General features: G+C 61.2%; 55 protein-coding genes, 1 other RNA gene and 2 pseudogenes (1 of these 58 running past the window's edge). 34 read left to right on the top strand and 24 right to left on the bottom strand.

All coding sequences use genetic code 11. From position 1 onward, the window contains the following. A protein-coding gene (locus AAEZ10_RS05590) for a TIGR02647 family protein (protein WP_130928437.1) crosses the window boundary here: on the bottom strand, nucleotides 1–55 show its 5' portion. The gene continues 191 nt to the left of window position 1, outside the view; 55 of the gene's 246 nt are visible here — the first part of the coding sequence; it begins with the start codon at nucleotides 53–55; the stop codon falls past the left edge of the window. Between the two features lie 196 nt (nucleotides 56–251). Then, complete coding sequence (locus AAEZ10_RS05585) at nucleotides 252–542, bottom strand: hypothetical protein (RefSeq protein WP_122698690.1); 291 nt, start codon at nucleotides 540–542, stop codon at nucleotides 252–254. A 123-nt stretch (nucleotides 543–665) separates the two neighbouring features. On the opposite strand from AAEZ10_RS05585, the gene AAEZ10_RS05580 reads away from it, so the two are divergent. Beyond that, nucleotides 666–1325 (top strand): glutathione S-transferase family protein, encoded by a 660-nt coding sequence (locus AAEZ10_RS05580; protein WP_350568317.1) that lies wholly within the window; start codon nucleotides 666–668, stop codon nucleotides 1323–1325. 126 nt (nucleotides 1326–1451) lie between these two features. Here the strand turns inward: AAEZ10_RS05580 and argH are convergent, their stop codons facing one another. After that, nucleotides 1452–2846, bottom strand: coding sequence for an argininosuccinate lyase (argH, locus tag AAEZ10_RS05575; RefSeq protein WP_073470961.1), 1395 nt, complete (start codon nucleotides 2844–2846; stop codon nucleotides 1452–1454). A 320-nt stretch (nucleotides 2847–3166) separates the two neighbouring features. On the opposite strand from argH, the pseudogene AAEZ10_RS05570 reads away from it, so the two are divergent. From AAEZ10_RS05570 to AAEZ10_RS05535, 8 genes and pseudogenes are all read left to right on the top strand, one after another. Then, nucleotides 3167–3319, top strand: a pseudogene (locus AAEZ10_RS05570) (sensor histidine kinase); the annotation flags it as partial. Next, nucleotides 3316–4062: a LytR/AlgR family response regulator transcription factor gene (locus AAEZ10_RS05565; RefSeq protein ID WP_016772598.1), complete on the top strand. Its 747-nt coding sequence runs from the start codon at nucleotides 3316–3318 to the stop codon at nucleotides 4060–4062. The pseudogene AAEZ10_RS05570 and the gene AAEZ10_RS05565, both read left to right, overlap by 4 nt. 137 nt (nucleotides 4063–4199) lie before the next feature. Continuing rightward, the gene (gene hemC / locus AAEZ10_RS05560; RefSeq protein ID WP_095181260.1) at nucleotides 4200–5141 is read left to right on the top strand and encodes a hydroxymethylbilane synthase; all 942 of its coding nucleotides are present in this window, start codon (nucleotides 4200–4202) and stop codon (nucleotides 5139–5141) included. Next, a pseudogene (locus tag AAEZ10_RS05555) lies at nucleotides 5138–5884 on the top strand (uroporphyrinogen-III synthase); the annotation flags it as partial. The gene hemC and the pseudogene AAEZ10_RS05555, both read left to right, overlap by 4 nt. 36 nt (nucleotides 5885–5920) lie before the next feature. Next, the gene (locus AAEZ10_RS05550) at nucleotides 5921–7063 is read left to right on the top strand and encodes a uroporphyrinogen-III C-methyltransferase (RefSeq protein ID WP_350568615.1); all 1143 of its coding nucleotides are present in this window, start codon (nucleotides 5921–5923) and stop codon (nucleotides 7061–7063) included. Beyond that, the gene (locus AAEZ10_RS05545; RefSeq protein WP_110599878.1) at nucleotides 7060–8298 is read left to right on the top strand and encodes a heme biosynthesis protein HemY; all 1239 of its coding nucleotides are present in this window, start codon (nucleotides 7060–7062) and stop codon (nucleotides 8296–8298) included. Before AAEZ10_RS05550 ends, AAEZ10_RS05545 begins: the two co-directional genes overlap by 4 nt. A 216-nt stretch (nucleotides 8299–8514) precedes the next feature. Continuing rightward, nucleotides 8515–9066: a disulfide bond formation protein B gene (locus AAEZ10_RS05540; protein WP_243241322.1), complete on the top strand. Its 552-nt coding sequence runs from the start codon at nucleotides 8515–8517 to the stop codon at nucleotides 9064–9066. A 181-nt stretch (nucleotides 9067–9247) separates the two neighbouring features. Next, entirely contained in the window at nucleotides 9248–9706 is a 459-nt protein-coding gene (locus tag AAEZ10_RS05535; RefSeq protein WP_016772602.1) for an Rsd/AlgQ family anti-sigma factor, read from the top strand. Between the two features lie 57 nt (nucleotides 9707–9763). On the opposite strand, the gene AAEZ10_RS05530 is transcribed toward AAEZ10_RS05535, so the two are convergent. Then, nucleotides 9764–10429, bottom strand: a complete 666-nt coding sequence (locus AAEZ10_RS05530) for an FKBP-type peptidyl-prolyl cis-trans isomerase (protein WP_350568310.1) — start codon at nucleotides 10427–10429, stop codon at nucleotides 9764–9766. A 192-nt stretch (nucleotides 10430–10621) separates the two neighbouring features. On the opposite strand from AAEZ10_RS05530, the gene AAEZ10_RS05525 reads away from it, so the two are divergent. Continuing rightward, a complete protein-coding gene (locus AAEZ10_RS05525; RefSeq protein WP_350568307.1) occupies nucleotides 10622–11788 on the top strand; it encodes an AlgP family protein in 1167 nt (388 codons plus the stop codon). On the opposite strand, the gene AAEZ10_RS05520 is transcribed toward AAEZ10_RS05525, so the two are convergent. Next, a complete protein-coding gene (locus tag AAEZ10_RS05520) occupies nucleotides 11785–12246 on the bottom strand; it encodes a TIGR02444 family protein (protein ID WP_095181264.1) in 462 nt (153 codons plus the stop codon). The two genes, AAEZ10_RS05525 and AAEZ10_RS05520, sit on opposite strands and share 4 nt — an antisense overlap. A gap of 50 nt (nucleotides 12247–12296) precedes the next feature. Between AAEZ10_RS05520 and AAEZ10_RS05515 the strand changes: the two genes are divergently transcribed. The 3 genes from AAEZ10_RS05515 to rhtB all read left to right on the top strand — a co-directional run bounded on the left by AAEZ10_RS05515 (nucleotide 12297) and on the right by rhtB (nucleotide 15604). Beyond that, a complete protein-coding gene (locus AAEZ10_RS05515; protein ID WP_016772606.1) occupies nucleotides 12297–14207 on the top strand; it encodes an ATP-binding cassette domain-containing protein in 1911 nt (636 codons plus the stop codon). After that, a complete protein-coding gene (locus tag AAEZ10_RS05510; RefSeq protein WP_101161538.1) occupies nucleotides 14207–14788 on the top strand; it encodes a mechanosensitive ion channel family protein in 582 nt (193 codons plus the stop codon). The genes AAEZ10_RS05515 and AAEZ10_RS05510 overlap by 1 nt, the downstream gene beginning before the upstream one ends. Before the next feature lie 183 nt (nucleotides 14789–14971). Then, complete coding sequence (rhtB, locus tag AAEZ10_RS05505) at nucleotides 14972–15604, top strand: homoserine/homoserine lactone efflux protein (protein ID WP_016772608.1); 633 nt, start codon at nucleotides 14972–14974, stop codon at nucleotides 15602–15604. A 169-nt stretch (nucleotides 15605–15773) separates the two neighbouring features. On the opposite strand, the gene AAEZ10_RS05500 is transcribed toward rhtB, so the two are convergent. The 5 genes from AAEZ10_RS05500 to AAEZ10_RS05480 all read right to left on the bottom strand — a co-directional run bounded on the left by AAEZ10_RS05500 (nucleotide 15774) and on the right by AAEZ10_RS05480 (nucleotide 20543). Next, nucleotides 15774–16520 carry a penicillin-binding protein activator LpoB gene (locus tag AAEZ10_RS05500; protein ID WP_130889082.1) on the bottom strand — a complete coding sequence of 249 codons (747 nt, stop codon included), beginning with the start codon at nucleotides 16518–16520 and terminating at the stop codon, nucleotides 15774–15776. Nucleotides 16521–16523: 3 nt separating this feature from the next. Next, the gene (gene lpoB, locus AAEZ10_RS05495; RefSeq protein WP_016772610.1) at nucleotides 16524–17111 is read right to left on the bottom strand and encodes a penicillin-binding protein activator LpoB; all 588 of its coding nucleotides are present in this window, start codon (nucleotides 17109–17111) and stop codon (nucleotides 16524–16526) included. A 36-nt stretch (nucleotides 17112–17147) separates the two neighbouring features. Further along, nucleotides 17148–17519 (bottom strand): YcfL family putative periplasmic lipoprotein, encoded by a 372-nt coding sequence (locus AAEZ10_RS05490; RefSeq protein ID WP_016772611.1) that lies wholly within the window; start codon nucleotides 17517–17519, stop codon nucleotides 17148–17150. A gap of 16 nt (nucleotides 17520–17535) precedes the next feature. Then, nucleotides 17536–18930, bottom strand: a complete 1395-nt coding sequence (locus AAEZ10_RS05485; RefSeq protein WP_016772612.1) for a COG3014 family protein — start codon at nucleotides 18928–18930, stop codon at nucleotides 17536–17538. Nucleotides 18931–19136: 206 nt separating this feature from the next. Continuing rightward, nucleotides 19137–20543 carry a COG3014 family protein gene (locus tag AAEZ10_RS05480; protein WP_273526267.1) on the bottom strand — a complete coding sequence of 469 codons (1407 nt, stop codon included), beginning with the start codon at nucleotides 20541–20543 and terminating at the stop codon, nucleotides 19137–19139. A gap of 251 nt (nucleotides 20544–20794) precedes the next feature. Between AAEZ10_RS05480 and AAEZ10_RS05475 the strand changes: the two genes are divergently transcribed. Both AAEZ10_RS05475 and AAEZ10_RS05470 read left to right on the top strand, forming a co-directional pair. Then, a complete protein-coding gene (locus AAEZ10_RS05475) occupies nucleotides 20795–22693 on the top strand; it encodes an FTR1 family protein (RefSeq protein ID WP_273526266.1) in 1899 nt (632 codons plus the stop codon). A gap of 102 nt (nucleotides 22694–22795) precedes the next feature. Next, nucleotides 22796–23251: a YaiI/YqxD family protein gene (locus tag AAEZ10_RS05470; RefSeq protein WP_243241332.1), complete on the top strand. Its 456-nt coding sequence runs from the start codon at nucleotides 22796–22798 to the stop codon at nucleotides 23249–23251. A gap of 104 nt (nucleotides 23252–23355) precedes the next feature. Here AAEZ10_RS05470 and elbB read toward each other — a convergent pair whose 3' ends face one another. Both elbB and AAEZ10_RS05460 read right to left on the bottom strand, forming a co-directional pair. Next, the gene (elbB, locus tag AAEZ10_RS05465; protein WP_016772616.1) at nucleotides 23356–24024 is read right to left on the bottom strand and encodes an isoprenoid biosynthesis glyoxalase ElbB; all 669 of its coding nucleotides are present in this window, start codon (nucleotides 24022–24024) and stop codon (nucleotides 23356–23358) included. A 167-nt stretch (nucleotides 24025–24191) separates the two neighbouring features. Beyond that, nucleotides 24192–24851: a DedA family protein gene (locus AAEZ10_RS05460; RefSeq protein ID WP_016772617.1), complete on the bottom strand. Its 660-nt coding sequence runs from the start codon at nucleotides 24849–24851 to the stop codon at nucleotides 24192–24194. A gap of 207 nt (nucleotides 24852–25058) precedes the next feature. On the opposite strand from AAEZ10_RS05460, the gene hemB reads away from it, so the two are divergent. After that, nucleotides 25059–26072, top strand: a complete 1014-nt coding sequence (gene hemB / locus AAEZ10_RS05455; protein WP_016772618.1) for a porphobilinogen synthase — start codon at nucleotides 25059–25061, stop codon at nucleotides 26070–26072. 18 nt (nucleotides 26073–26090) lie between these two features. Continuing rightward, on the top strand, nucleotides 26091–28316 hold the full coding sequence (gene ppk1 / locus AAEZ10_RS05450) for a polyphosphate kinase 1 (RefSeq protein ID WP_016772619.1): 2226 nt from the start codon (nucleotides 26091–26093) through the stop codon (nucleotides 28314–28316). Between the two features lie 171 nt (nucleotides 28317–28487). Here the strand turns inward: ppk1 and ppx are convergent, their stop codons facing one another. The 5 genes from ppx to AAEZ10_RS05425 all read right to left on the bottom strand — a co-directional run bounded on the left by ppx (nucleotide 28488) and on the right by AAEZ10_RS05425 (nucleotide 33061). Then, on the bottom strand, nucleotides 28488–29990 hold the full coding sequence (gene ppx, locus AAEZ10_RS05445; RefSeq protein ID WP_101161519.1) for an exopolyphosphatase: 1503 nt from the start codon (nucleotides 29988–29990) through the stop codon (nucleotides 28488–28490). Between the two features lie 224 nt (nucleotides 29991–30214). Then, complete coding sequence (locus AAEZ10_RS05440; protein ID WP_007911148.1) at nucleotides 30215–30952, bottom strand: amino acid ABC transporter ATP-binding protein; 738 nt, start codon at nucleotides 30950–30952, stop codon at nucleotides 30215–30217. Continuing rightward, nucleotides 30939–31589, bottom strand: a complete 651-nt coding sequence (locus tag AAEZ10_RS05435) for an amino acid ABC transporter permease (RefSeq protein WP_016772621.1) — start codon at nucleotides 31587–31589, stop codon at nucleotides 30939–30941. The genes AAEZ10_RS05440 and AAEZ10_RS05435 overlap by 14 nt, the downstream gene beginning before the upstream one ends. Then, a complete protein-coding gene (locus AAEZ10_RS05430) occupies nucleotides 31586–32254 on the bottom strand; it encodes an amino acid ABC transporter permease (protein WP_122612308.1) in 669 nt (222 codons plus the stop codon). The genes AAEZ10_RS05435 and AAEZ10_RS05430 overlap by 4 nt, the downstream gene beginning before the upstream one ends. A 21-nt stretch (nucleotides 32255–32275) precedes the next feature. Beyond that, nucleotides 32276–33061, bottom strand: coding sequence for a transporter substrate-binding domain-containing protein (locus AAEZ10_RS05425; protein ID WP_016772623.1), 786 nt, complete (start codon nucleotides 33059–33061; stop codon nucleotides 32276–32278). Nucleotides 33062–33317: 256 nt separating this feature from the next. Between AAEZ10_RS05425 and AAEZ10_RS05420 the strand changes: the two genes are divergently transcribed. The 6 genes from AAEZ10_RS05420 to AAEZ10_RS05395 all read left to right on the top strand — a co-directional run bounded on the left by AAEZ10_RS05420 (nucleotide 33318) and on the right by AAEZ10_RS05395 (nucleotide 39509). Beyond that, nucleotides 33318–34025 (top strand): FadR/GntR family transcriptional regulator, encoded by a 708-nt coding sequence (locus AAEZ10_RS05420; protein WP_073471078.1) that lies wholly within the window; start codon nucleotides 33318–33320, stop codon nucleotides 34023–34025. A gap of 120 nt (nucleotides 34026–34145) precedes the next feature. Beyond that, nucleotides 34146–34475, top strand: coding sequence for a thioredoxin TrxA (gene trxA / locus AAEZ10_RS05415; protein ID WP_003206727.1), 330 nt, complete (start codon nucleotides 34146–34148; stop codon nucleotides 34473–34475). 248 nt (nucleotides 34476–34723) lie between these two features. Beyond that, a complete protein-coding gene (rho, locus tag AAEZ10_RS05410; RefSeq protein ID WP_350568290.1) occupies nucleotides 34724–35983 on the top strand; it encodes a transcription termination factor Rho in 1260 nt (419 codons plus the stop codon). A 238-nt stretch (nucleotides 35984–36221) separates the two neighbouring features. Next, nucleotides 36222–37688, top strand: coding sequence for a 4-hydroxy-3-polyprenylbenzoate decarboxylase (gene ubiD, locus AAEZ10_RS05405; RefSeq protein ID WP_350568287.1), 1467 nt, complete (start codon nucleotides 36222–36224; stop codon nucleotides 37686–37688). Then, the gene (locus AAEZ10_RS05400; RefSeq protein ID WP_350568284.1) at nucleotides 37688–38656 is read left to right on the top strand and encodes a CDP-6-deoxy-delta-3,4-glucoseen reductase; all 969 of its coding nucleotides are present in this window, start codon (nucleotides 37688–37690) and stop codon (nucleotides 38654–38656) included. Before ubiD ends, AAEZ10_RS05400 begins: the two co-directional genes overlap by 1 nt. Before the next feature lie 184 nt (nucleotides 38657–38840). Beyond that, complete coding sequence (locus tag AAEZ10_RS05395) at nucleotides 38841–39509, top strand: gamma-glutamylcyclotransferase (protein WP_024014748.1); 669 nt, start codon at nucleotides 38841–38843, stop codon at nucleotides 39507–39509. Here the strand turns inward: AAEZ10_RS05395 and glpT are convergent. Together glpT and AAEZ10_RS05385 are read right to left on the bottom strand one after the other, a co-directional pair. Next, on the bottom strand, nucleotides 39485–40834 hold the full coding sequence (glpT, locus tag AAEZ10_RS05390; RefSeq protein ID WP_024014747.1) for a glycerol-3-phosphate transporter: 1350 nt from the start codon (nucleotides 40832–40834) through the stop codon (nucleotides 39485–39487). The two genes, AAEZ10_RS05395 and glpT, sit on opposite strands and share 25 nt — an antisense overlap. 257 nt (nucleotides 40835–41091) lie before the next feature. Continuing rightward, nucleotides 41092–42069 carry an NADPH:quinone oxidoreductase family protein gene (locus AAEZ10_RS05385; protein WP_056791691.1) on the bottom strand — a complete coding sequence of 326 codons (978 nt, stop codon included), beginning with the start codon at nucleotides 42067–42069 and terminating at the stop codon, nucleotides 41092–41094. 150 nt (nucleotides 42070–42219) lie between these two features. Here AAEZ10_RS05385 and AAEZ10_RS05380 point away from each other — a divergent pair, with 150 nt between their 5' ends. Next, on the top strand, nucleotides 42220–42627 hold the full coding sequence (locus AAEZ10_RS05380; protein WP_027610485.1) for a flagellar basal body-associated protein FliL: 408 nt from the start codon (nucleotides 42220–42222) through the stop codon (nucleotides 42625–42627). 113 nt (nucleotides 42628–42740) lie between these two features. Here AAEZ10_RS05380 and AAEZ10_RS05375 read toward each other — a convergent pair whose 3' ends face one another. Continuing rightward, on the bottom strand, nucleotides 42741–43193 hold the full coding sequence (locus AAEZ10_RS05375; protein WP_110644474.1) for an EVE domain-containing protein: 453 nt from the start codon (nucleotides 43191–43193) through the stop codon (nucleotides 42741–42743). Nucleotides 43194–43390: 197 nt separating this feature from the next. Here AAEZ10_RS05375 and AAEZ10_RS05370 point away from each other — a divergent pair, with 197 nt between their 5' ends. Beyond that, nucleotides 43391–43546 (top strand): hypothetical protein, encoded by a 156-nt coding sequence (locus tag AAEZ10_RS05370; protein ID WP_350568278.1) that lies wholly within the window; start codon nucleotides 43391–43393, stop codon nucleotides 43544–43546. Nucleotides 43547–43581: 35 nt separating this feature from the next. Here the strand turns inward: AAEZ10_RS05370 and AAEZ10_RS05365 are convergent, their stop codons facing one another. The 4 genes from AAEZ10_RS05365 to AAEZ10_RS05350 all read right to left on the bottom strand — a co-directional run bounded on the left by AAEZ10_RS05365 (nucleotide 43582) and on the right by AAEZ10_RS05350 (nucleotide 45000). Continuing rightward, nucleotides 43582–44187 carry a 5-formyltetrahydrofolate cyclo-ligase gene (locus AAEZ10_RS05365; protein ID WP_016772631.1) on the bottom strand — a complete coding sequence of 202 codons (606 nt, stop codon included), beginning with the start codon at nucleotides 44185–44187 and terminating at the stop codon, nucleotides 43582–43584. An 80-nt stretch (nucleotides 44188–44267) separates the two neighbouring features. Then, a non-coding RNA gene (gene ssrS, locus AAEZ10_RS05360) (6S RNA) lies at nucleotides 44268–44446 on the bottom strand. Between the two features lie 30 nt (nucleotides 44447–44476). Further along, the gene (locus AAEZ10_RS05355) at nucleotides 44477–44794 is read right to left on the bottom strand and encodes a cell division protein ZapA (protein ID WP_016772632.1); all 318 of its coding nucleotides are present in this window, start codon (nucleotides 44792–44794) and stop codon (nucleotides 44477–44479) included. Next, nucleotides 44791–45000, bottom strand: coding sequence for a TIGR02449 family protein (locus AAEZ10_RS05350; RefSeq protein WP_007911197.1), 210 nt, complete (start codon nucleotides 44998–45000; stop codon nucleotides 44791–44793). The genes AAEZ10_RS05355 and AAEZ10_RS05350 overlap by 4 nt, the downstream gene beginning before the upstream one ends. Nucleotides 45001–45125: 125 nt before the next feature. On the opposite strand from AAEZ10_RS05350, the gene AAEZ10_RS05345 reads away from it, so the two are divergent. The 9 genes from AAEZ10_RS05345 to gcvH all read left to right on the top strand — a co-directional run bounded on the left by AAEZ10_RS05345 (nucleotide 45126) and on the right by gcvH (nucleotide 54600). After that, nucleotides 45126–45686, top strand: a complete 561-nt coding sequence (locus AAEZ10_RS05345; protein ID WP_016772633.1) for a YecA/YgfB family protein — start codon at nucleotides 45126–45128, stop codon at nucleotides 45684–45686. Nucleotides 45687–45713: 27 nt separating this feature from the next. Beyond that, on the top strand, nucleotides 45714–47048 hold the full coding sequence (pepP, locus tag AAEZ10_RS05340) for a Xaa-Pro aminopeptidase (RefSeq protein ID WP_350568273.1): 1335 nt from the start codon (nucleotides 45714–45716) through the stop codon (nucleotides 47046–47048). Next, complete coding sequence (ubiH, locus tag AAEZ10_RS05335) at nucleotides 47045–48232, top strand: 2-octaprenyl-6-methoxyphenyl hydroxylase (RefSeq protein ID WP_136493157.1); 1188 nt, start codon at nucleotides 47045–47047, stop codon at nucleotides 48230–48232. The genes pepP and ubiH overlap by 4 nt, the downstream gene beginning before the upstream one ends. After that, nucleotides 48225–48710 (top strand): DUF4442 domain-containing protein, encoded by a 486-nt coding sequence (locus AAEZ10_RS05330; RefSeq protein WP_122880324.1) that lies wholly within the window; start codon nucleotides 48225–48227, stop codon nucleotides 48708–48710. Before ubiH ends, AAEZ10_RS05330 begins: the two co-directional genes overlap by 8 nt. A gap of 9 nt (nucleotides 48711–48719) precedes the next feature. Then, nucleotides 48720–49937: a 2-octaprenyl-3-methyl-6-methoxy-1,4-benzoquinol hydroxylase gene (locus AAEZ10_RS05325; protein ID WP_350568613.1), complete on the top strand. Its 1218-nt coding sequence runs from the start codon at nucleotides 48720–48722 to the stop codon at nucleotides 49935–49937. Between the two features lie 219 nt (nucleotides 49938–50156). Beyond that, nucleotides 50157–51161, top strand: coding sequence for an extracellular solute-binding protein (locus AAEZ10_RS05320; RefSeq protein ID WP_016772637.1), 1005 nt, complete (start codon nucleotides 50157–50159; stop codon nucleotides 51159–51161). 153 nt (nucleotides 51162–51314) lie between these two features. Next, nucleotides 51315–52931, top strand: coding sequence for an ABC transporter permease (locus AAEZ10_RS05315; RefSeq protein ID WP_350568268.1), 1617 nt, complete (start codon nucleotides 51315–51317; stop codon nucleotides 52929–52931). Nucleotides 52932–53086: 155 nt separating this feature from the next. Further along, nucleotides 53087–54169 (top strand): glycine cleavage system aminomethyltransferase GcvT, encoded by a 1083-nt coding sequence (gene gcvT / locus AAEZ10_RS05310; RefSeq protein ID WP_071172161.1) that lies wholly within the window; start codon nucleotides 53087–53089, stop codon nucleotides 54167–54169. A 47-nt stretch (nucleotides 54170–54216) separates the two neighbouring features. Further along, a complete protein-coding gene (gene gcvH / locus AAEZ10_RS05305; protein WP_073470982.1) occupies nucleotides 54217–54600 on the top strand; it encodes a glycine cleavage system protein GcvH in 384 nt (127 codons plus the stop codon). Nucleotides 54601–54740: the final 140 nt, after the last annotated feature.

Raw genomic sequence — 54740 nt, 5'->3', positions numbered from 1 at the left:
GGTTGAAGAGTGCAAGGACTTCCAGTTCGGCAACCAACTCAGGGGTAAGCGACATAAGGACTCCAGACTTTCTAGGAATTGGACGACAGCGCCTCTAAGGTGAACCCGCTGGTGCAGCATGTCCAGTGCTCGGATCAGGGGATTTTGTCTTGAGGCGAATTCCAGTGTAGTCGGGCGGCAGCAGATGGCTGAATGGATGCGTAACAAACCTTGTGGGAGCGAGCCTGCTCGCTCCCACGGGAATGATGTGGTTACTGCTTTTCCGGTGGCAGCTCTGGCAAAGCGCGCAGTGCTGCTTCGTACCACTGGGTGTCGAACGGGCGATCTTCATCGAGCATCGCGTCAATTTCGAAAGCCAGCACGTGGGCCATCAGATTGAGGATCTCCTCACGGTCCATGCCGACCAAAGTCAGCTTGTTCAACGTCGCCTTCGCCGCCGGCGGGTTGTCGCTTTCGATCTGGTTCTCGATGGCTTCGATCAGGGTCGCTTCGGTGAATGCTTCTTCGTCGTCATCGTTGACGATATCTGTCGGCTCGCTCATGGCAGGCTCCTCAGGGAAAGGCGCCAGTTTACCCGCATTCAGCGGCGTGATGCTGCTGGCGGGAAACGCCGCGGCGATCTATAAACAGGCACTGCCCACCCCGCACGGCCTGGAGGCTCTGTGATGTTCAAGCTCTACGGATTCGCTGTCAGCAACTACTACAACATGGTCAAACTGGCACTGCTGGAAAAAGGCCTGCCCTTCGAAGAGGTGACCTTCTACCCGACGCAGACCCCGGAGTCATTGGCAATCAGTCCGCGTGGCAAGGTCCCGGTGCTGGGTGTCGACGCCGGTTATATCAACGAAACCGCGATCATCCTCGAATACCTCGAACAAGCACAAAAGGGCACGCCACTCCTGCCCAGCGACTCGTTCGAGCGCGCGCAGGTATTGGCAATTGCCAAGGAGATCGAGTTGTACATCGAGTTGCCGGGGCGTGCCTGCTATGGCGAGGCGTTTTTCGGTGTGACATTGCCGGAGGCGATCAAGGACAAGACCCGGACCGAGCTGCTGCTGGGCTTCGCGGCGCTGGGCCGTCATGGCAAGTTCGCCCCGTACGTGGCGGGTGACAGCCTGAGCATTGCCGATTTGTATTTCCTCTACAGCGTGCCGCTGGCCTGTGCGGTCGGGCAGAAGCTGTTCGGGATTGATCTGCTGGCCGAGATGCCGCAGGCGAAAGCGCTGCTGGAGCGGCTTGAGCAAAATCCGCATGTGCAGAAGATCGCGGCGGACAAGGACGCGGCGATGCCGGCGTTTTTGGCGATGATTGCTGCCAAGAAGTGAATTATATAGCGCTTTGAAGGACGCCTTCGCGAGCAGGCTCGCTCCCACATTGAGTCGTGGTGAACACAATTTTGTGAACATCCAGAATCCCTGTGGGAGCGAGCCTGCTCGCGAAGCTCTTGGCTTTTAGCGGCTGGTCAGCAGGGCCTGGCCGCGCGCCACTGCAGCCTTGACCTGCGCCGGCGCAGTCCCGCCGATATGGTCGCGGGCATTCACCGAGCCTTCGAGGGTCAGCACGGCAAACACGTCCTGCTCGATCTGATCGCTGAACTGACGCAGTTCTTCCAGGCTCATCTCGGCCAGATCCTTACCGCTGTCGACGCCGTATTTCACTGCGTGGCCCACGATTTCGTGGCAATCACGGAACGGCAGGCCACGGCGCACCAGATAATCCGCCAGGTCAGTCGCAGTGGAGAAACCGCGCAATGCCGCTTCACGCATGATCGCGTGTTTCGGCTTGATCGCCGGGATCATGTCGGCGAACGCGCGCAGCGAATCGCGCAGGGTGTCGGCGGCGTCGAACAGCGGTTCCTTGTCTTCCTGATTGTCCTTGTTGTAGGCCAGCGGCTGGCCTTTCATCAGGGTCAACAGGCCCATCAGCGCGCCGAAGACGCGGCCGGTCTTGCCGCGCACCAGCTCAGGCACGTCGGGGTTTTTCTTTTGCGGCATGATCGAGCTGCCGGTGCAGAAACGATCCGGCAGATCGATGAACTGGAACTGCGCGCTGGTCCACAGCACCAGCTCTTCGGAGAAGCGCGACAGGTGCATCATCGCAATGCTTGCGGCCGAGCAGAATTCGATGGCGAAGTCGCGATCGGAAACGTTGTCCAGCGAGTTGCCGCCGACGGCGTCGAAGCCGAGCAGTTGCGCGGTGTATTCGCGATCGATCGGGTAAGTGGTCCCAGCCAGCGCGGCGCTGCCCAGCGGCATGCGGTTGGTGCGCTTGCGGCAGTCGACCAGACGCTCGTAGTCGCGGCTGAGCATTTCGAACCAGGCCAGCATGTGGTGCCCGAAGGTCACAGGCTGCGCGGTCTGCAAGTGGGTGAAGCCCGGCATGATGCTTGCGGCCTCACGTTCGGCTTGCTCCAGCAGGCCCTTTTGCAAGCGGGTGATCTCGGCGAGGATCAGGTCGATTTCATCGCGCAGCCACAGACGGATGTCGGTGGCGACCTGGTCGTTGCGGCTGCGCCCGGTGTGGAGCTTTTTACCGGTGACGCCGATGCGGTCGGTCAGGCGTGCTTCGATGTTCATGTGCACGTCTTCGAGGTCGACGCGCCAGTCGAACTGGCCGGCCTCGATTTCGCCCTGAATGGTCTTCAGGCCATCGATGATGCTGTCGCGCTCGGCATCGGTCAGCACGCCGACCTTGGCCAGCATGGTGGCGTGGGCGATCGAGCCCATGATGTCGTGGCGATACAGGCGCTGGTCGAAAGTGACGGAGGCGGTGAAGCGGGCGACGAAGGCGTCGACGGGTTCACTGAAGCGGCCGCCCCAGGACTGATTGGTCTTGTCAGTGCTCATGAATTCGCTCGTATCGGCTTGAAGAAATGGCGTGAAACGCTGGCGCGGATAATAACAGGGTTGCCAATCCTGTCGCTGACACCGGTCGATACGTTTTTTCGCGGATGTGTCAGGCATGTCCGGCGCGGTCTGCAAGGAATTTACAAAAGGATATTTTTTGATTGAGCAATATCGTTCCGACGAACGTCTACAGTGGACATAAGGGTCGGTGCGAATGCGGATCATGCAAAGGTCCGGCCACCGACTATAAGAAGAGGGGGCGGGTGAGTTGTACAACGGTCACCCACCGTGAGAAACGCAGGAAACAGTGGGCTCTGAGCGGTACGACCCGGACGCTGGCAAATATTGCTGGCCGACGTACGGCACTTTTTGGCGCTCGGGCTAGTCTTAGCGTGGATCGCGGTGACGGAGGTCACTACACCTGTCTACGCTATCCTTGTGCGAGACTCACGCAGGAATCCAGCGCAATATGAATGTCCTGATCGTTGATGACGAACCCCTGGCTCGCGAGCGCCTAAGCCGTATGGTGAGCGAACTCGAGGGTTACACAGTCCTGGAGCCCAGTGCCACGAATGGCGAGGAGGCGTTAGCGCTGATCGACAGCCACAAGCCGGATATCGTGCTGCTCGATATCCGCATGCCGGGCCTCGATGGCCTGCAGGTTGCTGCCCGACTGTGCGAACGAGAGACGCCGCCGGCCGTGGTGTTTTGCACCAGTCCCGATGAATTTGCCGTGGAAGCCCTGCAGGCCAGCGCCGTGGGCTATGTGGTGAAACCTGTGCGAACCGAACACTTGAATGAAGCCCTGAAGCGGGCTGAACGTCCCAACCGGGCGCAACTCTCGGCCCTGACCCGTCCCGCTGCCGAAAGTGGCAACGGCCCACGCAGCCACATCAGCGCACGGACCCGTAAAGGCATCGAGCTGATTCCGCTGGATCAGGTGGTCTACTTCATCGCCGACCACAAATACGTGACCCTGCGTCATGAAGCCGGCGAGGTGCTGCTCGATGAACCCCTCAAAGCCCTCGAAGACGAATTCGGCGAACGCTTTGTGCGTATCCACCGCAACGCGCTGGTCGCTCGCGATCGCATCGAGCGATTGCAACGCACACCACTGGGACATTTCCAGTTGTTCCTCAAAGGCCTCAATGGCGATGCACTGATTGTCAGCCGGCGGCATGTTGCCGGTGTGCGCAAGATGATGCAGGGGCTGTGACCCGGTCTTCGCCGGGCCTTTCGAGTTCTTTTACCCGGCATGGCAGGCCAGGGAGGCCGCGCCGGTTCTGATTCAGGTCAAAGCGAAATTGACTGAGCTGTTATTATCCGCCGTATCTATTCAGTACGGATTGTTCCATGTCCCCTCGCGAAATCCGCATCGCCACCCGTAAAAGTGCGCTGGCCCTCTGGCAGGCCGAATACGTCAAAGCCCGTCTCGAGGCGGCCCACCCGGGCCTGCTGGTGACGCTGGTGCCCATGGTCAGTCGCGGCGACAAGCTGCTCGACTCGCCACTGTCGAAGATCGGCGGCAAGGGTCTGTTCGTCAAGGAACTGGAAACCGCGCTGCTGGAAAACGAAGCCGATATCGCCGTGCATTCGATGAAAGACGTGCCGATGGACTTCCCGCAAGGCTTGGGCCTGTTTTGCATCTGCGAGCGTGAAGACCCGCGCGATGCTTTCGTCTCCAACACCTACGCCAGTCTTGAAGCGCTGCCTGCCGGTGCCATCGTCGGCACCTCGAGCCTGCGTCGGCAGACGCAATTGCTGGCGCGGCGTCCCGATCTGCAGATCCGTTTCCTGCGCGGCAACGTCAACACCCGTCTGGCCAAGCTCGACGCCGGCGAGTACGACGCGATCATCCTCGCCGCTGCCGGCCTGATCCGCCTGGGTTTCGAAGATCGCATCACTTCGGCGATCAGTGTCGATGACAGCCTGCCGGCCGGTGGCCAGGGCGCGGTCGGCATCGAATGCCGCAGCGCCGACCACGAAATCCACGCCTTGCTCGCGCCTTTGCATCACGCCGATACTGCTTCGCGGGTGAATGCGGAACGCGCCCTCAACAAACATTTGAACGGCGGCTGCCAAGTGCCGATCGCCTGCTACGCCGTGCTTGAAGGCGAGCAGTTGTGGTTGCGCGGTCTGGTCGGTGAGCCGAGCGGTGGCAAGCTTCTCAGTGCCGAAGCCCGGGCGCCGCGTGCCGACGCGGAAACCTTGGGTGTGCAGGTCGCTGAAGACTTGCTCAAGCAAGGCGCTGACGACATTCTCAAAGCTGTCTACGGCGAGGCGGGTCACGAGTGACGGCCTGGCGCCTGCTGCTGACGCGCCCGGCAGACGACTGCGCGGCGCTGGCCGAACAGTTGGCCGGGCACGGGATTTTCAGCAGTTGCCTGCCGCTTTTGGACATTGTTCCGCTGCCGCTCTCTGACACTATTCGTCAGGCGATTTCGCGATTGCCCGCTTGCAGCGCGGTGATCGTGGTCAGCAAACCGGCGGCACGGATTGCGGTGGATCTGCTCAAGACCGAAGGCCCAGCGCCATTGAGCATGCCGTGGTTCAGCGTCGGCGCGGCGACCGCAGGCATTCTTCGCGAGCATGGTCTCGATGTCAGCTTCCCGGCTGACGGCGATGACAGTGAAGCCCTGCTGCAATTGCCGCGTCTGCGCGAGGCGCTCGACCAGTCCGGCGCGCAGGTGATGATCCTGCGCGGAGAGGGCGGTCGTGAACTGCTCGCCGAGCGCCTGCGCGCGCTTGGTGCTAGTGTCGAGTATCTGGAGTTGTATCGCCGCGACCTGCCAGCCTACCCGCCAAACGAGCTGCCACGGCGGATCGAAGCGGAACGCTTGAACGGGCTGGTGGTCAGCAGTGGACAGGGTTTCGAGCACCTGCGGCAGATGACCGGCGATGCCTGGCCGAAGATTGCGCAGTTGCCGTTGTTTGTTCCAAGCCCGAGGGTCGCCGAGCTGGCACGTGCCGCCGGGGCTCAAACAGTTGTGGATTGCCGCGGCGCGAGTGCCGCGGCTTTGCTGACGGCGTTACGGGAATGTCCCGTGCCGTTTTCTAATGCAAAGGATGGATACGTGAGCGAAACAGCCTTGCCAAAAGATGACGTCCAGCCTGCGCTTGATGCCCAGGTTGACACTCCACCACCGGCCAAAGAGCCGCGCCGAGGCAATGGACTGGCAATTGTCGCCCTGCTGCTCGGTGCCGCCGGTGTCGCCATCGGCGGCTGGGGTGTCTGGCAGGTGCGCCACCTGCAGAACAACACGCAGCAACAGTCGAGTCAGGTGCAGGCGTTGAACGATCAGGCGCAGAGTCTGAAGCTCAACGAACAGCGTCTGACCGAGCGTCTTGCACAGTTGCCCGGTGCTGACGAACTCGCCGAGCGCCAGCGTCTGGTCACGCAACTGCAGGGCGATCAGCAGCGCCTCAATCAACGTCTGGAAACCGTCCTCGGCGCCAGCCGCAAGGACTGGCGTCTGGCCGAGGCGGAACACTTGCTGCGTCTGGCCAGCCTGCGCCTTTCAGCGTTGCAGGACATCAGCAGCGCCCAGGCACTGGTGCAGGGCGCCGATGAAATTCTCCGTGAACAGAACGATCCGGGTTCCTTCGCCGCGCGCGAGCAAGTGGCGAAAACCCTGGTCGCCTTGCGCAGCACCGAACAGCCGGATCGCACCGGGCTGTTCCTGCGTCTCGGCGCGCTGCGCGATCAGGTCATCGACCTCACTGAGCTGGCGCCGGAGTACAAGGATCGCGGCGAGTCGCTGCTGGGCCTGACCAACGATGGCGATGGCGCCAGTCGCTGGGCGCAATGGTGGGACAAGGTGTCGCGCTATATCCGCATCGATTTCAACGCTGACAAGAACGTCAAGCCGCTGCTGGCCGGACAGAGCCTGAGCCAGGTGCGCCTGGCCCTGAGCCTGGCGCTGGAGCAGGCGCAGTGGGCCGCGCTCAACGGTCAGGCGGCGGTGTACACCCAGGCGCTGGCCGAGGCACGCGATGTGCTCAAGGGCAATTTCAACCCGGACAATCCGCAAAGCAAAGTCATGCTGGAGCAGGTCGCCGAGCTGAGCAAGGAGCCGGTCACCGTCAAGACGCCGGATCTGGCCGGCACCTTGAGTGCGGTGCAGGGATATCTGGAGCGACGTAACGTCAATGCCGAGGAATCGGTGAAACCGTTCGCCAAGCCTGCCGCCAACGCTGCGCAGGAGGCGACTCCATGAAGCGCCTCTATGTAATCGTGTTTCTGGTCATCGCCGCGACGGCAGCGCTGGGCCTGGCGATTGCCGAGCATTCCGGTTACGTGCTGGTGGCGTACAAGAGCTTCCGTTACGAGTCGAGCCTGTGGGCGACGCTGGCGGTGATCGCGGTGCTGTGGTTGCTGTTCTGGGGCATCAAGGTGCTGGTCGAGCTGGTGATGACCTCCACCGGCGTGGTCAATCCGTGGTCGCGACGCAATCGCAGCCGCCGCGTGCAAGTGGCGATCGAGCACGGCCAACTGGATCTGGCTGAAGGTCGCTGGGCCAGCGCGCAGCGGCATTTGACCCGCGCAGCGGAAGCCGAGCGTCAGCCACTGCTGTATTACCTCGGCGCCGCCCGTGCGGCGAACGAGCAAGGTCAGTACGAAGAAAGTGATCGTTTGCTCGAACGTGCGCTGGAGCGTCAGCCGCAAGCCGAATTGGCGATCGCCCTGAGTCACGCACAGTTGCAGACCGATCGTGGCGACACCGACGGTGCGCTGGTGACCTTGCAGGCGATGCATGAACGGCATCCGCGCAGCGCGCAGACATTGCGTCAATTGCAACGTCTGCATCAGCAGCGTGGCGAATGGCCGGCGGTGATTCGTCTGCTGCCGGAGCTGCGCAAGGACAAGGTCCTGCCGCCGGCGGAACTGGCCGAACTCGAGCGCCGCGCCTGGGGTGAGAACCTGTCCTTGGCAGCGCATCGCGAAGAAGACGGTACGGTGGGTCTGCAATCGCTCAAGCGGGCGTGGGAACAGCTGACTTCGGCGCAGCGTCAGGAAGCACCTTTGGTACTGGCCTATGCCGAGCAACTGCGTCAGCTTGGCGCTCAGGTCGAGGCCGAAGAAGTGCTGCGCACAGCGCTCAAGCGCAAGTACGACAGCCATCTGGCGCGGCTCTATGGTCTGGTTCGTGGCAGTGATCCTGCGCGTCAGTTGCAGGTTGCCGAAGGCTGGCTCAAGGAGCATCCGGCCGATCCGAGTCTGCTGCTGACCCTCGGGCGGTTGTGTCTGCAAACCAGTCTGTGGGGCAAGGCTCGCGACTATCTGGAAAGCAGTTTGCGCGTGCAGCGTAATCCGGAGACCTGTGCGGAACTGGCCCGTCTGCTTGCACAGCTTGGCGATACCGAGCGCAGCAATCAGTTGTTCCAGGAAGGTCTGGGGCTGCTGGATGAACGCCTGCTCGCGGCGCCTTTGCCGATTGCGGCGAAGGTCTGAATGGCGAGGGAGGTTGCTCCCTCGTGAACTTTGATGACCGAAAATTCCCCTTCCTTGCGCTCTAGAGACAAAGTCCTACAGAGCGCTTCACTGTTTCCTATCGAGCCTGTCGGGTTTTCCCTACACCTGCGGTGAACTGTCGGCAGGCCCTTGCCTTGAAAGGCTGACACGCTTTCCTCTACCGTAACCGTCTGTCTCTACTGTTACGGAAAAGCCATGTCGTTGGCCTGCTCACGCTCCTTGTTCTTCATGGCTTTCATTGCGGGGGCCTTTGCTCTGGGAGCTTCCTATTACCTCGAATACGCGGTCGGACTGACGCCTTGCAGTCTGTGCCTGGTGCAGCGATTGTTCCTCACATTGCTGTGCATCGGCTGCGGCGTGGCGGCGGTGCATGGCCCCCGGCGCGTTGGCTTATGGTGGTACTGGCTGTTTGCACTCGGCGCCAGTCTGGGTGGAACCACCGCTGCGTGGCGGCAGGTGTTGATCCAGAGTGACTCGATGCTGCAACTGGTCAAATGCTCGCCAACCGTGGAGTCACTGTTCAGCGACCTGCCGTGGATCTGCGCCTTGCAACGGATGTTCAACGGCGGCGCCGATTGTGCGGACATCTCCTGGACACTGTTCGATTTGAGCATCCCGGAATGGAGCCTGCTGTTTTTTGTCGGCGTGTCCATCCTTGCGGTTTATCAGTTGTTGCGTCTGACCTGGAGCGCTCTGCAACGATCTGTCAGCGACGAAGCGTCGCACCACCTGCTGGTCAGGGATTAAACACTTGTATGAACTTTATCTCCTGCGTACCTTGAAGCCATAGGCGTGCGGGCATAATCTGGCCGGCACGTGTCATTGGATTTATGTTGCTCGATGACGCTCTGCCCGATCGTCCACCTGTCAAATCAGAACAGGGGCGCGGGTGTAGAGCAGCATGACCCACAAGGGAAGAGAGATCGCCATGCTCGAAAGTTGTCAGAATGCTCAGGAACGTTGGGGTGGGGTTCATCTGCTGATCGACCGCTGGTTGCAGGAGCGTGAAGAGCTGATCGGCGCCTACGACAAGCTCGGTGCGCAGCCTGAGTCGCTGTCCGAGAGCCGCAAGCCTTTGCAGGAATTCTGCGGCGTGCTGGTCGATTACGTATCGGCGGGGCACTTCGAAATCTATGAACAGCTGACTGGCGAAGCCAAGGCGTTCAACGACAAGCGCGGTCTGGAACTCGCCGAGACCATCTACCCGCGCATCGACGTCATTACCGAGAAGCTGCTCGCGTTCAACGACTTGTGCGATGAAGGCAAATGCGTTGCGGAGAAATTCAAGGAGTTGGGCGGCTTGTTGCACGAGCGCTTCGAACTTGAGGATTGCCTGATCGAAGTGCTGCACACGGCACACAAGGCAGAAGATCCGGTTCAGGCCTGATCCACGTCCTTCATGAAAAACGGTGCGCCCGAAAGCGCACCGTTTTTTTATGCCTGATCAGTTCGTCGCGCCACGCAATTCCACTTCGAAAACCAGAGGCGTGAACGGCGCGATCAGGTCGCCGGCACCGTCGGCGCCATAGGCTTGATCCGATGGAATCACCAGCCGCCATTTCGCCCCCACCGGCATGTTCTGCAAGGCGGTGCGCCAACCGGCGATCACGCTGTCGAGGTTGAACCATTGCGGCTGGGTGTTCTGATCGAACACGGTGCCATCCGGCAGCTTGCCGACATACAGCACCTGCACTTTGCCGTCCGGGCCGGCCTTGGCGCCAGTGCCCGGAACCAGTTCAGTCAGAAGGATGCCATCCGCCAGTTCCTTCACCCCCGGTTTGGCTTTTTCCGCACTGAGAAAGCGTTGCTCGTTCTCCATCGCCGCGTCGCTCGATTGCCGTGATGCCTGCTCGGCATTGCGCGATTCGTGGTCGGCCAGAATCTGTTCGATACGCGCTTCACTCAGCGCCAGCGGCTTGCCCTGATACGCTTGTTGCAGACCTTCGATCAGCGCCTGGATCTGCAACTGCGGTACCTCTTGGCGCAGCCGCTCGCCGAGGCTGGCACCGAGGCTGTAAGCCAGGTCATGAGCATCGTTTGCCGTAGTTTTTTCATCGGCATACGCCGTCGAAAAACACACGCAGAGGGACAAAATAAAGTAGCGCGACATGGGCACTCTCCGACCTGAGATGCGGGGGATTATGCCAGTGCAAACGTCTGCATCGGTGAACTGCTTTTTCCCGCGCGCAGAACATTTCGGCTTCGGTGCAACGCAACGGTGCAGATACTGTCAACATGCCCTAGCGGCGGTATCAGCAGAGGTCTAGTATGAGCCGCACTCACGTCAGCCAGGAGGTAAACCATGTCGGCCACCAAGAAGCCTGTAAATACTCCGTTGCACTTACTCCAACAGTTGTCGGGCAGCCTGCTCGAGCATTTGGAAAACGCTTGCTCGCAAGCCTTGGCTGATGCTGAAAAACTGCTCGCCAAGCTGGAAAAACAGCGCGGCAAGGCGCAGGAAAAACTGCACAAATCGCGCTCTAAATTGCAGGACGCCGCCACCGCCGGCAAAGCCAAGGCACAGAACAAAGCCAAGGCTGCCGTGAAAGAACTCGAAGACCTGCTGGACGCTTTGAAAGATCGTCAGTCCGAAACCCGCAGCTACATTCTGCAACTCAAGCGCGATGCCCAGGAAAGCCTGAAACTGGCCCAGGGTGTTGGCCGCGTTCAGGAAGCAGTGGGCAAAGTTCTGTCGTCGCGCTCGGCCAAACCGGCAGCAGCACCAGCGAAGAAAGTCGCTGCCAAACCTGCTGCAAGCAAAGCCCCGGCGAAGACCGCTGCGGCGAAACCTGCTGTTGCGAAAACCGCCGCCAAACCAGCGGCGAAGGCGCCAGTGAAAGCGGCTGCCAAACCAGCGGCGAAAACTGCAGCGAAGAAGCCGGCGGCGAGCGCGGCAAAACCGGCGGCTAAAACCACCGCAGCCAAACCTGCTGCAGCCAGGCCAGCAGTGAAAGCCACCCCTGCCAAAGCCGCTGCAAAACCGGCCGCGAGCAAAGCTGCACCGGCGAAAACCGCAGCCGCCAAACCTGCTGCCAAAGCAGCAGCGAAACCAGCAGCGAAACCTGCTGCCAAGACTGCGGCCAAGCCGGCCGCCGCCAAACCTGCTGCGAAAGTGGCGGTAAAACCGGCTGCCAAACCAGCCGCAACATCGGCAGCAAAACCTGCGGCAAAAACCGCTGCGAAACCGGCCGCCAAGCCTGCTGCGAAACCCGCTGCTGCCAAGCCTGCGACCGCTGCTGCAAAACCGGCCGCCAAGCCAGCCGCAAAACCAGCGGTGAAAAAGCCTGCAGCTGCCAAGCCAGCCGCGACCAAACCGGCTGCCGCTCCAGCAGCCAAGCCTGCCACTGCCGCTACCCCGGCTGCTCCAGCTGCGTCGGCACCGTCGTCCGCCACTCACTCGACCCCTTCGACTGCGCCAGCGCCAGCCGCTTCGTCGAACGTCAGCAGCACCCCGACCAGCGCTTCCTAAGTGCCGGTTGCCGCGACGCGCAGCACTTGCAGCGCGTCGCGGTTCAGGCTGGCGGCATTGCCGGCCAGGTCTTCCAGCCAGGTCACCGAACCTGCATCGTTGCGCGTCCACTCCTGCGCCACACCTTCGAGCCGTGACAGCAAGGTGCGTTCAGCTTCAAGCTCCAGTGATTTGATCTGCTCGCGCATGCCGGCCACCACCGCATCGTCGACGGCCCGCGCTTTCCATTGCAGGCGCAGGGTTCGCAGCGGCTGCACCACTTCGATATCCCACGGCGCCGTCAAAGCCTTGAGCAAGCGTACGCGCGGCTGATCGCAGGCCACCGCGCGCTGCTCCAGCCACAAACCGCAGAGCAGCAGGCAGACATTGGCGCCCGCCGTTTGCAATTGCAGGCAGGCATCTTCCACGCCCGGCCGGGCGTAGACATCAAGGGCAAAGCTCCACAGGTCAGAGGACATCGTGCTACTCGCGCCAGTTGTGAGCGAAGCTGGTAGACTCCGCCGCCATTATGATCCGACTTCAGAACCTGACTTTACAGCGTGGCCCGCAACGTCTGCTAGAAGACGCCGAGCTGACCCTGCACGCCGGCCACAAAGCCGGCCTAATCGGCGCCAACGGTGCCGGCAAATCCAGCCTGTTCGCCTTGCTGCGCGGCGAGTTGCACCCGGATTCGGGCGACTGCCTGCTGCCGGCCGACTGGCGCATCGCGCATATGCGCCAGGAGGTCGACACGCTCGAACGCCTGGCGGTCGATTATGTGCTCGATGGCGACCTGCGTCTGCGCGAGGTGCAACGCGAGCTTGCCGCCGCCGAGGAGGCCCATGACGGCACCGCACTGGCGCGCCTGCACGCCGAACTCGACAGCGCCGACGGCTACACCGCCGATGCGCGGGCGCGCAAGCTGCTCGCCGGTCTTGGTTTCACCAATGAGCAGATGGATCGTCAGGTAGGCGATTTCTCCGGTGGCTGGCGGATGCGTCTGAATCTGGCGCAGGCACTGATGTGCCCGTCGGATCTGCTGCTGCTCGACGAACCGACCAACCACTTGGACCTCGATGCGATCATCTGGCTCGAAGAGTGGCTGAAGAGTTATCCGGGCACCTTGCTGCTGATTTCCCACGATCGGGATTTCCTCGACGAAGTGGTCGATCACGTCGCCCATGTCGATCAACGCAAACTGACTCTCTACCGGGGCGGCTACACCGCGTTCGAGCGCGCCCGAGCCGAGCGTCTGGCCCAGCAGCAACAGGCCTACGAGAAGCAGCAGGCGCAGCGTGCGCACATGGAAAGCTACATCGCTCGCTTCAAGGCGCAAGCGACCAAGGCCCGTCAGGCGCAGAGCCGGATCAAGGCGCTGGAGCGCATGGAAGAATTGTCGGCGGCCCACGTCGATTCGCCGTTCGACTTTGTCTTCCGCGAGTCGACCAAGATCTCCAGTCCGCTGATCGACCTGTCCGATGCGCGTCTTGGTTATGGCGACAAGACCATCCTCGAGAAGGTCAAGCTGCAACTGACCCCCGGGGCGCGGATCGGTCTGCTTGGGCCGAACGGCGCGGGTAAGTCGACGCTGATCAAGAACCTCGCCGGCGAGCTTGAACCGCTGGCCGGGCGCCTGACCCGTGGCGAAAACACCGTGGTCGGCTACTTCGCTCAGCATCAGCTCGACTCGCTGGACTCCAAGGCCAGCCCGTTGCTGCATTTGCAGCGCCTCGCGCCGGGTGAGCGCGAGCAGACCCTGCGTGACTTCCTCGGCGGCTTCGACTTCCGGGGCGCACGCATCGATGAGCCGGTGCTGAATTTCTCCGGTGGCGAGAAGGCCCGTCTGGCTCTCGCGCTGATCGCCTGGGAGCGGCCGAACCTGTTGCTGCTCGACGAACCGACCAACCACCTCGACCTGGAAATGCGTCTGGCGCTGACCATGGCCCTGCAGGAATTCAGCGGTGCGGTGCTGGTGGTTTCTCACGATCGGCACTTGCTCAAGAGCACCACCGACAACTTCTATCTGGTTGCCGACGGCAAGGTCGAAGAGTTCGATGGCGATCTCGAAGACTACGCACGCTGGCTGGTGGAATACCGTCAGCGCAATGCGCCGGTCAGCAACACGCCGGTCAACCCGGACAAGACCGACAAGAAAGCGCAACGCCAAGCGGCGGCAGCGTTGCGTCAGCAACTGGCGCCGCACAAGCGCGAGGCTGACAAGCTTGAAGCCGAGCTGGGCAAGCTTCACGAGAAACTGGCCAAGGTCGATGCCAGCCTGGGTGACAGCGATATCTACGAGCCGGCACGCAAAAATGAATTGCGTGATCTGCTCGCCGAACAGGCGAAATTGAAGGTTCGTGAAGCCGAGCTGGAAGAAGCCTGGATGGAAGCGCTGGAAACCCTGGAAAGCATGCAGGCGGAGCTGGAGGCGTTGTCCTGATGGAAGCCTTCAAGCTGCCCTTTGCGGCGGTGTGGGTCGAACCGCTCTGGTTCACCGCGCAGATTCTGCTGATTCTGCTGGCCGGTTACCTGACCCAGCGTTTCGTTGCCAAAGGCCTCACTCGCCTCGGTGAGCGCTATCCGTTTCCGCCGCAGTTGCTGATGCCGCTGCGTGGCGTGTTGCGCTGGCTGATCATGGGCAGCGCGCTGCTCTTCGTGCTCGAGCGCCTCGGCGTTTCGGCCACGGTGCTGTGGACTGCGCTGTCGGGATTTGTCGCAGTGGCGGCGGTGGCGTTCTTCGCCATGTGGAGCGTGCTGTCGAACCTGCTCTGCGCCATTCTCATCTTTACCGTCGGGCCGTTCCGCCTCGGCGACGTGGTCGAACTGGTCGACACCACCGACAAGCCTGGCGTCAAAGGCCGGGTGATCGCAATCAATCTGCTCTACACCACGCTGGTCGAGGCCGAAGAACTCGGCACCGGCAGCGCCATGGTGCAGGTGCCGAACAGTCTGTTCTTCCAGCGATCGGTGCGGCGTTGGCGCGGGACCGATGTGTTGCCGTCGAGCGGGTTCGAGAAGTAGATCTCTGCGTTGTCTGTTCGGACGCTTTCGCTCCCACATTTGCAATGCGCGTCCCTGTGGGAGCGAGCCTGCTCGCGAAGGGGCCGTCAGCCGCACCTGCAACATTCAGCAAGAAATCGGTAGTCATCTACGCGAAGCCGCATTAGCTTAGGCATTTGTCACAAGCATCAGCCGAGGTGTGCGATGGAGCTTCAAACATGGCTGGCATTCTTTGCCGCCTGCTGGGTGATCAGCCTGTCCCCGGGCGCGGGCGCCATCGCGTCGATGTCCAGCGGTCTGCAGTACGGATTCTGGCGCGGCTACTGGAACGCACTGGGCCTGCAGATCGGTCTGGCGGTGCAGATCGCGATTGTCGGCGCGGGTGTTGGCGCTGTGCTCACCGCTTCGGCCACAGCGTTCCATGCGATCAAATGGTTCGGTGTCGCCTATCTGGTTTATCTGGCGATCAAGCAATGGCGCGCGCTGCCCATGGACATGAGCGATGACGCCGCGGTTCGGCCGATCGGCAAGCCACTGGCCCTGGTGTTTCGCGGCTTTCTGGTGAACATCAGCAACCCCAAGGCGTTGGTGTTCATGCTCGCGGTGTTGCCGCAGTTCATCAATCCCCATGCGCCGCTGCTGATTCAGTATCTGGTGATCGGCGTGACCATGGTGTTCGTCGACCTGATTGTCATGGCCGGCTACACCGGACTGGCGTCGAAGGTGCTGCGCCTGTTGCGCACGCCCAAGCAGCAGAAACGCATGAACCGCACCTTTGCCGGGCTGTTCATCGGCGCAGCGGCGTTTATGGCGACGTTGCGCAAAGCGGCGGCGTAAAACGCTCGGGCACAAAAAGGCGACCTCAAGAGGTCGCCTTTTTCATTTCTACCGAGACATCGGGGCAAGCGAGCTTTTCTTGAATCAATAGCGAGGGCCGCTTCGCGACCCAACGGGGATAAATCCCCTCGCCACGGAGCCCTTCGCCACAAAAGTCCTCAGATCCGGCTCAGCGTAAAATCACCGGCGCCGTATCACGCGGCAGATTGTTGCGCTGCGGCGCTTCACGCGGCTGCTCATAACCGTCACCACCACCGAGCTGCATGCTCAGTTGCCCGGCCACGTCCTCGCCCAAGGCCTTCGACACCTCACGCACCACCCGCGGACGGTTCAGCGAGATCTTGATGTCGCGATGGTTCACCAGTTTGGTGTCCTGCGCTTCACCCATCGCCGTGAAGGCCGAGGTGATCTCGTAGGTCTTGGTGTTGATCAGACTGAAATCCGCCACCAGCGTCAGGCCCAGTACCGCCGAATAGCTGTCGGTGTGCGCCAGCTCATTGATGTCCTGGGTGAAGTCGATATCGGACACGGTGCCGAACAGCACGTAGTCGGCGCCTTTGAAGTTGCCGGCCTTGATGCGCCTGATCACGTCATACACATCGCCTTTGGACGAGGCAGTGTACGGCGTGCCCTGCACCAGCTGGAACATGCCGGTACGCAGGATTTCACCCTTGATGTCGCCGGTGAATTTGCGCAACTCGCCCTGTTCGATGTAGCTGGTGGTCGCTTCGATCTCGTTGTAGCTCGAAGAACCGCTGGCGCTGTAGTAACTCTCGCGGTGATTGCTCTGCGCCGAAACGATGTGGATGTATTGCTCCACGCGCTCCTGATACGCCAGATCCGTCACCGCCACTTTCGGGGCCGCCTGCGCGCTGAAGGCGCAAGCCAGGGCCATCATGCCAATCCATGTGCGCATCGATTAACGCTCCGTGGTTTTGCGGATCTCTTTTTCGTCCATCCACTCGGCCAGACCGCTTTCGACGTCGATCAACTGCAGGCTGAATTTGTAGAAGACGTCCTTGTAGTCGCTGCTGCGCTTGACGATCGAGCTGATCGAGCCTTCGATGCGGTACTTGGCGGCAACCATGTTGCCGGTCTTGGCCACGGTGCTTTTCTTGTACAGGCCGCTCTGGTTTTGCAGCTTGAGCTGGTCAACCTGGCTCTGCATCGCATTGTTGTCGCTGGCGAAGCGCGCAACACCGGTCTTCATCAACTGAGTCTTGATGCTGGTGGTGATTTCGCGGGTGTCGATGTACTCGCTGGTCTTGTTCTTCACATCGTAGACCTGAACTACGGGACGACCCTGCAGGATGCCGGACTGGGCCAGCGAGCGGGTCATCGACTCGGCGATCATTTGCAGGTCGGTCGAACCGAATTCGTTGGTCACGGTTTCAACCGCTTTGGTGTCGCCGTAGCTGATGTTCTTGCTGCCCAGGGTCGGCGAGGTGTTGGCGCAACCGGAGGCGAGCAGGGCGATGACGGCGATGCAGGAAAAGCGTGCAAACATGAGAAAGCTCTCTCAATCAGAAATAGGGTGGCGGGTTTACGGCGTCTTGATTTCCAGACGGAAATCCACGGCTTTCGGGGTCGGCGCGATGGCCTGAATGAAGCTGGTCTGGGCGCCGTACATCATCTGGCTTTTCCACACTTCTTCTTCGGCAACCGGGAAACCTTCGGCGCCAAGCCAGGCGAAGCGGTAGTAGAAAATCTTGTTGCTGTTGAGGGTGTTGCTCAACTGCACGTTGACGGTCATGAAGCCGTTTTCACGAGCCACGCGCATGGCGCCGACGACGATGTGTTTCTGCGGGCCCATGGCCACGACTTTGCTCGCGGCGCTGCCCGGCTCCGGCGGTGGCGGGGTGGCGCAGCCTGCCAGCAAGGCGAGGGCGGCGACGGCGATGATCTTCAAGCGCATTGCAAAGACTCCGTTCTTAAGGTTGTTTGAGGCTGGCGACGTTGGTCGCGGCAGCGCTCGGCATTACGTGAGCAGCGATGCCACCGGCGAATACCTGGTTGCCCACGGCACGCAGGCTGATCACTTGGTAGCGCTGGTCGACAGTGACCTTGACCACCGAGCCGCCCACGGCGCTCGGCAGGGTAACCTGATGCTCACCTTTTTTCAGGCGCAGACGCACCACTTGGGTGTTGTCCGGCAGGGTGCGCCATGTACGGGTATCGGCACCTTCAAGCACCGCTGAAGAAATACCCACAGCGAGACCGGCCAGCGGATTGGTTTCGTTGATCTGCTTCTGCGCCACGCCTTTGGTGATCGCGCGCACGGTGGTGCGCACGATGATCCCCGGCATGTCATCACGCAGAGCGCGGCGGGACATGGCCGTGGTGCTGTTCAGCGCGGTCAGGTCGACTTGCTTGCCGTCGACGCCGATCTGCGCAAACGGCGCGGTGGAGGTGTCCGGTTTGATGATCGGGAACGACAGCGGAGTGATCACCACGTTGTTGGAAATCGGCAGCGGCAGCGGCACACGAATCGAGTCGCGGGCCGGGGCCAGACCGCTCTGCACGACGATGAGAATGTCGCTGTCATCGGATTTGGAAGGCTTGTCGAGATTGACCAGCGCCTGCTCGAGCAACGGCGTGTTCGGGCGCAGTTCGGCAGCCTTGCGATAACCCGGCGCGGCCAGATCCTTCTCGCCCAAAGCTTCGTAAACGAAACCGGCCAGGTAATGGCTGAACGCACTCTGGTAGCTGTTCTTCAGGCCGACCACTTCCGGCGCGTCGAGGCTGGCCACCGGATAACCCTGCAAATCCTTGTACTGGGTCTTGATGCCTTCTTTCTCGGCCTCTTCTTCGCTCTTGAGGTATTCCTTGTCGCGCAGGTCGGCGATCACCGCTTCGCGTTCGTGGGTCTTTTTGATCGCCGTGCGGGCGCCATCGAAATCGTTGACCGCCAACAGGTTCAGGGCCATCTGCGTGGTCAGCATGACTTTTTCGTAGTCATAGCCTTCGTAGCGACGCACCTTGTCGTTGACGATGAAGCTGCCGAACTGTGCCAGGTACTTGGCCGAGTCGAGCTTGACCGCGTCTTCCCACTGACCGACCACCTGATCGGCACTGCCCCAGGCGTTCTGGCTGCCCGACAGGTCGCCCTTGGCGCGCAGCAGTTCACCTTTCTCGAAGTAATAGAGCAGGTCTTTGTCGGTGCCGGTGTTGTTCTTTTCCAGCAGGGTCAGCGCGGCGTCGACGTTGCCGGATGCCAGTTGCTGATTGGTCTGGGCCAGTTCGGAATCGTAGTTGCGAAACGCTGCGCAGCCGGACAACAGCGTGACAGCGCTGAGCGCGAGCAGCATGGGAGCGCGGAATGCCATGGGTACTTCTTCCCTGAGTAACAAAACTTGCAGCCGCATGTGCTGGTCGGGCTGGTGTGACCTATCGACGGCGGCGCTGGCCTCCTGCCAATTCCTCATGCGTGAGGAGCTTTTGATGCCGGCTCGTTGGGCGAGGGCGCGGCATTATAAACGTGAGGTGATGGCTATGTAATAGCTTTTTGGGTGCATTTTCAGATGCGGTGCCATCACTTCTCCGCAGAAGCGGGTTTATCCGACGCGGGTTTTTGATTCGGTACAAAGGCTGATCCGACGGTATAGACCTGATCCCGGAATACCCGCAGGTGCAGAATCTGGCGGTCCTCGTCGACGCGCATTTCAAAAGGGTGGTCGATGGACGCAGGCGCAAAACGGAAGGTATGCAGGCCTTTCTTCAAGCGCAGGCGGGCGACCAGCGTCTTGTCTGGCAACGCTCGCCATGTGCGGGTGTCGGCTTCTTCGAACGGATCATGCTGAGTGACGATCAACGAGGCTTTCGCCGGGTTGCGCTCGTTTTCCTGCGCTTGACCGATGGCGGCCATGTTGGCGCGGAACATCGCCCGCGAGATGATTTGCGGCATGTCGTCGCGCAGTGTGCGCATGGACATATCGGTCACGCTATTAATCACCACCAGCGGCTGTTTGCGACCGTCTACGGTGATATGGCTGAAGTTGGGCGTAACTGCGTCCGGCACCATCACCGGGAATGAAATGGGCGCGATGATGACCAGCGTTTCGTTCAGACGAACCGGGATCGGCACTTGCACTGAGCTGCGAGCCGGAGCCAGGCCACTCTGGATAATCAGCAACACATCGCTTTCATCGGCTTTCGCTGGCGGTTTGTCGAGATTGCTTAGGGCCTTTTGCAGCAAGGGCATGTCCGGCCGCAGTTCGATCGCCTGACGATAACCGGCCGCCGCGAGGGCGCGCTCGCCGAGGGCTTCATAGGTGAATCCGGCCAGATAGTGGCTGAACGCACTTTGGTAGCCGTTTTTCAGCTCAACGACCTGCGGCGCATCAAGCAAGGCGACCGGGTAGCCTTCCAGTTCTTTGTAATGGAGAATTTTGCCCTGAGCTTTTGCCTGTTCCTCGGCCGCTTCGTATTGCTTTTCACGCTGGCGGGCGATCAATGCTTCGCGTTCGTGGGTTTTCCTGATGTCTGCGCGGGCGCCGGCAAAGTCATTGACGGATAGCTGGTTCAAGGCCATTTGCGTAGTCAACATGACCTTTTCGTAATCGTAGCCTTCATAGCGCCGCAGCTTGTCGTTGACCAGCATCGTGCCCATTTCATCGCCGAAACGCGCCAGTAATTTCATCGCGCCGGACGGGTTGGCTTCCTCGCGCTGGAAGATCATCCGGTCGGCATTGCGCCAAGCGTCCTGGCTGTCGGGCAGGGCACTGCCAGCGCTGAGGATCGCGCCTTTTTCCAGGTAATACAGCAGATCCTTGTCTTCCCACGGGTTGTTCATTTCCACCAGTGCCAGAGCCCCCGTCAGATTGCCCCGGGTCATTTGCTCGGTGGTCTGCTGCATTTCAAGATCGTAGTTGCGATAGGCGGCACAGCCGCTCAACTGAACAGCGACGCAAAGCAGCAAAACGAACGGAAGACTCCGCATTGAGGTTGATTCCTTGCGCGCAAATGCTCTGGGGCGGGCAGTATAGAGTGGATGGTGGCAAATGGCTGCGATCTTGATCGAACGTGTCGAGGCTCGATCGGCAGCGGGTAGTGCGGCAATACTCGGCGACAAACGCTGCTGCCGTCTGCCGGGTATTTCCTGCCAATCAAAGCGAAACGCCGACAAAGCTTGAGAGAAATGTCTTCGAAGTGAACAATATGTAACTTCGCATTTCCATTTGAGATTCGTTCATGACTGCCTCGTCCCGATTGCTGGCCTGGCTGCTGTTCCCGTTATTGTCCCTGAGCAGCCTGCCGCTGCTGGCCGATACCGTGGAAGGCGCGCCGCAAGCGTTGCACCTGCTCGATTACATCAGTGCCGATTACCCGCCAACGGTCGCGGCAGGCAAAGTCATCGACGATGGCGAATACCGCGAGCAGCTGGAATTCACCCAGGTCCTGCAAGGCTTGATCACTGCATTGCCAGCCAAACCGGAAAAAGTCGCGCTGGAACAGGGCGTGGAGTCTTTGCACGCCGCCATCACTGCGAAGCAGGACGGTGCCGATGTCGCCCGTCAGGCCCGACAGCTGGGGGCGAAACTGGCGGTGGCTTATGAAGTCAGCCAGGCACCGATCATCACCCCGGACCCGACACGCGGTGCGCCGCTGTATGCGCAAAATTGCTCGGTGTGCCACGGCGACACTGGCGCGGGCGACGGCCCGGCCGGCGTCGGTCTGACCCCTGCGCCAGCCAACCTGCGCGACGCTGCGCGCATGGATCACCTGAGCCTGTACGCGATCTACAGCACCCTCGGCCAAGGCGTCGAAGGCACCGACATGCCGGCGTTTGCCGATCAGCTCGATGATCGCCAGCGCTGGGATCTGGCCACCTACATCGCCGGCTTCAGTGCCGATGCGGCGGCCGCCAAGTCCGACAAGGTCTACAACATCGCCGACCTGGCCCGCCAGACCCCGGCAGAGGTGCAGGCTGCCGAGGGCGCAGAGGTCGCGGCAACGTTCCGGGCTCAGCGCGCGCAACCACCGCAGGTCAAACGCGGGCCGGCACAGTTGCTTGATTACACCGCCGCCACGCTGGACAAGAGCCTCGCGGCCTACCGCGCCGGGGAACATGATCAGGCCTATGACCTGTCGGTAGCGGCGTATCTGGAAGGCTTCGAGCTGGTCGAAAGCTCGCTGGACAACGTCGATGCCAACGTGCGCAAGGACACCGAAAAATCGCTGATGGCTTACCGGCAGTCGCTGCAGGACGGTCTGCCGGTCGAGCAGGCCGAGCAGCGTCTGGACTCGGCCAAAGCCAAACTCAAGGAGTCCGCCGGTCTGCTGGGCAGCGATGGTCTGAGCTGGTCGCTGAGTTACATCTCCGGTCTGCTGATTCTGCTGCGCGAAGGCCTGGAAGCGATTCTGGTGCTGGCGGCGATCCTCGCCTTCTTGCGCAACACCGGTCAGCAGTCAGCGGTGCGCAGTGTCAACGTTGGCTGGGGCCTGGCGTTGCTGGCGGGCTTGGGCACCTGGGCGCTGGCGGCGTATGTGATCGATGTCAGCGGTTCGCAGCGTGAGTTGCTGGAAGGCGCCACCGCGCTGTTTGCCAGCGTCATGGTGTTGTGGCTCGGCGTGTGGATGCATGACCGCCGTCACGCGGCGGCCTGGCAGGATTACATCAAGAGCAGCCTGGTCGGCGGCGGTGGTCGTTTCGGTTTTGCGATCCTGGCGTTCTTCTCGGTGTACCGCGAATTGTTCGAGGTGATTCTGTTCTACGAAACCCTGTGGCTGCAGGCCGGGCCTGCCGGGCACAACGCGGTGCTGGCTGGCGGTGCCACGGCGCTGGTGCTGCTGGTCGGCCTGGCGTGGGTGATTCTGCGCGGCTCGGCGAAACTGCCGCTGACCTTGTTTTTCAGCATCAACGCCGCGCTGTTGTGCGCGTTGTCGGTGGTATTTGCCGGGCATGGCGTGAAGGCCTTGCAGGAAGCCGGGATCTTCGGCACACGGCCGGTGGCGTTCTTTGAATTCGACTGGCTCGGGATCCATGCCGATGCCTATTCGCTGACCGCGCAGGTGGTGGCGATTGTGGCGATTGCTGTGCTGTATGGGCGCAGTTGGGTGGCGGAGAAGCGTCGGGTTTCGGCTGCATAAAGGCATTCGCTGCGCTCATATTCGCGAGCAGGCTCGCTCCCACAGGTTCGGTATGTATCCTGTGGGAGCGAGCCTGCTCGCGAATTTTTTGGAGGCAAGAACATGCGTGTATGGATCGATGCCGACGCCTGTCCGCGGGCGGCGAAGGATCTGGTGGTGAAGTTCGCGTTAAAGCGCCAGTTCGAAGTGGTGCTGGTAGCCGGGCAGCCGCAGATCAAACCGGGGCTGGCGATCGTCAAATTGATTGTGGTGCCGAGCGGGCCGGATGCGGCGGATGATTATCTGGTCGAGCATGCGGTGCCGGGCGAACTGGTGATCTGCAGCGATATTCCGCTGGCCGATCGGCTGGTGAAGAAGGGCGTGGCGGCACTGGATCCGCGCGGCAAGGAGTTCGATGCGCAGAACATGGGCGAGCGGCTGGCGGTGCGGAATCTGTTCACCGATCTCAGGGAGCAGGGCCAGATGAGCGGCGGCCCGGCACCCTTTGGCGAGCGTGAGAAGCAGGCGTTTGCCAATGCGCTGGACCGGATTCTGACCCGGATCACCCGCAAGCCCTGAAAAGATCGCAGCCTGCGGCAGCTCCTACCGGGGCGGTGTATGCCGCAATATCACGGCGCGACACGGAACCTGTAGGAGCTGCCGAAGGCTGCGATCTTCTGATTTCAAGCGTCGTTTTCGTGAGTCAGTTCGAGCACGCGGTCGACCAATTTGTTGATCCCCGAAGCCGCTTCACTGATGGTCTGCGCCAGCATGTACGCCGGGGTGGTGACCAGTTTGCGCGCCTTGTCTTCGACGATTTCGGTCACAGCGCACTCTTCGTGGGTGGCGCCCATTTTGTTCATGGCCGCAGCGGTGTCGGCGTCGTTGCCGATGGTGCAGGTCACGCCCGGGCCATAGATTTTCGCCGCCAGCGCTGGGGAGATGCAGATCAGCCCGACCGGTTTGCCCGCTTCGGCAAATGCTTCGGCCAGGGCCAGCACTTCGGGTTGCACGGTGCAGCCGGCGCCTTCGATGGCGAAGTTCGACAGGTTCTTCGCCGCGCCGAAACCGCCGGGCACGATCAGCGCATCGAAGTCTTCGACGTCGGCGTCGCGGATATCCTTGACGTTGCCCCGGGCAATGCGCGCCGATTCCACCAGCACGTTGCGCGATTCCGGCATTTCTTCGCCGGTCAGGTGGTTGATCACATGCAATTGCGCGATGTTCGGCGCGAAGCACTGCACCTGTGCGCCGCGCTGGTCGAGGCGCAGCAGGGTGATGACACTTTCCTGGATTTCGGCGCCGTCGTACACGCCACTGCCGGACAGGATCACTGCAACTTTTTTGCTCATGGGCTTCTCTCCAGATTCATGGCGCTCAATGTCCCTCAAATCGTCGCGCGTGGCCATAGGGGCATGGCTGACGCGCGCGGGAACAGAGCGCTCTCTCAATGGATCGCAACGGCGACGGGGTGTTCATTATTTGCCTTGAATGCGCATGGCAGTCGCCAGCGAATGGCTTATTCGGCTGGCGTTTTCGGCCCGGCAGGAGGGGTCGTTTCGGCCTGGCGCAACTGCTCTGCCTCGGCGGCCTTGGCGAGTTGTTCGTCCTGATAGATTTTCTTCGCCAGTTGCGCATTCTTGAAGCGGCGCCGCAGCCACAGGCCCAGGCCGAGGATCAGCAATGCGCCGAGCACCCACAGCTCGTACTTCTTGATGCTGCCGAGCATGCCTTCCAGCACTGCGCCGAAGTGGTAAGCCGCCGCAGCCAGGGCGGTGGCCCAGATCGCCGCGCCGATGCCGTTGAGCAGCAAGTAACGTCCCGGTGGATAACCGGACAGGCCGATCGCCACCGGCATCACCGTGCGCAGGCCATAAACGAAGCGGAAGCTCAGGACCCAGATGTCCGGATGTTTGCGGATGTGCTCCAGCGCGCGGTCGCCCATCATCTGCCAGCGCGGTTTGCGCGCGAGCAATTTGCGCCCGTGCTTGCGCCCCAGGAAGTACCACAGCTGATCACCGGCATAACTGCCGAAAAACGCCACGACCACCACCAGGTTGATGTCCATGTATCCACGGAACGCAAGGAAGCCTGCGAGCACCAGAATGGTTTCGCCTTCGAAGAACGTGCCGAGAAACAAGGCAAAGTAGCCAAAGTCGTGCAGAAATTGTTGGAGCATTGTCTGGGTGCTGGCGAAATGAACGCGCAGCCTAACCCTTCGGGCACATTCATGAAAGTGTCCAAATGTGTCTCGACGTGAACATTTCCTACATCGACAATGGATTGCGGCTACCTGTCACAGAGCACACATAACTGTCATCTGTTAGTCATAATGCCCGTCTATAACTGTCACGCTCGCCCGTTTGCCCGGGCTCAGGAGTCTGCCGTGAGCTTTACCCCCGCCAATCGTCTGTTCCCTGCCACTCGTCTGCGTCGCAATCGTCGTGATGATTTTTCGCGGCGCCTGGTGCGTGAAAACGTATTGACGGTCGATGATCTGATTCTGCCGGTGTTCGTGCTCGACGGTGAAAACCGCCGCGAAGCCGTGGCCTCGATGCCGGGCGTCGAGCGACTGAGCATTGATCTGCTGCTTGAAGAAGCGGCGAAGTGGGTCGAGCTGGGCATTCCGGCGCTGGCGCTGTTCCCGGTTACCCCGCCTGAACTGAAATCCCTCGATGCCGCCGAAGCCTGGAATCCCGAAGGCATCGCCCAGCGCGCCACTCGCGCCCTGCGTGAGCGGTTCCCGGAGCTGGGCGTGATCACTGACGTGGCGCTGGACCCGTTCACCACCCACGGTCAGGACGGCATTCTCGACGAAGACGGCTACGTGCAGAACGACATCACCGTCGATGCGCTGGTGCGCCAGGCGTTGTCCCACGCCGAGGCCGGCGCGCAGGTGGTGGCGCCTTCGGACATGATGGACGGTCGCATCCAGGCGATTCGTGAGGCGCTGGAAATTGCCGGTCACGTCAACGTGCGCATCATGGCCTACTCGGCCAAATACGCCAGCGCCTACTACGGCCCTTTCCGCGATGCCGTGGGTTCGGCGTCGAACCTGGGCAAAGCCAACAAGGCTTCTTATCAGATGGACCCGGCCAACAGCGACGAAGCGCTGCACGAAGTCGGTGCCGACTTGTCCGAAGGTGCGGACATGGTCATGGTCAAACCGGGCATGCCCTACCTGGACATTCTTTTTCGCGTCAAAGATGCCTTCAAGGTGCCGACCTTCGTCTATCAGGTCAGTGGCGAATACGCCATGCACATGGCCGCTATCCAGAATGGCTGGTTGAGCGAAGCGGTGATCCTCGAGTCACTGACCGCCTTTAAACGTGCCGGTGCAGATGGCATCCTGACTTACTTTGCCGTTCGTGCCGCTCAATTGTTACGAGAGCAGAAATAGCCCTCCCAGGAACATTCCATGAATACCGAAGGACTCACTGAAGTTGCCGTAAAAGAAGCTCAGCCGGTGGTCGAGCAAATCACCGAAACCCCGCCGGAACTGGAGCCTGCGCCACCCGCGCCGGTTGCCGAAACCGCTGTGGCGGTACCGGCGATCGCCATTCCCGGCCTGGATGACAGCAGCCTGTACATCCACCGCGAGCTTTCGCAATTGCAGTTCAACATCCGCGTGCTGGAACAGGCGCTGGACGAGTCCTACCCGTTGCTGGAGCGGCTGAAGTTCCTGCTGATCTTCTCCAGCAACCTCGACGAATTCTTCGAAATCCGCGTCGCCGGGCTGAAAAAGCAGATCACTTTTGCCCGCGAGCAGGCAGGCGCTGACGGCTTGCAGCCGCATCAGGCGCTGGCGCGGATCAGCGAACTGGTTCACGGTCACGTTGACCGCCAGTACGCGATCCTCAACGACATCCTCCTGCCGGAGCTGGAAAAGCATCAGGTGCGCTTCATCCGTCGGCGCAACTGGACGACCAAGCTCAAGACCTGGGTCCGGCGCTATTTCCGCGACGAGATCGCGCCGATCATCACCCCGATCGGCCTCGATCCGACGCACCCGTTCCCGTTGCTGGTGAACAAGAGTCTGAACTTCATCGTCGAGCTCGAAGGTATCGACGCCTTCGGTCGCGACTCCGGTCTGGCGATCATTCCGGCACCGCGTCTGCTGCCTCGGATCATCAAGGTGCCGGAAGAAGTCGGCGGCGCCGGCGACAACTATGTGTTCCTGTCGTCGATGATCCACGCCCACGCCGATGACCTGTTCCAGGGCATGAAGGTCAAAGGCTGCTACCAGTTCCGTCTGACCCGAAACGCCGACCTGGCGCTCGATTCCGAAGACGTCGAAGACCTGGCCCGCGCTCTGCGTGGCGAGTTGTTCTCGCGGCGCTACGGTGACGCGGTGCGTCTGGAAGTCGCCGACACTTGCCCGAAACACCTCTCGGACTATCTGCTCAAGCAGTTCAACCTGAGCGAGACCGAGCTGTATCAGGTCAACGGCCCGGTCAACCTGACGCGCCTGTTCAGCATCACCGGTCTGGACAGCCATCCGGAGCTGCAATACACGCCGTTCACCCCGCAGATCCCGAAACTGCTGCAAAACAGCGAAAACATCTTCAGTGTGGTCAGCAAGCAGGACATCCTCCTGCTGCACCCGTTCGAGTCGTTCACCCCGGTGGTCGACCTGCTGCGTCAGGCCGCGAAAGACCCGCATGTGTTGGCCGTACGGCAAACCCTGTACCGCTCCGGCGCCAACTCCGAGATCGTCGATGCGCTGGTGGATGCCGCGCGTAACGGCAAGGAAGTCACTGCGGTGATCGAGCTGCGCGCGCGCTTCGACGAAGAATCCAACCTGCAACTGGCCAGCCGTCTGCAAGCGGCGGGCGCAGTGGTGATCTACGGCGTGGTCGGCTTCAAGACCCACGCCAAGATGATGCTGATCCTGCGCCGTGAGGCTGGCGAAATCGTCCGTTATGCGCATCTCGGTACCGGCAACTACCACGCCGGTAACGCCAAGCTTTACACCGACTACAGCCTGCTGACCTCCGACGACGCCTTGTGCGAGGACGTCGGCAAACTGTTCAGCCAGTTGATTGGCATGGGCAAGACACTGCGCATGAAAAAGCTGCTGCATGCGCCGTTCACCCTGAAGAAGGGCATGCTCGACATGATTGCCCGCGAAACCCAGTTCGCCCTCGAAGGCAAACCGGCGCACATCATCGCCAAGTTCAACTCGCTGACCGATCCGAAGATCATCCGCGCGCTGTACAAGGCCAGCCAGTCCGGCGTGCGCATCGATCTGGTGGTGCGCGGCATGTGCTGCCTGCGTCCGGGCATCGCCGGGGTCTCGCACAACATTCATGTACGCTCGATCATTGGCCGCTTCCTCGAGCACACGCGGGTGTTCTACTTCCTCAACGGCGGCGACGAGCAGATGTTCCTTTCCAGCGCCGACTGGATGGAGCGCAACCTCGACAAGCGCGTCGAGACTTGCTTCCCGGTGGAAGGCAAGAAGCTGCTGACCCGCGTCAAGAAGGAGCTGGAGCTGTACCTGACCGACAACACCCACAGCTGGAGTTTGCAGTCGGACGGCCGCTACATCCGCAACACGCCCACCGGCAACCAGAACCCGCGCAGTGCGCAGGCGACGTTGCTGGAGCGGTTGGGCAGCCCGATCTTGCCGGTGAGCAGCTGACCGTCAGCCCAATAAAAAAGGCGATCCCTCGGGATCGCCTTTTTTGTACCTACACTGATTCCGACCTGTGGCGAGGGGATTTATCCCCGTTGGGCGCGAAGCGACCCCTTGAGTCAAAATCGGGCCTGCTGCGCAGGCCAGCGGGGATAAATCCCCTCGCCACAATCAGTGTCAGTGCACCGTGAGAACAATCCCCACCCGCGTCAACCAATCGGCCTCGAGGCCGAAATCCGCCTGGGTCAGCTGATTTTCATCCAGCCAGTTCTCCGGGAATTCCACATCGAGATGGTCGCCATTGGCATGCAGCACCACCTGCGGCATCGCCTGGGTTCCGCGAATGTGATGGAACAGAATGGCGAACCGCAGCAGCACGCACAGGCGAATCAGTTTGATGCCGTCATCGCCGAATTCGGCAAACTTGTCCTTGGGAATATTGCGCCGGTGCCCGCGCACCAATAGCGCGAGCATCTGCTGATCCTCGCGGGAGAAGCCGGCCAGATCGGAGTGTTCGATCAGGTAGGCGCCATGCTTGTGGTAGTGATAGTGCGCGATGTCGAGGCCGACTTCGTGGACTTTCGCCGCCCAGCCGAGCAGTTCGCGCCAGATACCGTCATCCAGTTCCCAGTCGACGGCGACCTGATCGAACGCGTGCAGGGCCTTGCGTTCGACCCGCGCCGCTTGTTCCAGATCGACGTGATAGCGCTCCATCAGCGAGGTCAGGGTGCGTTCGCGCACGTCTTCGTGATGATGGCGGCCGAGCAGGTCGTAGAGCACGCCTTCACGCAGCGCGCCTTCACAATGATCCATGCGTTGCAGTTCGAGGGCGTCGAAGATCGCTTCGAGAATCGCCAGGCCCGCCGGGAAGATCGCGCGGCGGTCAGGCTTGATGCCTTCGAAATCGATCTTGTCGGCGTCGCCGAGCTTGAACAGTTTGCGCTTGAGCCACGCCAGGCCTTCGGCGTTGACCTCGCCGCTGCCGTGGCCGCCAGCCTTCAGGGCCAGGCCGATGGCGCGAATCGTACCGGAGGAGCCGATGGCTTCATCCCAGGTCAGGCGATGCAGGGCGTGCTCGATGCTCATGATTTCCAGGCGCGCCGCCGTGTAGGCCTGGGCGTAGCGGGCCGGAGTGATCTTGCCGTCCTTGAAGTAGCGCTGGGTGAAACTCACGCAGCCCATTTGCAGGCTTTCGCGCAGCAGCGGCTCGAAGCGCTGGCCGATGATGAATTCGGTACTGCCGCCGCCGATGTCGGCGACCAAACGTTTGCCTGGGGTGTCGGCGAGTGTGTGCGAAACGCCGAGATAGATCAGGCGCGCTTCTTCACGGCCGGAGATGACTTCAACCGTGTGGCCGAGGATTTCCTCGGCGCGGCGGATGAACTCGCCACGGTTGCGCGCTTCACGCAGGGCGTTGGTGCCGACGATGCGCACGGCGCCGAGCGGCATACCGTTGATCAGTTGCGCAAAGCGCTTGAGGCAATCGAGGCCGCGCTGCATCGATTCTTCGTTGAGCTGGCGCGCATCGTCGATGCCAGCGGCCAGTTGCACCTTCTCGCCGAGGCGCTCGAGGATGCGGATTTCGCCGTTCTGGGCCTTGGCCACGACCATGTGAAAGCTGTTGGAGCCCAGGTCGATTGCGGCGATCAGGGACAGATTCTTGGCTTGGGATTGCGGCATGGTCAGGGGGTCTCGGTCGATAACCCCGACATCGTGCCACGATCAAACGCTGGCGCCAACGCACATGGTTCAAACCGCCGGAGCGCGCACCCCGAACCTGATCGTTCCCACGCTCCGCGTGGGAATGCCTCACCGGACGCTCTGCGTCCGCTTTTGGGACGCGGAGCGTCCCTGGCTGCATTCCCACGCGGAGCGTGGGAACGATCAACAGGACAGAGGGCCTTTCAGGCTGTCGCTTCCACCGTGCCAATAAAGTTCGCCAGCTCCGCCGTCTGCGGATTGGCAAACAATACCTTCGGATCGCCCACCTCGTGCACCTTGCCATGGTGCATGAAGACCAATTTATCGCCGACTTCCCGGGCAAAGCGCATCTCGTGGGTGACCATGATCAGCGTCATGCCTTCCTTGGCCAACTGCCGCACCACGCTGAGCACTTCATTGACCAGTTCCGGGTCCAGTGCCGAAGTGATTTCATCGCACAGCAACACCTTCGGCGACATCGCCAAAGCCCGGGCGATCGCCACCCGCTGCTGCTGACCGCCGGACAAGCGGTCCGGAAAGGCATCGAATTTCTCCCCGAGCCCGACTCGCTCGAGCATTTCCCGCGCCAGTTCGGCTGCCTTGGCCTTGGGTACTTTCTGCACCACTTGCGGCGCGAGCATGACGTTTTCGCCGACGGTCAGGTGCGGGAACAGGTTGAACTGCTGGAAGACCATGCCGACCTTCTGTCGCAGGCTGCGCAGATCAGCGCGGGCGGCGTCGAGGTATTCGCCGTCGACTTCGATCACGCCGTCGTTGATCGACTCCAGGCCGTTGAGTGTGCGCAACAGAGTCGATTTGCCCGAGCCGCTGCGGCCGATGATCGCCACGACCTGGCCTTCCTCGACGCTGAGATCGATGCCTTTGAGTACGTGGTGATCGCCGTAGTATTTATGCAGGGCGGAAATTCTAAGCAGAGGCATGCAGTCTCCTTTCCAGGTAGCGCGCACTGAGGGACAAGGGGTAGCAGAGCAGGAAGTAGCCGAGGGCGACGAGGCCGTAGACCATGAACGGTTCGAACGTGGCGTTGGCGAGCATGCCGCCGGTCTTGGTCAGTTCGGTGAAGCCGATGATCGAGGTCACCGCTGTGCCTTTAACCACTTGCACCGAGAAGCCTACGGTCGGCGCCACGGCGATGCGCAGCGCTTGCGGCAGAATCACGTAGCGCAATTGCTCGAGCGGATTGAGCGCCAGGCTCGACGAAGCTTCCCACTGACCGTGGGGAATGGCCTCGACGCAGCCGCGCCAGATCTCTGCCAGATAGGCGCTGGTGAACAAGGTCAAAGCGATCGCGGCGGCCATCCACGGCGAAATCTCGATCCCGGCCAGCGCCACGCCGAAGAACACCAGAAACAGCTGCATCAGCAGCGGCGTGCCCTGAAACAGCTCGATCCAGGTGCGGGCGATGCTGCTGGGCAGTGTGTTCTTGGAGATGCGCATCACCAGAATCAGCAGGCCGACGAGGCCGCCGCCAATGAACGCCACCAGTGACAGCGCCAGGGTCCATTGCAGGCCGGTGAGCAGGTTGCGCAGGATGTCCCAGAAAGTGAAATCGCTCATTGGCTGCTCCTCGCAATGAACCGACGCCCGAACCAGTTGAGCAACTGGCGGATCAGCAGCGCCATGCACAGATAGATCAGGGTGGTCAGCGCATAGGTTTCAAAGGCGCGGAAGTTGCGTGACTGAATGAAGTTGGCGGCGAAGCTCAATTCTTCCGTGGCGATCTGCGAACACACCGCCGAACCGAGCATGACGATGATGATCTGGCTGCTCAGCGCCGGCCAGACCTTGCCCAGCGCCGGCAGCAGGACGACGTGGCGGAACGCTTCGAAGCGCGTCATCGCCAGTGCCGCAGCCGCTTCCAGCTGCCCGCGCGGAATCGCCTGGATGCCGGCGCGGATGATTTCGGTCGAATAGGCGCCAAGGTTGATCACCATCGCCAGCACTGCCGCCTGCCACTCGGAAATCTGCACGCCAAGCGACGGCAGGCCGAAGAAGATGAAGAACAGTTGCACCAGAAACGGCGTGTTGCGGATCAACTCGACGTAGACGCCGAAGATCGCCGAGAACGGGCGGATTTGCCACGCCCGCACCAGCGCCCCGACAATGCCCACGCCGACCCCGAGCAGCGCGCCGATGGCGGTCAGCTCAAGGGTGAACAGTGCGCCGCGCAGCAGCAGGTCGGTGTTTTCCACCACCGGCAAAAAATCGAACTGATAAGCCATGAACGTCTCCCGCGCAGTCGATCAGAGATCGGCCGGCAGCGGCTCTTTCAGCCAGGTCTGCGAGTTCTTTTCCAGCGCGCCGTCAGCCTTGGCGGTGTTGAGGATGTCGTTGACCTTGGCCAGCAACGCCGCTTCGTTCTTGTTCACACCGACGTAGACCGGCGAATCCTTGAGCTTCACTTTCAGCGCCGGTACGCGCTTGGGGTTCTTCTCGCTGATGGCCACCATCACCACGTTGCCGCTGGCGATCAGATCGACCTGGCCTGCCAGATAAGCAGCGATGGTCGAGTTGTTGTCTTCGAAACGTTTGATGGTCACGCCTTCGGGGGCGACTTTGCTCAGCTCGATGTCTTCGATGGCGCCCCGGGTGACGCTGATGGTCTTGCCCTTGAGGTCGTCGAGGCTGGTGATCGCAGCGTCTGGCGGACCGAACACGGCGAGGTAGAACGGCGCATAGGCGCGGGAAAAGTCGATGACCTTCTCACGCTCGGCGTTTTTGCCGAGGCTGGAAATCACCAGATCAACCTTGCCGGTGGTGAGGAACGGGATGCGGTTGGTGCTGTTGACCGGGGTCAGTTCAAGTTTGACCTTGAGTTGGTCAGCGAGCAGTTTCGCCGTGTCGATATCCAGGCCGCGCGGTTTCATGTCCGGGCCGACCGAGCCGAACGGCGGGAAGTCCTGGGGCACGGCGACTTTCAGCGTGCCGCGTTTGACCACGTCGTCCAGACCGTCGGCGTGAGCGGGGGCCTGGCACAGCAGCAGGCCGGCAAACAGGGAAGCGAGGAGGGCGCTGTAACGCTGGGTCATGGACAATCTCCGGATCGGCGGGAAGTGGTTGCTGCGATCGGACAGAGCATGGGCCGTGCCAACAGGCGGATTTCGCCCCGGCAGGCCGCGGCATCAGCGGCTTGGTTCGGTCTTACTGGTCTGAACAGTCAACTCGGTTTTCGCACTGCGATGGCGCATCGGCAGTGCGCGCCGAACCCCGCTGGGGCACGACTTGCCGGACTCGACGAATAGCTTTACAACTAGCCGCACCTTGGCCCTGACGCGTCCGCACATCATGAATTCGATCTCCCGCGCCGTACCCGAAGTGGCGCTGCAAGCGATCCGCAAACTGATCACCGAACAGGGCTTCGGCGCTGGCGATGCGTTGCCTTCGCAACGGGATCTGGCGCTGCAACTGGGCGTCAGTCGGGCATCGTTGCGTGAAGCGCTGTCGTCGCTCAGTGCACTGGGCGTGGTCAGCATTCAGCCGGGCAAGGGCGTGTTCGTGCAGTCGCCGGTCGAATTGTCGCGCGGCGACAACGCGCCAGGCTGGTCGTTTGCGGCGCAGGCATCACCGCTGGATATCTTTCAATTGCGCTATGCGCTCGAAGGGTTTGCAGCAGGGTTGGCGGCGGTGACGTTGAGCACGTTCGATCTGGATGCGCTGGAAGACAACGTTGCGGCCATGCGCGAGCAATTGAAGCTCGGCGACTTTGAGGCAGCGGCGAAACTCGACTTCGAATTCCACCGACGCATCCTTCTTGCCAGCGGTAATCAGGCGATGCTGAGCATTCTCACCGCCAGCGCCGAGATCTTTCTCGAGAGCCAGAAACTGCCGTTCATCCGCGCCGAGCGCGCCATGGAAACCTGGCAGGAACATCGCAAGATCCTCCGTGCCCTGGCGCGCCGCGCGTCGGGGGCGGCGCAGAAAGCCATGCAGGAACACGTGCGCAACGCCGCCCTGCGTACCGGAATCGCCTTCATCGCTCCCGCCACGGCGTGACTTGAGCTATACCCAAACTCATCAAGGGCCATAGCAACACTCAATCATCTGCGGCTTCCTGAACAAGGGAAGGGCGGCTATGATGGGCCACGTTTTTTTGCTTACAACCTGGAGAATTCCATGAGCAGCGATCTGATCAAACACGTTAGCGACGCTAGCTTCGAAGCCGACGTACTCAAGGCCGAAGGCGCTGTCCTGGTCGACTACTGGGCTGAATGGTGCGGCCCTTGCAAAATGATCGCACCGGTTCTGGACGAGATTGCCGAGACTTACAAAGGCAAGCTGACCGTCGCCAAACTGAACATCGACGAAAACCAGGAAACCCCGGCCAAGCATGGCGTGCGTGGTATCCCGACGCTGATGCTGTTCAAGAACGGCAACGTTGAAGCGACCAAGGTCGGCGCACTGTCGAAGTCGCAACTGGCGGCGTTCCTCGACGCCAACATCTGAGCGTCGCAGTAAAACGCTGAAAAAAAGCCCCGCAAATCGCGGGGCTTTTTGCGTATTCAGGGCTAGACGCTCCGAAACTCAGGTGGTACATTCGGCCCCGCACTGGTTTCTCCAATGCCCCCTGCTAGCCGTCGCCGACGCACTCCTTTTCGAATTAGTTCGCGATCCTGTCGCCTTCTCCGCGGCGCGGCCTCATTAAGCCAAAAGCTTAATTTCCCCCCCTCCATAAATGATTACGTCATTCCTATATGAATCTGACTGAACTCAAGCAAAAGCCGATTACCGAACTGCTCGAATTGGCCGAACAGATGGGCATAGAAAATATGGCCCGTTCGCGCAAGCAGGACGTGATTTTCTCCCTGCTGAAAAAGCACGCGAAAAGCGGCGAGGAAATCTCCGGTGATGGCGTGCTGGAGATTCTCCAGGACGGCTTCGGCTTCCTGCGCTCCGCAGACGCTTCCTACCTCGCCGGCCCTGACGACATCTACGTCTCGCCGAGCCAGATCCGCCGCTTCAACTTGCGCGCCGGTGACACCATCGTTGGCAAGATCCGCCCTCCGAAGGAAGGCGAGCGGTATTTCGCCCTGCTCAAGGTCGACACGATCAACTTCGATCGTCCGGAGAACGCGAAAAACAAGATTCTCTTCGAGAACCTGACGCCGCTGTTCCCGACCGTGCGCATGAAGATGGAAGCCGGCAACGGTTCCACCGAAGATTTGACCGGTCGCGTGATCGACCTGTGCGCACCGATCGGCAAAGGCCAGCGTGGTCTGATCGTCGCACCGCCGAAAGCCGGTAAAACGATCATGCTGCAGAACATCGCAGCGAACATCGCCCGTAACAATCCTGAAGTTCACCTGATCGTGCTGTTGATCGACGAGCGTCCGGAAGAAGTGACCGAAATGCAGCGCACCGTGCGCGGCGAAGTGGTTGCCTCGACCTTCGACGAGCCGCCGACCCGTCACGTGCAGGTTGCTGAAATGGTGATCGAGAAGGCCAAACGCCTGGTCGAACACAAGAAAGATGTGGTGATCCTGCTCGATTCCATCACCCGTCTGGCCCGTGCCTACAACACCGTGATCCCGAGCTCCGGCAAGGTCCTGACCGGTGGTGTCGATGCCCACGCCCTCGAGAAGCCGAAGCGTTTCTTCGGTGCCGCGCGTAACATCGAAGAAGGCGGCTCGCTGACCATTATCGCCACCGCGCTGGTTGAAACCGGCTCGAAGATGGACGAAGTGATCTACGAAGAGTTCAAGGGTACCGGCAACATGGAACTGCCTCTGGATCGCAAGATCGCCGAGAAGCGTGTGTTCCCGGCCATCAACATCAACCGCTCCGGCACCCGCCGCGAAGAGTTGCTGACCGCCGACGACGAACTGCAGCGCATGTGGATTCTGCGCAAGCTGCTGCACCCGATGGACGAAGTGGCCGCCATCGAGTTCCTGGTCGACAAGCTGAAGACGACCAAGACCAACGACGAGTTCTTCTTGTCGATGAAACGCAAGTAATACGCTGGCGTTTCAACAAAGGACGCTCCCGCGAGGGGGCGTTTTTTTTGCCCCGAAAAATCTCGCGCCCATCACGGATATCTGTTGATGGGCCGATTCTGCGGCGTCGGCAGCGCACTCCCGAATTCAAGACCTGCTCCTTACCGGCAGCGCGCGGGCCACAATCGAGCAATGACGGGCTGCTGTTTGCCCCTCAGAGCAGGTAGGATGTACGCCTATTTTGAGGGTGCCATCGTCAATGAAATTCAAGGATCTTCGGGATTTCGTGCAGCAGCTTGAGCAGCGCGGAGAGTTGAAACGCATCCAGATTCCCGTCTCGCCGGTGCTGGAGATGACTGAGGTGTGCGACCGCACGCTGCGGGCCAAAGGCCCGGCACTGTTGTTCGAGAAGCCCACCGGTTACGACATTCCGGTGCTCGGCAACCTGTTCGGCACCCCCGAGCGCGTGGCTATGGGCATGGGCGCCGAGTCGGTCAGCGAGCTGCGCGAGATCGGCAAGCTGCTGGCCTTTCTCAAGGAGCCGGAGCCGCCGAAGGGCTTGAAGGACGCGTGGTCGAAACTGCCGATCTTCCGCAAGATCATTTCGATGGCGCCGAAAGTCGTCAAAGACGCGGTGTGCCAGGAAGTGGTCATCGAAGGCGACGACGTCGATCTGGCGATGTTGCCGGTGCAGACCTGCTGGCCCGGCGACGTCGGCCCGCTGATCACCTGGGGTCTGACGGTCACCAAAGGTCCGAACAAGGAACGCCAGAACCTCGGTATCTACCGCCAGCAAGTGATCGGCCGCAACAAGGTGATCATGCGCTGGCTCAGCCATCGTGGCGGTGCTCTCGATTTTCGCGAGTGGTGCGAGAAGCACGCGGGCCAGCCGTTCCCGGTGTCCGTGGCCCTTGGCGCCGATCCGGCAACGATTCTCGGTGCCGTGACGCCGGTACCTGACAGTCTCTCGGAATATGCTTTCGCAGGGCTCTTGCGCGGTAACCGCACCGAACTGGTCAAGTGCAGGGGCAACGATCTGCAAGTGCCGGCCACCGCCGAAATCATCCTCGAAGGCGTGATCCATCCCGGCGAAATGGCCGACGAAGGCCCGTATGGCGACCACACCGGTTACTACAACGAAGTCGACAGCTTCCCGGTGTTCACCGTCGAGCGCATCACCCACAGGGTCAAACCTATCTATCACAGCACTTACACCGGCCGTCCGCCGGATGAGCCGGCGATTCTCGGCGTGGCGCTGAACGAAGTGTTCGTACCGATTCTGCAGAAGCAGTTCCCGGAGATCACTGACTTCTACCTGCCGCCGGAAGGCTGCTCGTACCGCATGGCTGTGGTGACGATGAAGAAGTCGTATCCGGGGCATGCCAAGCGCGTGATGCTCGGCGTCTGGTCGTTTTTGCGACAGTTCATGTACACCAAGTTCGTTATCGTCACTGACGACGATATCAACGCCCGCGACTGGAACGACGTGATCTGGGCCATCACCACGCGCATGGACCCCAAGCGCGACACGGTGATGATCGACAACACGCCGATCGACTACCTCGACTTCGCTTCGCCGATTTCCGGCCTGGGCTCGAAAATGGGCCTGGATGCCACCCACAAGTGGCCGGGCGAAACCACCCGCGAGTGGGGCCGCGTGATCGTCAAGGACGACGCCGTCACCCAACGGATCGATGCCATCTGGAATCAGTTAGGAATAGATTGATGCGTGTAACCCTGCAGCCTTCCGGAGCCGTGCTCGAGATCCAACCCGGTGAGCGGATTCTCGACGGTGCGCGGCGCCTGGGCTATGACTGCCCGCAAAGCTGCCGCAACGGCAATTGCCACGTGTGTGCAGCGCTGCTGGTCGAGGGCCGCGTCGAGCAGGCCGGCGAAGTCCACGATCATGGCGAGTTCTACACCTGCATCGCCGCACCGCTGGAAGACTGCGTGCTGTTGTGGGATGGCGTGCTCGCACTCGGTGAATTGCCGGTGCGCAGCCTGTCGTGTCAGGTCATCGAGTGCCGCGAGGTCGGCGGCGACACCTGGCGCGTGCGTCTGCGGGCACCAGCAGGCAAGCCGCCGCGCTATCACGCCGGGCAATATTTGATGATCGAGCGTGAGAACGGCGAGAAATCCGCGTTCTCCATGGCTTCGGCGCCCCACGGCGGACGTGATCTGGAAATCCATGTGCTGGCGCGCGAAACCAGTGCGTTGAGCCTGATCGAGCAGCTGCAACGCAACCCGATGGTGCGTGTCGAGTTGCCGTTCGGTGACACACATCTTGCGGAGCTACCCGACGGTCCTCTGGTGTTGATCGCCGCCGGCACCGGCATGGGCCAGATTCACAGTCTGATCGAACATTGCCGAGCCGAAGGCTTCAAGCATCCAGTGCATCTGTATTGGGGCGTACGCCGTCCAGAAGATTTTTATCAGATCGAGCACTGGGACGAATGGCTGAAGCTGCCCAATCTGTTCCTGCACAAAGTGGTCAGCGACCAGTGTGGCTGGGAAGGGCGCTGCGGAATGTTGCACGAGGCGGTTTGCGAAGATTTCCCCGATCTGAAGGCGCTGCACGTCTATGCCAGCGGTTCGCCAGCGATGGTTTACGGCACCTTGGACGCGCTGGTCGAGGCGGGCATGGATGCGCATCAGATGCGCGCCGATGTGTTCGCCTACGCGCCGCGCTCCTGATACTTATAACTTGGCATATAGCCGATTGGTATTTATCTAATTAGGCAAATACCGCTAGGTTATATATCAATCAGGCAATTAAGCAGTGGCACTTAATTTGCCTTAAAACATATGTGCCTTATTGTTACAGCGGTGCGTTCTATTAAGTAATTCTTCACCCGCGGGGAGCTGAACGCTATTCGCCATGAGCGCCATTGAAAACGCAATTCTGAACCTGGCTTACCCTCCACGGCTCGATCTTGGGCCGCAGCTGACGCACGAACAACTTCTCGCTTCCATGCAATCGACCATGGCGCGCCACAAGGGCGGGCCGGTGTGGCTGTTCGCGTATGGTTCGCTGATCTGGCGCCCGGAATGCACGGCAGTCGAGCGCATGCGCGGTCGCGTGCATGGCTACCATCGCGGCTTGTACCTGTGGTCCCACGAGCATCGGGGTACGCCGGAAATGCCCGGCCTGGTGTTCGGTCTGGATCGCGGCGGTTCGTGCAGTGGCTTTGCCTACCGCTTGCCGGAAGACAATCTCGATACCGCGCTGTATGCGCTGTGGAAGCGTGAGATGCCGTTTCCCTCATATCGCCCGCACTGGCTCAATTGCCGGCTCGAAGATGGCACTCAGGTGCAGGCCTTGGGATTCGTTCTGGAGCGTCACCTGCCGAGCTATGCCGGCAACTTGCCGGATCATGTGCTCAGCCAGGTGTTCGCCAGCGCCAGCGGGCGTTACGGCACCACTCGCGATTATGTCGAGCAGACCGCGCACGCCCTGCGCAGCCACGCCATGCCGGATCGAAATCTGGAGGCGCGGCTCAAGCGCTGTAAATCACACAGCGATCAGGCGACCGCTTCACGGCTCTGACTGGCGACTTGCTTGTGCCACAGCGTTGGCGCAAGGAAGGCCATCGCCAGCAGGCAAGCGCCGACCAGCAGCACGAAACCGCCATCCCAGCCGAAGTGGTCAACGGTGTAGCCCATCGCCGCACTGGCCGCGACCGAACCCCCAAGATAACCGAACAGACCGGTGAAGCCCGCTGCGGTACCGGCGGCTTTCTTCGGCGCCAGTTCCAGCGCTTGCAGGCCGATCAGCATCACCGGGCCGTAGATCAGGAAGCCGATCGACAGCAGGGCGATCATGTCGACCATCGGATTGCCGGCCGGATTCAGCCAGTAAACCAGGGTCGCAACAGTCACCAGGGCCATGAACACCATGCCGGTCAAACCACGGTTGCCACGGAAGATCTTGTCTGACATCCAGCCGCACAACAGCGTGCCCGGAATGCCTGCCCACTCGTAGAAGAAATAGGCCCACGAGGTCTTATCCACGGTGAAGCCCTTGGCTTCCTTCAGGTACGTCGGCGCCCAGTCCAGCACGCCGTAGCGCAGCAAGTAGACGAAGACGTTGGCCAGAGCGATGTACCAGAGCATTTTGTTGCGCAGCACGTATTTGACGAAAATTTCCTTGGCGCTGAATTCGTCTTCGTGGCTGGCGTCGTAGCCTTCCGGGTAGTCGTTCTTGTACTGCTCGATTGGCGGCAGGCCGACCGATTGCGGGGTGTCACGCATGGTGATGAAGGCGAACACAGCAACCCCCAATGCGACTGCTGCCGGGACGTAAAACGCCGCATGCCAGTCATTGAACAGGCCCATGCCGATCAGGAACAGCGGGCCGATCAGACCGCCGCCGACGTTATGCGCCACGTTCCACACCGACACCACGCCGCCGCGTTCCTTCTGCGACCACCAGTGCACCATGGTCCGCCCGCTTGGCGGCCAGCCCATGCCCTGCGCCCAGCCGTTGATGAACAGGAGTATGAACATCATCGTCACGCTGGACGTTGCCCACGGCGCGAAACCGAAAATGAACATCACCCCGGCCGAGACCAGCAGACCGAACGGCAGGAAGAAGCGCGGGTTGGAACGGTCGGACACCAGGCCCATGAGGAACTTCGACAGACCGTAAGCAATGGCGATCGCCGACATCGCCAGACCGAGGTCGCCACGGCTGTAGCCTTCGTCGATCAGGTACGGCATGGCCAGGGAGAAGTTCTTGCGCAGCAGGTAGTAACCGGCGTAGCCGATAAAGATACCGGCGAAGATCTGCCAGCGCAGGCGGCGGTAGGTGCTGTCTATTTTTTCTTCAGGCAATGGAGCCTGATGTGCGGCAGGACGAAAGAAAGCAAACATTCAAGAGCTCCAGTTTTCTTGTTTTGACTGCGGATGCGAATGTTACAGTTTCGTTACCGAAAATAGCATCGCTTCACGTCGGCAAAACAGCGGAAATTTGGGCAGATGAACGTTCCTTTATGAACATGTCGCTCTGAGACAAGTACGCGGCGCTGAGGGAATGGTGGCTCGGGTGGGTTTCTGCGGTTTTGCGCATGGGAGAGGTAGACCTCAACGCTAAAGCGATCCGGATGGTTGCTCCGGATCGCTCCATGTCGTTAACGAACCTGAACGACAACCTTGCCCACAGCCTTGCGCTGGCCAAGATCATCGATCGCCTGCGCGGCATTGCTCAGCGGATACACCTGCGACACCAGCGGTTTGAGTTTGCCCTCGGCAAACCAGGCGAACAGCTGCTGGAAGTTGGCTGCGTTGTCCTGGGGCTGGCGTTGGGCAAAAGAACCCCAGAACACGCCGAGTACAGCCGCGCCCTTGAGCAGGGCGAGGTTAACCGGCAGTTCCGGGATGCGTCCGCTGGCGAAGCCGACCACCAGCAGGCGACCGTTCCAGGCGATGGCGCGGATGGCCTGGTCGAACAGGTCGCCGCCGACCGGGTCGTAGATCACGTCGGCGCCCTGGCCGTCGGTGAGGCGTTTGATCTCCTCCTTGAGGCTGGCTTCGCTGTAATTGATCAGCTCATCGGCGCCGGCAGCCTTGGCCACCGCGAGTTTCTCGGCGCTGCTGGCGGCGGCGATCACGCGGGCACCCATGGCTTTGCCAATCTCCACGGCGGCGAGGCCGACGCCGCCCGATGCGCCGAGCACCAGCAGGGTTTCGCCCGGTTGCAGGTTGGCGCGTTGCTTGAGCGCGTGCATCGAGGTGCCGTAGGTCATGCTGAATGCAGCGGCGATGTTGAAATCCATCGACGGCGGAATCGGCAGGACGTTGTAGCCCGGCACCGCCACCTGCTCGGCAAAACTGCCCCAGCCAGTCAGGGCCATGACCCGGTCGCCGACTTTCAGATGGCTGACCTTTTCCCCGACTTCACGCACCACGCCCGCCGCTTCACCGCCCGGCGAAAACGGGAAGGGCGGTTTGAACTGGTACTTGCCCTCGATGATCAGCGTGTCCGGGAAATTGACTCCGGCAGCGTGCACGTCCAGCAGGATTTCATTCTTCTTGGCGACAGGACTGGCGACGTCTTCCAGCACCAGCGATTCGGCAGGGCCGAAGGCTTTGCACAGCACGGCTTTCATCAGGGCTATTCCTTTGGGAGTGATGGCCGATAAGTGTAGGTGTGTGAATCAACGGGTCAACGAGCATGCCCGGCCCTGATAGTCAGCCATAAGCTTGTGCTTGCGCGGCGGGTCGTTATGCTAGGCCGCAAACCGGATAAGGAGCGAATTGTGAAAGCGTGGATCATGTTGTTGCTGGCCCTGTCTCTGCCTGTGGCAGCACTGGCCGAAGAAGCTAAAGAAGGCGAGGCGCCGAAAGTCAATTACATCACCCTGAGCCCGCCGTTCGTCGGCAACTATGGCCTCGACGGCACGCCGAAGCTCAAGGTCTACAAGGCCGATGTTGCCTTGCGCGTAACCGGTGAAGAGGCGACCAAACTGGTCAAGGCTAACGAGCCGCTGATCCGCAATCAGCTGGTGGCGCTGTTCACTCAGCAGACCACCGAGGCGATGGGCAGCATCGAGGGCAAGGAAAAGCTGCGTCAGGAAGCGTTGAAGCAGACCCAGCAGGTCATGAATGACGAGACCGGCAAGCCTGTTGTTGAGGATCTGTTGTTCAACAACCTGATCATTCAGTAAGTCATTCGCTGTCCGGGCAGGCCTCTTCGCGAGCAGGCTCACTCCCACATTGGACTGCATGTTCCTGTGGGAGCGAGCCTGCTCGCGAAAGCTATTTATCAGGCAAAAATGAATCAGGGTTTGAGCGCGATGACTGCCGCCCACTGCTCCGCCGTCACCGGCATCACCGACAACCGCGAGCCCTTGTGCACCAGCGGCAGCTCCGCCAGCGCCGTCTGCTGCTTCAGATAATCGAGCTTCAACACCCGTTTGAACGTCTCGACATGCTCGACATCGATCGCGCTCCAGGCATTTTTTTCTGCAGTAGCCTTCGGATCGAAGTAATGGCTGTCGGGCTCCAGCGCCGTCGGATCGGGATACGCTGCTTCGATAATTTTGCCAATCCCGGCAATCCCCGGCTCGGGGCAGCTGGAATGGTAGAAAAAGAACTCGTCACCAACGGCCATCGCCCGCAGGAAATTGCGCGCCTGATAGTTGCGAACCCCGTCCCAGCGCGCCTTGCCGAGCTTTTCCAGACCCTTGATCGAGAGTTCGTCGGGCTCTGATTTCATCAGCCAGTAGGCCATGTCGTGTGCTCCTGAAGCGGTCATTGGGCAGGTTGTCGGGCAATTTTATGACAAACCGACAGTCGGTTGACGTCAGCGTTTGCGCACAGGTTCACGTTGCCGCAAAATGCCGGCCTTTAAAGCTTGACGCTGCTGCACGGCCTACGAACGGAAACCGCTGCTGTCATCGTGATGATGTGCCTTGAGGGGGGCAATCGATGAAACGCAAACCGGATTTGCTATGGACTTTGGTAATTTTGTTTGGCCTGGGCGTGGTAACCACCGGTTACGCGCAGAGCCTGTGGGTGAACAAGACCGACGCGCCGATTGAAGTGGCGCAACAGGTGCAACAGTCGACCGCTTTCAAACGCTGAACCTGTCTCTTCGACGCCGCTGTTCCATGCGGCGTCTACTCTGCGAAATACCACGCCTTGTCGGTGACCGTGCCTTGTAACGGGACATCCCAGCTCGCCTGCGCCAAACGCTCGACCTTCTGACACTCATGGGCCAGGCCCAGCAGCGTCGGCTTGCGCCAGTTCTTGCGGCGGGCCAGATAGGCGAGGCTGCGATCATAAAATCCGCCGCCCATGCCCAGGCGCCCGCCGACATCGTCAAACCCCACCAGCGGCAACAGCACCAGATCCAGCGCCCAGACCTTGCGTTGCCGAGCCAGATTGGCCCGGGGCTCGAGGATGCGGAAGCGATTGGGCGTGAGCTTTTCGCCGGGGCGGATGCGCTGGAAGACCATTTTCGTTCGTGGCCACGCGCTGAGTACCGGCAGATAAGTCGCCTTGCCGCGACGCTGGGCTTCGCGCAGGAGCAGGCGCGGATCGATTTCACCGTCGGTGGGCAAATACAGAGAGATATGTTTCGCCCGGCGAAAGTGCGGGTCTTGCGCCAATTGCCGGAACAGGCCTTTGGCAGCCCGGCGTTGTTCGCCCGGCGTCAGTGCGCGGCGCGCCTTGCGCAGCAGGCGGCGGAGTTGCGGGCGGGGCAGCAGCGCGGGTTCGGTCATGGTTCGGCTTCGGCAGGTGGATGCAAAAACGTACGCATAAAAAATCCGATGTCGGCATACACCGACATCGGATTCGAATCAGGCTCCCCGGATGAACCGCTGTCAACTCAGCCCTTGAACCCGAAAGTTCAAGGTGGAAGAAGCAGTAGACTTTAAGGCTTTCCGTCTAGCGGACATGCACACCAGCCCAACGTGCAACTTCCAGGGTAGTGCGAATCGGCTCCGGGACATCGTCAACTGGCAAGCACCCCAGGGAGTGCCGCGAGTATACCTCAAGCTGCCAGGCGAATCAGCCCTTGGCAGTGTTCTGATCGTCGGCCAGGACCAGATCGACACGATCGAGCAAGTCGCGCACCTGTTCGCGGGTCGAACCGCTGGCCTGGATGTCCGGGCGCTCTTCTTTGTGCAACAGGTCGTGGGTGATGTTCAGCGCGGCCATCACGGCAATGCGGTCGGCACCGATGACTTTGCCGCTGCTGCGGATCTCGCGCATCTTGCCGTCCAGGTAGCGGGCGGCACTGACCAGATTGCTGCGTTCTTCCGGCGGGCAGATTATCGAATACTCTTTGTCGAGGATCTGCACGGTAACGCTATTGCTTGAACTCATGAGTCTTGCTCCAGGGCCTTGAGGCGCGAAATCATCGATTCGACCTTACGCCGGGCGATTTCGTTTTTTTCAATGAGGTGAGCGCGTTCCTCGCGCCAGGTTTTTTCCTGAGCTAGTAAGAGTGCGTTTTGACTCTTAAGTTGCTCGACTCGGCCAATCAGCAGTTCGAGTCTGGCCATCAGCGCTTGCAGGTCGGTGTCTTCCATTGGGTCCACGTGTTCGTCTGATGGGTGGTAACTGGCGGACAGCCTTTAATGGTCTTGGCGGGGCTGTCGATGTAGGATACAAGGCCTTCATTCTAGACATAGCGCCGTCTGGCGCCTAGCTGCCCATGACCATTGCGAATTCCCCGTACCAAGCCTTTGCCACCCTGCTGACTGCCAGCGGCCACAACGTCTCGCCTGCCGAACTGCACGGCGTGCTGCTCGGGCGCAGTTGCGCCGGGGCCGGCTTCGATCACGAAGGCTGGCTGATCGACGCCGCCGAACTGCTCGAAGGCGACATCCAGGACAACGTCCGCAACGCCCTGATCGGCCTGCAGGAGATGGTCAAAGGCGAGCTGACCGGCGACGACGTCACTGTCGTGCTGCTGCTGCCGACCGACGATGCACCGCTGGCCGACCGCGCTGCCGCACTGGGCGAGTGGTGCCAGGGCTTTCTCAGCGGTTTCGGCCTGAACTGCCGCGACAGCAGCATGCTCAGCACCGAAGCCACCGAAGTGCTGCAGGATTTGGCCGCCATTTCCCAGGTGCAGGACGCGCTGGAAGAATCCGAAGACGGCGAATCCGACTACATGGAAGTCATGGAATACCTGCGCGTCGCGCCGTTGCTGCTGTTCTCGGAAACCAAAAAAGCCGATGTGCCGCCAGCCGCCAAGCCGTCGCTGCATTAATCGCGTGCCAGGGAAAGCCATCTGCCCATGACCCACATCCCCAAAGCGGAATACAGCCGTCGCCGCAAGGCCCTGATGGCGCAGATGGAACCCAACAGCATCGCGATCCTGCCCGCCGCCGCGGTGGCCATCCGCAACCGCGACGTCGAGCACGTCTACCGTCAGGACAGCGACTTCCAGTACCTCAGCGGTTTTCCCGAGCCCCAGGCCGTCATCGTCCTGATGCCCGGCCGCGAGCACGGCGAGTACATCCTCTTCTGCCGTGAACGCAACGCCGAACGCGAATTGTGGGATGGCCTGCGCGCGGGACAGGAAGGCGCGATCCGCGAGTACGGCGCCGACGATGCTTTTCCGATTACTGACATCGACGACATCCTCCCGGGCCTGATCGAAGGCCGCGACCGGGTGTATTCGGCGATGGGCAGCAACCCTGAATTCGATCGGCATTTGATGGACTGGATCAACGTGATCCGCTCCAAGGCGCACCTCGGCGCGCAGCCGCCGAATGAATTCGTTGCCCTGGATCATCTGCTGCACGACATGCGCCTGTATAAATCGGCGGCAGAAGTGAAGGTCATGCGCGAAGCCGCGCGGATTTCGGCGCAAGCGCATATCCGCGCGATGCAGGCCAGTCGTCCGGGGCTGTATGAATACAGCCTCGAAGCCGAACTGGATTACGAATTCCGCAAGGGCGGGGCGAAGATGCCGGCCTACGGTTCGATCGTCGCCGCCGGGCGCAACAGCTGCATCCTGCATTACCAGCAGAATGACGCGTTGCTCAAGGACGGCGATCTGGTGTTGATCGACGCCGGTTGCGAGATCGACTGCTACGCCAGCGACATCACCCGCACGTGGCCGGTGAATGGCAAGTTCTCGGCGGAGCAGAAGGCGATCTACGAGTTGGTGCTGGCTTCGCAGGAAGCGGCATTCGCCGAGATCGCCCCCAATAAGCACTGGAATCAGGCGCACGAAGCCACGGTGCGGGTGATCACCGCAGGTCTGGTCAAGCTTGGCTTGTTGCAGGGCGAGGTTGACGAGTTGATCGCCAGCGAAGCCTACAAGGCCTTTTATATGCACCGCGCTGGCCACTGGCTGGGTATGGACGTGCATGACGTCGGCGAGTACAAGGTCGGCGGCGAATGGCGCGTGCTGGAGGTCGGCATGGCGCTGACCGTGGAGCCGGGCATCTACATCGCGGCGGACAATCAGAACGTGGCGAAGAAATGGCGCGGCATTGGCGTGCGCATCGAGGATGACGTGGTCGTGACCCGATCCGGTTGTGAAATCCTCACCAGCGGCGTGCCGAAAACCGTCGCCGAGATCGAAGCGCTGATGGCCCAAGCAAGGACACACGCAGCATGAGTCGAGTCAATCTGGCAATCATCGGTGGCGGTCTGGTCGGCGCCAGTCTGGCGTTGGCGTTGCAGGCCGGCGCCAAGGCGCAGGGCTGGAAGATCGTCCTGATCGAACCGTTCGCCCCCGGCGACAGCTGGCAACCGAGCTACGACGCCCGCTCCTCAGCCCTTTCGTTCGGCTCGCGGCAGATTTATCAGCGCCTGGGGGTGTGGCAGGAAATTTCCCGCCGCGCCGAGCCGATCAAACAGATTCACGTCTCCGACCGTGGCCGCTTCTCCACCGCGCGCTTGTCGGCGATGGAAGAGGGTGTGCCAGCGCTCGGTTACGTGGTGGAAAACGCCTGGCTCGGCCAGTGCCTGTGGCAGCACCTCGACAAAGACGTGATCACGTGGCGCTGCCCGGCGGAAGTCACGCGCATGGAGCCGTTGGCCGATGGCTACCGCCTGACCCTCAACGATGAAACCACGCTGGAATGCGACCTCGCGGTGCTCGCCGATGGCGGCCGTTCCGGGCTGCGCGAACAGTTGGGCATCAACGTGCGCACGCGCCCTTACAACCAGAGCGCACTGATCGCCAACATCACCCCGAGTGAAGCGCACAACGGCATGGCCTTCGAGCGCTTTACCGATGAGGGGCCGATGGCCCTGCTGCCGCTGCCGGACAATCGCTGCGCATTGGTGTGGACGCGGCTGGGCATGGACGCGCAGCGTCTGACCGAGTTGAGCGAGCGTGATTTTCTCAGCGAGCTGCAAGGCGTGTTCGGTTACCGCCTCGGCACTTTGAAACAGGTCGGCGCACGGCATCTTTATCCGCTGTCACTGATCGAAGCTGAAGAACAGGTGCGCTCGCATCTGGCCGTGCTCGGCAACGCCGCACACAGCCTGCACCCGATCGCCGGCCAGGGCTTCAACCTTTCGCTGCGTGACGCCGATGCCTTGGCTGCCGCGCTGCTGGCCAGCGACAAGCCGCTGGGCGACTTCGCCACGTTGCAGGCCTATCGCGAACGGCAGCGCCTCGATCAGGACCTGACGGTGGGCTTCTCCGATCAGGTCACGCGCCTGTTCGGCAGCACCCAGCCGCTGGTGTCGCTGGGGCGCAATCTCGGCCTGCTCGGCCTCGACCTGCTGCCGCCAGCCAAACGCTGGTTCGCCCGGCAGGCGATGGGCCTGGGAACCCGTCCGGATGCTTGAGTGGCTGAGCAAAAAATTCGGCAAGGCACGATTGATGCGCTGGGTAATGACCTTCTACCCGCCGTATCTCGGCGCCGGAGTGCGCGTTCGGCACATCAGTGACGACTTTCGCGATGTGCAGGTGTCCATGGGTTTGGGCTGGTACAACCGCAACTACGTCGGCACCCAGTTTGGCGGCAGTCTGTATTCGATGGTCGACCCGTTCTTCATGTTGATGCTCATGGAAAACCTCGGTCCGAAGTACATCGTCTGGGACAAGGCCGCCGACATCGATTTCATTGCGCCGGGCAAAGGCCCGGTGTTCGCCCGGTTCAACATCGACCAGACTCTGCTCGACGAGATCCGCCGGCAGACCGCCAACGGCGATAAATACCTGCCGCAGTTGCAGGTCGACATTCATGACGGCGCCGGCAACCTCGTGGCGCGGGTCGGTAAAACCCTTTACGTGCGGCTCAAGCCGCAAGCGAGACAGGCCTAAAGCATGGAAATGCGCGCAGATCTGCTGATTGTCGGAGCCGGAATGGTCGGCAGCGCCCTGGCGCTGGCGTTACAGGACAGTGGGCTGGAAGTGCTGTTGCTCGACGGTAGCCCGCTGAGTGTCAAACCCTTCGCTGCCGACGCTGCGTTCGAACCGCGCGTCAGCGCATTGTCCGCGGCGAGCCAGCGCATTCTCGAACGCCTTGGCGTCTGGGACGGCATCGCCCAGCGGCGCAGCAGCCCGTACACCGACATGCACGTGTGGGACGGCAGCGGCACCGGGCAGATTCATTTCTCGGCAAGCAGTGTGCATGCCGATGTGCTCGGCCACATCGTCGAAAACCGCGTTGTACAGCAGGCCTTGCTTGAGCGTTTGCATGACTGCGACCTGGGCATGCTGGCCAATGCGCGGCTGGAGCAGATGCGTCGTTCCGGCGATGACTGGCTGCTGACCCTGGCCGATGGCCGCACCTTGCGCGCACCGCTGGTGATCGCGGCGGACGGCGCCAATTCAGCGGTGCGCCGTCTCACTGGGGTGGCGACTCGCGAGTGGGATTATCTGCATCACGCCATCGTCACCAGCGTGCGCTGCAGCCAGCCGCACCGCAAAACCGCGTGGCAGCGCTTTACCGATCACGGGCCATTGGCGTTTCTGCCGCTGGAACGTGATGGTCAGCAGGACTGGTGCTCGATCGTCTGGTCGACCACACCGGCTGAAGCCGAGCGCTTGATGGCGCTGGAAGAGATTGCGTTTTGCGCTGAGCTGGAGCGCGCGTTCGAAGGGTGCCTCGGTGAAGTGATCAGCGCCGACCCGCGTCTGTGCGTGCCGCTGCGTCAGCGTCACGCCAAACGTTATGTTGCCGAAGGCCTGGCGTTGATCGGTGATGCGGCGCACACCATTCACCCCTTGGCCGGGCAGGGTGTGAACCTTGGTTTCCTCGATGCAGCGGTGCTGGCGGAAGTGTTGCTGCAAGCGCATGAGCGCGGTGAGCGACTGGCAGACGTGAAGGTGCTGAGCCGCTACGAGCGTCGGCGTATGCCGCACAATTTGGCGCTGATGGCGGCGATGGAGGGCTTCGAGCGGTTGTTCCAGGCCGACCCGCTGCCACTGCGCTGGTTGCGCAATGCCGGGTTGAAACTGGTCGAGCAGATGCCCGAGGCGAAGGCGTTGTTTGTGCGCGAGGCGCTGGGGCTGACCGGTGATCTTCCAGCTCTGGCAAAGCCCTGACCGCCTCATTGAGGCTGATGCCCCTTCGCGAGCAGGCTCGCTCCCACAGTTGAGATGCATTCCAATGTGGGAGCGAGCCTGCTCGCGAAAGCGTCCGCCCACTTACCGCAGTTTTGAGTCGTGCAACATCTGGTAACGCCTTCCCCCAGTGTTCGATTGTGGTGGTAAATGTGAGTCCTTATCATTTGGCCCACCTTTCCCGACCGTGAGACCACTCCCATGTTGGCACCCAAGCGTCTTCTGACCGCACTGGCCTTGACCCTGATCGGCAGCACCACTGCCCAGGCCGCCGATGAGGTGGTGGTTTACTCGTCGCGTATCGATGAGCTGATCAAACCGGTATTCGATGCCTACACCGCCAAGACCGGGGTGAAGATCAAGTTCATCACCGACAAGGAAGCGCCGCTGATGCAGCGCATCAAGGCCGAAGGTGAAAACGCCACCGCCGATCTGCTGCTCACCGTCGATGCCGGCAACCTTTGGCAGGCCGAGCAGATGGGCATCCTTCAGCCGTTCACTTCGAAAACCATCGACGCCAACATCCCCCTGCAATATCGCTCGTCCACCCACGCCTGGACCGGCCTGAGCCTGCGCGCGCGGACCATCGCCTATTCCACCGAGCGGGTGAAGCCGGGTGAACTGACCACCTATGAAGCGCTGGCCGACAAGAATTGGGAAGGCCGCCTGTGCCTGCGCACGGCGAAGAAGGTCTACAACCAGTCGCTGACTGCGACCATGATCGAAGTCCACGGCGCCGAGAAGACCGAGAAAATCCTCAAGGGCTGGGTCAACAACCTGTCCACTGACGTGTTCTCCGATGACGTTGCAGTGCTGGAAGCGATCAACGCCGGGCAGTGCGACGTCGGCATCGTCAACACCTACTACTACGGTCGCCTGCACAAGCAAAAGCCTGAACTGCCGGTGAAGCTGTTCTGGCCGAATCAGGCCGATCGTGGTGTGCATGTGAACCTGTCGGGCATCGGCCTGACCAAACATGCACCGCACCCGGAAGCGGCCAAGGCTCTGGTTGAATGGATGACCACGCCTGAGGCACAGAAGATTTTTGCCGACGTGAACCAGGAATTCCCGGCCAACCCGGCGGTGGCGCCCTCGGAAGAAGTGGCGGCGTGGGGCAAGTTCATTGCTGATACCTTGCCGGTAGAAGTGGCGGGCAAACGTCAGGCCGAGGCGATCCGGATGATGGATCGGGCGGGGTGGAACTGAGGCGTTTCGTGTAACTGTTGATCGTTCCCACGCTCCGCGTGGGAATGCAGCCCTCGACGCTCTGCGTCGTGCCGCTGAAAGCGTGACGCGGAGCGTCACAGGATGTGTGCCCACGCAGAGCGTGGGCACAATCATTTGAACGAGATTGTTTCCTTGGCCTACCCCGCCCAACGCCGCTGGTACCCCATCGTCTTCGCCATCGCCGCGCTGGTGTTGTTGCCGCTGAGCGTGCTGCTGCTGTCGTGGCAGACCATCGATCAGCAGATCTGGTCGCACCTGTGGCAAACCCAGATGCCGCGTCTGCTCGGCAATACCCTGACGCTGATCCTCGGCGTCGGTGTCGGCGTGACTCTGCTGGGTGTCAGCCTGGCGTGGCTGACCAGCCTCTGTGAATTCCCCGGTCGGCGCTGGCTCGACTGGGCGCTGATGCTGCCCTTCGCCATCCCTGCCTATGTACTGGCGTTCGTCTTCGTCGGCCTGCTCGATTTCGCCGGCCCCGTGCAGTCCCTGTTGCGCGAATGGTTCGGCACCGGCCTGCGCCTGCCTCGGGTACGGTCCACCGGCGGGGTGATCGTGGTGCTGGTGCTGGTGTTTTATCCCTACGTTTATCTGCTGGCGCGCACCGCGTTTCTGGCTCAGGGCAAAGGCCTGATGGAAGCGGCGCGGGTGCTCGGGCAGTCGCCGTGGCAGGCGTTCTGGCGGGTTGCGCTGCCGATGGCGCGTCCGGCGATTGGCGCGGGCGTGGCGCTGGCGCTGATGGAAACCCTGGCCGATTTTGGCGCGGTCTCGGTGTTCAACTTCGACACCTTCACCACGGCAATCTACAAGACCTGGTACGGCTTCTTCAGCCTGCCCAGCGCCGCGCAACTGGCCAGTCTGTTGCTGCTGGTGGTGATGCTGGTGCTGTACGGTGAACGCCGTGCACGCGGGGCGAATCGAGCCGCCAACGAGCGGCCACGGGTGAAAGCGCTTTATCACCTGCGGGGAATCAAGGCCTTCGCGGCGACGGGCTGGTGTGCATTGGTGTTCGCCTGCGCCTTCGTCATCCCGGTGCTGCAACTGATCGTGTGGTTCTGGCAGCGTGGACGCTTCGATCTGGACGAGCGCTACGCCGGACTGATTCTGCACACGCTGTACCTGGGTGCCATGGCGGCGCTGATCACCGTCAGCGTTGCGCTGTTGCTGGCGTTTGCCCGGCGCCTGGCACCGACCCAAGCGATCAACTCCGGGGTTGGTCTGGCCAATCTCGGCTACGCGTTGCCCGGTTCGGTGCTGGCGGTGTCGATCATGCTCGCCTTCAGTTATCTGGATCGTGAACTGGTGATTCCGCTCTCCGCCTGGCTCGGTGGTGCCGGCAAACCGTTGCTGCTCGGCAGCCTCGCGGCGTTGCTGATGGCTTATCTGGTGCGCTTCATTGCCGTCGCCTATGGGCCTCTGGAAAGCAGTCTGGCGCGTATACGGCCATCTTTGCCCGAAGCGGCACGTAGCCTGGGTGTCAGTGGGCCGCGACTGTTTTTCAAAGTGTATCTGCCGCTGCTGCTGCCCGGCACCTTGAGCGCCGCGTTGCTGGTGTTCGTCGATGTGCTCAAGGAAATGCCTGCGACCCTGCTGATGCGCCCGTTTGGCTGGGACACGCTGGCGGTGCGCATCTTTGAAATGACCAGTGAAGGCGAATGGGCGCGCGCCTCATTGCCGGCATTGACCCTGGTGCTGGTCGGGTTGTTGCCGGTGATCGGATTGATTCGACGTTCGGCGCACCGAAACACTTAGTCGTCAGTCCTACATCATGCGGCTACAATGCGCGGCATTCGGTGCGGTTCGTCTGACAGACCCGTGCGCTGGGATCGGCTGCAAGCCTTATTCATCAAGGCTTTCCGCCGTATAGCGGCGGTCCGCACCCTCGCCACGCCCGGAAGGAGAAACCCATGGGACAGCGTACGCCTCTGTATGACCTGCACCTCGCGCTCGGCGCGAAGATGGTCGATTTTGGCGGTTGGGACATGCCACTGCATTACGGCTCGCAGGTCGAGGAGCACCACGAAGTGCGCCGCGATTGCGGGGTGTTCGATGTTTCCCATATGACCGTGATCGATGTCACCGGCGCCCAGGCCAAGGCCTGGCTCCAGCATCTGCTGGCCAACGACGTCGAACGTCTGCACCGCCCCGGCCGGGCGTTGTACAGCACCATGCTCAACGAGCGCGGCGGCATCGTCGACGACATGATCGTCTATCGCCTCGACGACGCGTACCGGCTGGTGTTCAACGCCTCGACCCGCGATCAGGATCTGGCCTGGATGAACGCCCAGCTCGGCGCCTACGACGTGCAACTGCACGAGCGCGCCGAGCTGGCGATGCTCGCCATCCAGGGCCCGCAGGCCCGGCACAAGATTGCCGAACTGGTGACCCAGTCGCGCGCCACGCTGATCCAGCAACTCAAACCTTTCGAAGGCGCCATCGACGGCGACTGGTTCATCGCGCGTACCGGTTACACCGGCGAGGATGGCCTGGAAATCTGCCTGCCGGCCAATCAGGCGCCGGGTTTCTTCAACGATCTGGTCGGTGCGGGTATTTCGCCGATCGGTCTCGGTGCTCGCGACACCTTGCGTGTCGAGGCCGGAATGAACCTGTACGGTCAGGACATTCATCAGGACGTTTCACCGCTGGCCTCGAACATGGCCTGGAGCATCGCCTGGGAGCCGGCCTCGCGGCAGTTCATCGGCCGTGCGGCGCTGGAGGCGGAAAAAGCCGCCGGTGTGGCGCACAAACTGGTCGGTCTGGTACTGGAAGAGCGCGGCGTTTTGCGCGCTCACCAGGTGGTTCGCATCGCCGATGTTGGCGAAGGGGAGATCACCAGTGGTAGTTTCTCTCCTACGCTGAGCAAATCGATTGCCCTTGCGCGTGTACCGATGGCAACCGCCGACCGCGCCGAAGTGGAAATCCGTGGCAAGTGGTATCCGGTGCGAGTGGTCAAACCGACCTTCGTACGCCATGGCAAAACCTTGATCTAACCTTTTCTGGCGGGTATGACCGCTGACCAATTTCCGAGGAACCGAAGATGAGCGATATCCCTGCCGAACTGCGTTTTGCCGAAAGTCATGAATGGGCGCGTCTGGAAACCGACGGCACCGTCACCGTGGGCATCAGCGATCACGCGCAGGAAGCGCTGGGCGACGTGGTGTTCGTCGAACTGACCGAAGTCGGCAAGGTGTTCGCCGCCGGTGATCAATCCGGCGTGGTCGAATCGGTGAAAGCCGCCTCCGACATCTACGCCCCGGTCAGTGGCGAAGTCATCGCGATCAACGAAGACCTGAGCGGCTCGCCCGAGCTGTTGAACTCCGACCCGTACGGCGCGTGGATCTTCAAGCTCAAGCCAAGCGACAAGGCCGAGCTGGACAAGCTGCTGGATGCTGCGGCTTACAAGGCTGCCATCGGCGAGTAAGTCGCCGGCAACACGCAAAGCCCCGATTCGTCGGGGCTTTTTTATGGGTGACGAGTATCCCCTTGTGGGAGATTCTATGGTTCATGCCTAGCCCCTAAACGCCTTTGGGTGAGTATTCGCTCTGGTTTTTCAATAGAGCA

It is taken from the genome of Pseudomonas sp. H26/SER47-MNA-CIBAN-0231 (genome assembly GCF_040310465.1).
Taxonomy (GTDB): domain Bacteria; phylum Pseudomonadota; class Gammaproteobacteria; order Pseudomonadales; family Pseudomonadaceae; genus Aquipseudomonas; species Aquipseudomonas atacamensis.
The sequence above is the reverse complement of the archived record's forward strand: the minus strand, read 5'-3'. Positions and strand labels throughout refer to the sequence as shown.

Coding starts and splice junctions, on each gene's coding strand:
- AAEZ10_RS05585 (WP_122698690.1), bottom strand. CDS start 542: ATGAGCGAGCCGACAGATATCGTCAACGATGACGACGAAGAAGCATTC.
- AAEZ10_RS05580 (WP_350568317.1), top strand. CDS start 666: ATGTTCAAGCTCTACGGATTCGCTGTCAGCAACTACTACAACATGGTC.
- argH (WP_073470961.1), bottom strand. CDS start 2,846: ATGAGCACTGACAAGACCAATCAGTCCTGGGGCGGCCGCTTCAGTGAA.
- AAEZ10_RS05565 (WP_016772598.1), top strand. CDS start 3,316: ATGAATGTCCTGATCGTTGATGACGAACCCCTGGCTCGCGAGCGCCTA.
- hemC (WP_095181260.1), top strand. CDS start 4,200: ATGTCCCCTCGCGAAATCCGCATCGCCACCCGTAAAAGTGCGCTGGCC.
- AAEZ10_RS05545 (WP_110599878.1), top strand. CDS start 7,060: ATGAAGCGCCTCTATGTAATCGTGTTTCTGGTCATCGCCGCGACGGCA.
- AAEZ10_RS05540 (WP_243241322.1), top strand. CDS start 8,515: ATGTCGTTGGCCTGCTCACGCTCCTTGTTCTTCATGGCTTTCATTGCG.
- AAEZ10_RS05535 (WP_016772602.1), top strand. CDS start 9,248: ATGCTCGAAAGTTGTCAGAATGCTCAGGAACGTTGGGGTGGGGTTCAT.
- AAEZ10_RS05530 (WP_350568310.1), bottom strand. CDS start 10,429: ATGTCGCGCTACTTTATTTTGTCCCTCTGCGTGTGTTTTTCGACGGCG.
- AAEZ10_RS05525 (WP_350568307.1), top strand. CDS start 10,622: ATGTCGGCCACCAAGAAGCCTGTAAATACTCCGTTGCACTTACTCCAA.
- AAEZ10_RS05520 (WP_095181264.1), bottom strand. CDS start 12,246: ATGTCCTCTGACCTGTGGAGCTTTGCCCTTGATGTCTACGCCCGGCCG.
- AAEZ10_RS05515 (WP_016772606.1), top strand. CDS start 12,297: ATGATCCGACTTCAGAACCTGACTTTACAGCGTGGCCCGCAACGTCTG.
- AAEZ10_RS05510 (WP_101161538.1), top strand. CDS start 14,207: ATGGAAGCCTTCAAGCTGCCCTTTGCGGCGGTGTGGGTCGAACCGCTC.
- rhtB (WP_016772608.1), top strand. CDS start 14,972: ATGGAGCTTCAAACATGGCTGGCATTCTTTGCCGCCTGCTGGGTGATC.
- AAEZ10_RS05500 (WP_130889082.1), bottom strand. CDS start 16,520: ATGCGCACATGGATTGGCATGATGGCCCTGGCTTGCGCCTTCAGCGCG.
- lpoB (WP_016772610.1), bottom strand. CDS start 17,111: ATGTTTGCACGCTTTTCCTGCATCGCCGTCATCGCCCTGCTCGCCTCC.
- AAEZ10_RS05490 (WP_016772611.1), bottom strand. CDS start 17,519: ATGCGCTTGAAGATCATCGCCGTCGCCGCCCTCGCCTTGCTGGCAGGC.
- AAEZ10_RS05485 (WP_016772612.1), bottom strand. CDS start 18,930: ATGGCATTCCGCGCTCCCATGCTGCTCGCGCTCAGCGCTGTCACGCTG.
- AAEZ10_RS05480 (WP_273526267.1), bottom strand. CDS start 20,543: ATGCGGAGTCTTCCGTTCGTTTTGCTGCTTTGCGTCGCTGTTCAGTTG.
- AAEZ10_RS05475 (WP_273526266.1), top strand. CDS start 20,795: ATGACTGCCTCGTCCCGATTGCTGGCCTGGCTGCTGTTCCCGTTATTG.
- AAEZ10_RS05470 (WP_243241332.1), top strand. CDS start 22,796: ATGCGTGTATGGATCGATGCCGACGCCTGTCCGCGGGCGGCGAAGGAT.
- elbB (WP_016772616.1), bottom strand. CDS start 24,024: ATGAGCAAAAAAGTTGCAGTGATCCTGTCCGGCAGTGGCGTGTACGAC.
- AAEZ10_RS05460 (WP_016772617.1), bottom strand. CDS start 24,851: ATGCTCCAACAATTTCTGCACGACTTTGGCTACTTTGCCTTGTTTCTC.
- ppk1 (WP_016772619.1), top strand. CDS start 26,091: ATGAATACCGAAGGACTCACTGAAGTTGCCGTAAAAGAAGCTCAGCCG.
- ppx (WP_101161519.1), bottom strand. CDS start 29,990: ATGCCGCAATCCCAAGCCAAGAATCTGTCCCTGATCGCCGCAATCGAC.
- AAEZ10_RS05440 (WP_007911148.1), bottom strand. CDS start 30,952: ATGCCTCTGCTTAGAATTTCCGCCCTGCATAAATACTACGGCGATCAC.
- AAEZ10_RS05435 (WP_016772621.1), bottom strand. CDS start 31,589: ATGAGCGATTTCACTTTCTGGGACATCCTGCGCAACCTGCTCACCGGC.
- AAEZ10_RS05430 (WP_122612308.1), bottom strand. CDS start 32,254: ATGGCTTATCAGTTCGATTTTTTGCCGGTGGTGGAAAACACCGACCTG.
- AAEZ10_RS05425 (WP_016772623.1), bottom strand. CDS start 33,061: ATGACCCAGCGTTACAGCGCCCTCCTCGCTTCCCTGTTTGCCGGCCTG.
- AAEZ10_RS05420 (WP_073471078.1), top strand. CDS start 33,318: ATGAATTCGATCTCCCGCGCCGTACCCGAAGTGGCGCTGCAAGCGATC.
- trxA (WP_003206727.1), top strand. CDS start 34,146: ATGAGCAGCGATCTGATCAAACACGTTAGCGACGCTAGCTTCGAAGCC.
- rho (WP_350568290.1), top strand. CDS start 34,724: ATGAATCTGACTGAACTCAAGCAAAAGCCGATTACCGAACTGCTCGAA.
- ubiD (WP_350568287.1), top strand. CDS start 36,222: ATGAAATTCAAGGATCTTCGGGATTTCGTGCAGCAGCTTGAGCAGCGC.
- AAEZ10_RS05400 (WP_350568284.1), top strand. CDS start 37,688: ATGCGTGTAACCCTGCAGCCTTCCGGAGCCGTGCTCGAGATCCAACCC.
- AAEZ10_RS05395 (WP_024014748.1), top strand. CDS start 38,841: ATGAGCGCCATTGAAAACGCAATTCTGAACCTGGCTTACCCTCCACGG.
- glpT (WP_024014747.1), bottom strand. CDS start 40,834: ATGTTTGCTTTCTTTCGTCCTGCCGCACATCAGGCTCCATTGCCTGAA.
- AAEZ10_RS05385 (WP_056791691.1), bottom strand. CDS start 42,069: ATGAAAGCCGTGCTGTGCAAAGCCTTCGGCCCTGCCGAATCGCTGGTG.
- AAEZ10_RS05375 (WP_110644474.1), bottom strand. CDS start 43,193: ATGGCCTACTGGCTGATGAAATCAGAGCCCGACGAACTCTCGATCAAG.
- AAEZ10_RS05370 (WP_350568278.1), top strand. CDS start 43,391: ATGAAACGCAAACCGGATTTGCTATGGACTTTGGTAATTTTGTTTGGC.
- AAEZ10_RS05365 (WP_016772631.1), bottom strand. CDS start 44,187: ATGACCGAACCCGCGCTGCTGCCCCGCCCGCAACTCCGCCGCCTGCTG.
- AAEZ10_RS05355 (WP_016772632.1), bottom strand. CDS start 44,794: ATGAGTTCAAGCAATAGCGTTACCGTGCAGATCCTCGACAAAGAGTAT.
- AAEZ10_RS05350 (WP_007911197.1), bottom strand. CDS start 45,000: ATGGAAGACACCGACCTGCAAGCGCTGATGGCCAGACTCGAACTGCTG.
- AAEZ10_RS05345 (WP_016772633.1), top strand. CDS start 45,126: ATGACCATTGCGAATTCCCCGTACCAAGCCTTTGCCACCCTGCTGACT.
- pepP (WP_350568273.1), top strand. CDS start 45,714: ATGACCCACATCCCCAAAGCGGAATACAGCCGTCGCCGCAAGGCCCTG.
- ubiH (WP_136493157.1), top strand. CDS start 47,045: ATGAGTCGAGTCAATCTGGCAATCATCGGTGGCGGTCTGGTCGGCGCC.
- AAEZ10_RS05330 (WP_122880324.1), top strand. CDS start 48,225: ATGCTTGAGTGGCTGAGCAAAAAATTCGGCAAGGCACGATTGATGCGC.
- AAEZ10_RS05325 (WP_350568613.1), top strand. CDS start 48,720: ATGCGCGCAGATCTGCTGATTGTCGGAGCCGGAATGGTCGGCAGCGCC.
- AAEZ10_RS05320 (WP_016772637.1), top strand. CDS start 50,157: ATGTTGGCACCCAAGCGTCTTCTGACCGCACTGGCCTTGACCCTGATC.
- gcvT (WP_071172161.1), top strand. CDS start 53,087: ATGGGACAGCGTACGCCTCTGTATGACCTGCACCTCGCGCTCGGCGCG.
- gcvH (WP_073470982.1), top strand. CDS start 54,217: ATGAGCGATATCCCTGCCGAACTGCGTTTTGCCGAAAGTCATGAATGG.